This window comes from Oceanirhabdus seepicola (assembly GCF_023684385.1).
In the GTDB taxonomy this organism is placed as follows: domain Bacteria; phylum Bacillota; class Clostridia; order Clostridiales; family Clostridiaceae; genus Oceanirhabdus; species Oceanirhabdus seepicola.
This window is the reverse complement of sequence record NZ_JAGSOJ010000001.1, coordinates 1467861-1525531: the sequence shown is the minus strand read 5'-3', so window position 1 is coordinate 1525531 and position 57671 is coordinate 1467861. Positions and strand designations below refer to the sequence as shown.

Annotated in this window: 52 protein-coding genes (2 of these 52 cut by a window edge); 42 read left to right on the top strand and 10 right to left on the bottom strand. The window is 30.2% G+C overall.

Going from position 1 to position 57671, the window contains the following annotated elements; all coding sequences use genetic code 11:
• Positions 1-613, top strand: partial view of an MATE family efflux transporter gene (locus KDK92_RS06740; RefSeq protein ID WP_250858431.1) — the final stretch only. 749 nt of this gene lie to the left of the window's left edge; only the last 613 of its 1362 coding nucleotides appear in the window; the start codon falls outside the window, past its left edge; its stop codon occupies positions 611-613.
• Positions 614-667: 54 nt separating this feature from the next.
• Here KDK92_RS06740 and KDK92_RS06735 read toward each other — a convergent pair whose 3' ends face one another.
• Positions 668-1402 carry a VCBS repeat-containing protein gene (locus KDK92_RS06735; protein ID WP_250858430.1) on the bottom strand — a complete coding sequence of 245 codons (735 nt, stop codon included), beginning with the start codon at positions 1400-1402 and terminating at the stop codon, positions 668-670.
• A 180-nt stretch (positions 1403-1582) separates the two neighbouring features.
• Between KDK92_RS06735 and KDK92_RS06730 the strand changes: the two genes are divergently transcribed.
• Positions 1583-2209 (top strand): TetR/AcrR family transcriptional regulator, encoded by a 627-nt coding sequence (locus KDK92_RS06730; RefSeq protein ID WP_250858429.1) that lies wholly within the window; start codon positions 1583-1585, stop codon positions 2207-2209.
• Between the two features lie 22 nt (positions 2210-2231).
• The gene (locus tag KDK92_RS06725; protein WP_250858428.1) at positions 2232-3494 is read left to right on the top strand and encodes a cation:proton antiporter; all 1263 of its coding nucleotides are present in this window, start codon (positions 2232-2234) and stop codon (positions 3492-3494) included.
• Between the two features lie 112 nt (positions 3495-3606).
• Here KDK92_RS06725 and KDK92_RS06720 read toward each other — a convergent pair whose 3' ends face one another.
• Both KDK92_RS06720 and KDK92_RS06715 read right to left on the bottom strand, forming a co-directional pair.
• Entirely contained in the window at positions 3607-4452 is an 846-nt protein-coding gene (locus tag KDK92_RS06720) for a 4Fe-4S binding protein (RefSeq protein WP_250858427.1), read from the bottom strand.
• Positions 4453-4569: 117 nt separating this feature from the next.
• Positions 4570-5457 (bottom strand): LysR family transcriptional regulator, encoded by an 888-nt coding sequence (locus KDK92_RS06715; protein WP_250858426.1) that lies wholly within the window; start codon positions 5455-5457, stop codon positions 4570-4572.
• Positions 5458-5671: 214 nt separating this feature from the next.
• On the opposite strand from KDK92_RS06715, the gene KDK92_RS06710 reads away from it, so the two are divergent.
• From KDK92_RS06710 to KDK92_RS06650, 13 genes are all read left to right on the top strand, one after another.
• Complete coding sequence (locus KDK92_RS06710) at positions 5672-6346, top strand: SIMPL domain-containing protein (RefSeq protein ID WP_250858425.1); 675 nt, start codon at positions 5672-5674, stop codon at positions 6344-6346.
• Between the two features lie 182 nt (positions 6347-6528).
• Entirely contained in the window at positions 6529-7722 is a 1194-nt protein-coding gene (locus tag KDK92_RS06705; protein WP_250858424.1) for a sensor histidine kinase, read from the top strand.
• A 119-nt stretch (positions 7723-7841) separates the two neighbouring features.
• On the top strand, positions 7842-8483 hold the full coding sequence (locus KDK92_RS06700; protein WP_250858423.1) for a response regulator transcription factor: 642 nt from the start codon (positions 7842-7844) through the stop codon (positions 8481-8483).
• Between the two features lie 241 nt (positions 8484-8724).
• Positions 8725-9666, top strand: coding sequence for an ABC transporter ATP-binding protein (locus KDK92_RS06695; RefSeq protein ID WP_250858422.1), 942 nt, complete (start codon positions 8725-8727; stop codon positions 9664-9666).
• 11 nt (positions 9667-9677) lie between these two features.
• Positions 9678-10826, top strand: coding sequence for an ABC transporter permease (locus tag KDK92_RS06690; protein ID WP_250858421.1), 1149 nt, complete (start codon positions 9678-9680; stop codon positions 10824-10826).
• Positions 10804-11838, top strand: coding sequence for an ABC transporter permease (locus KDK92_RS06685; protein ID WP_250858420.1), 1035 nt, complete (start codon positions 10804-10806; stop codon positions 11836-11838). The genes KDK92_RS06690 and KDK92_RS06685 overlap by 23 nt, the downstream gene beginning before the upstream one ends.
• 174 nt (positions 11839-12012) lie before the next feature.
• A complete protein-coding gene (locus KDK92_RS06680; protein ID WP_250858419.1) occupies positions 12013-13614 on the top strand; it encodes a PucR family transcriptional regulator in 1602 nt (533 codons plus the stop codon).
• Positions 13615-13793: 179 nt separating this feature from the next.
• On the top strand, positions 13794-14975 hold the full coding sequence (locus tag KDK92_RS06675) for a M20 metallopeptidase family protein (protein ID WP_250858418.1): 1182 nt from the start codon (positions 13794-13796) through the stop codon (positions 14973-14975).
• Between the two features lie 21 nt (positions 14976-14996).
• The gene (locus KDK92_RS06670) at positions 14997-16637 is read left to right on the top strand and encodes an amidohydrolase (RefSeq protein WP_250858417.1); all 1641 of its coding nucleotides are present in this window, start codon (positions 14997-14999) and stop codon (positions 16635-16637) included.
• A 73-nt stretch (positions 16638-16710) separates the two neighbouring features.
• On the top strand, positions 16711-18105 hold the full coding sequence (locus KDK92_RS06665) for a sodium/glutamate symporter (protein ID WP_250858416.1): 1395 nt from the start codon (positions 16711-16713) through the stop codon (positions 18103-18105).
• A 19-nt stretch (positions 18106-18124) separates the two neighbouring features.
• The gene (locus tag KDK92_RS06660; protein ID WP_250858415.1) at positions 18125-19702 is read left to right on the top strand and encodes a M81 family metallopeptidase; all 1578 of its coding nucleotides are present in this window, start codon (positions 18125-18127) and stop codon (positions 19700-19702) included.
• Between the two features lie 105 nt (positions 19703-19807).
• Positions 19808-20056 carry a hypothetical protein gene (locus tag KDK92_RS06655; protein WP_250858414.1) on the top strand — a complete coding sequence of 83 codons (249 nt, stop codon included), beginning with the start codon at positions 19808-19810 and terminating at the stop codon, positions 20054-20056.
• Positions 20057-20148: 92 nt separating this feature from the next.
• Entirely contained in the window at positions 20149-20952 is an 804-nt protein-coding gene (locus KDK92_RS06650; protein WP_250858413.1) for a histidinol-phosphatase HisJ family protein, read from the top strand.
• A gap of 74 nt (positions 20953-21026) precedes the next feature.
• Here the strand turns inward: KDK92_RS06650 and KDK92_RS06645 are convergent, their stop codons facing one another.
• A complete protein-coding gene (locus tag KDK92_RS06645; RefSeq protein ID WP_250858412.1) occupies positions 21027-21926 on the bottom strand; it encodes a cation efflux transmembrane domain-containing protein in 900 nt (299 codons plus the stop codon).
• Positions 21927-22123: 197 nt separating this feature from the next.
• On the bottom strand, positions 22124-23263 hold the full coding sequence (locus tag KDK92_RS06640) for an Ldh family oxidoreductase (protein ID WP_250858411.1): 1140 nt from the start codon (positions 23261-23263) through the stop codon (positions 22124-22126).
• A gap of 219 nt (positions 23264-23482) precedes the next feature.
• Between KDK92_RS06640 and KDK92_RS06635 the strand changes: the two genes are divergently transcribed.
• The 8 genes from KDK92_RS06635 to KDK92_RS06600 all read left to right on the top strand — a co-directional run bounded on the left by KDK92_RS06635 (position 23483) and on the right by KDK92_RS06600 (position 33387).
• Positions 23483-24307 carry a MerR family transcriptional regulator gene (locus tag KDK92_RS06635; RefSeq protein WP_250858410.1) on the top strand — a complete coding sequence of 275 codons (825 nt, stop codon included), beginning with the start codon at positions 23483-23485 and terminating at the stop codon, positions 24305-24307.
• Positions 24308-24860: 553 nt separating this feature from the next.
• Positions 24861-25712: a Cof-type HAD-IIB family hydrolase gene (locus KDK92_RS06630; protein WP_250858409.1), complete on the top strand. Its 852-nt coding sequence runs from the start codon at positions 24861-24863 to the stop codon at positions 25710-25712.
• Between the two features lie 35 nt (positions 25713-25747).
• Entirely contained in the window at positions 25748-27175 is a 1428-nt protein-coding gene (locus KDK92_RS06625; RefSeq protein ID WP_250858408.1) for a 6-phospho-beta-glucosidase, read from the top strand.
• A 52-nt stretch (positions 27176-27227) separates the two neighbouring features.
• Entirely contained in the window at positions 27228-28205 is a 978-nt protein-coding gene (surE, locus tag KDK92_RS06620) for a 5'/3'-nucleotidase SurE (RefSeq protein ID WP_250858407.1), read from the top strand.
• Between the two features lie 9 nt (positions 28206-28214).
• Complete coding sequence (locus KDK92_RS06615; protein WP_250858406.1) at positions 28215-28361, top strand: hypothetical protein; 147 nt, start codon at positions 28215-28217, stop codon at positions 28359-28361.
• Positions 28362-28728: 367 nt separating this feature from the next.
• The gene (locus KDK92_RS06610; RefSeq protein WP_250858405.1) at positions 28729-30783 is read left to right on the top strand and encodes a sigma-54 interaction domain-containing protein; all 2055 of its coding nucleotides are present in this window, start codon (positions 28729-28731) and stop codon (positions 30781-30783) included.
• Between the two features lie 245 nt (positions 30784-31028).
• Positions 31029-32813: an indolepyruvate ferredoxin oxidoreductase subunit alpha gene (gene iorA / locus KDK92_RS06605; RefSeq protein ID WP_250858404.1), complete on the top strand. Its 1785-nt coding sequence runs from the start codon at positions 31029-31031 to the stop codon at positions 32811-32813.
• A gap of 1 nt (position 32814) precedes the next feature.
• Positions 32815-33387: an indolepyruvate oxidoreductase subunit beta gene (locus tag KDK92_RS06600; RefSeq protein WP_250858403.1), complete on the top strand. Its 573-nt coding sequence runs from the start codon at positions 32815-32817 to the stop codon at positions 33385-33387.
• Between the two features lie 87 nt (positions 33388-33474).
• On the opposite strand, the gene KDK92_RS06595 is transcribed toward KDK92_RS06600, so the two are convergent.
• Together KDK92_RS06595 and KDK92_RS06590 are read right to left on the bottom strand one after the other, a co-directional pair.
• Positions 33475-35247: a sigma-54-dependent Fis family transcriptional regulator gene (locus KDK92_RS06595; protein ID WP_250858402.1), complete on the bottom strand. Its 1773-nt coding sequence runs from the start codon at positions 35245-35247 to the stop codon at positions 33475-33477.
• A 72-nt stretch (positions 35248-35319) separates the two neighbouring features.
• Positions 35320-36621: an L-cysteine desulfidase family protein gene (locus KDK92_RS06590; RefSeq protein WP_250858401.1), complete on the bottom strand. Its 1302-nt coding sequence runs from the start codon at positions 36619-36621 to the stop codon at positions 35320-35322.
• 453 nt (positions 36622-37074) lie between these two features.
• On the opposite strand from KDK92_RS06590, the gene KDK92_RS06585 reads away from it, so the two are divergent.
• The 5 genes from KDK92_RS06585 to KDK92_RS06565 all read left to right on the top strand — a co-directional run bounded on the left by KDK92_RS06585 (position 37075) and on the right by KDK92_RS06565 (position 40645).
• Positions 37075-37608 (top strand): hypothetical protein, encoded by a 534-nt coding sequence (locus KDK92_RS06585; RefSeq protein WP_250858400.1) that lies wholly within the window; start codon positions 37075-37077, stop codon positions 37606-37608.
• A gap of 90 nt (positions 37609-37698) precedes the next feature.
• On the top strand, positions 37699-38295 hold the full coding sequence (locus tag KDK92_RS06580; RefSeq protein ID WP_250858399.1) for a hypothetical protein: 597 nt from the start codon (positions 37699-37701) through the stop codon (positions 38293-38295).
• A 132-nt stretch (positions 38296-38427) separates the two neighbouring features.
• Positions 38428-39318, top strand: coding sequence for a GNAT family N-acetyltransferase (locus KDK92_RS06575; RefSeq protein ID WP_250858398.1), 891 nt, complete (start codon positions 38428-38430; stop codon positions 39316-39318).
• 64 nt (positions 39319-39382) lie between these two features.
• Positions 39383-39697 (top strand): hypothetical protein, encoded by a 315-nt coding sequence (locus KDK92_RS06570; RefSeq protein WP_250858397.1) that lies wholly within the window; start codon positions 39383-39385, stop codon positions 39695-39697.
• 216 nt (positions 39698-39913) lie between these two features.
• A complete protein-coding gene (locus KDK92_RS06565; protein WP_250858396.1) occupies positions 39914-40645 on the top strand; it encodes a hypothetical protein in 732 nt (243 codons plus the stop codon).
• A 172-nt stretch (positions 40646-40817) separates the two neighbouring features.
• On the opposite strand, the gene KDK92_RS06560 is transcribed toward KDK92_RS06565, so the two are convergent.
• Positions 40818-41570, bottom strand: coding sequence for a methyltransferase domain-containing protein (locus tag KDK92_RS06560; RefSeq protein WP_250858395.1), 753 nt, complete (start codon positions 41568-41570; stop codon positions 40818-40820).
• A gap of 306 nt (positions 41571-41876) precedes the next feature.
• Positions 41877-42338, bottom strand: coding sequence for a hypothetical protein (locus tag KDK92_RS06555; protein ID WP_250858394.1), 462 nt, complete (start codon positions 42336-42338; stop codon positions 41877-41879).
• A 276-nt stretch (positions 42339-42614) separates the two neighbouring features.
• On the opposite strand from KDK92_RS06555, the gene KDK92_RS06550 reads away from it, so the two are divergent.
• From KDK92_RS06550 to KDK92_RS06540, 3 genes are all read left to right on the top strand, one after another.
• On the top strand, positions 42615-43373 hold the full coding sequence (locus tag KDK92_RS06550) for an acyl-CoA dehydratase activase (protein WP_250858393.1): 759 nt from the start codon (positions 42615-42617) through the stop codon (positions 43371-43373).
• A gap of 360 nt (positions 43374-43733) precedes the next feature.
• Positions 43734-44759, top strand: coding sequence for a LysM peptidoglycan-binding domain-containing protein (locus KDK92_RS06545; RefSeq protein ID WP_250858392.1), 1026 nt, complete (start codon positions 43734-43736; stop codon positions 44757-44759).
• A gap of 87 nt (positions 44760-44846) precedes the next feature.
• Positions 44847-45725: a helix-turn-helix domain-containing protein gene (locus KDK92_RS06540; protein ID WP_250858391.1), complete on the top strand. Its 879-nt coding sequence runs from the start codon at positions 44847-44849 to the stop codon at positions 45723-45725.
• Positions 45726-45936: 211 nt separating this feature from the next.
• Here KDK92_RS06540 and KDK92_RS06535 read toward each other — a convergent pair whose 3' ends face one another.
• Complete coding sequence (locus KDK92_RS06535; protein ID WP_250858390.1) at positions 45937-46578, bottom strand: FMN-dependent NADH-azoreductase; 642 nt, start codon at positions 46576-46578, stop codon at positions 45937-45939.
• A gap of 227 nt (positions 46579-46805) precedes the next feature.
• Between KDK92_RS06535 and KDK92_RS06530 the strand changes: the two genes are divergently transcribed.
• The 10 genes from KDK92_RS06530 to KDK92_RS06485 all read left to right on the top strand — a co-directional run.
• On the top strand, positions 46806-48200 hold the full coding sequence (locus tag KDK92_RS06530; protein ID WP_250858389.1) for a Na+/H+ antiporter NhaC family protein: 1395 nt from the start codon (positions 46806-46808) through the stop codon (positions 48198-48200).
• A 46-nt stretch (positions 48201-48246) separates the two neighbouring features.
• Positions 48247-48726 (top strand): NmrA family NAD(P)-binding protein, encoded by a 480-nt coding sequence (locus tag KDK92_RS06525; RefSeq protein ID WP_250858388.1) that lies wholly within the window; start codon positions 48247-48249, stop codon positions 48724-48726.
• Positions 48727-48821: 95 nt separating this feature from the next.
• Positions 48822-50174, top strand: a complete 1353-nt coding sequence (locus tag KDK92_RS06520; RefSeq protein ID WP_250858387.1) for a metallophosphoesterase — start codon at positions 48822-48824, stop codon at positions 50172-50174.
• Positions 50175-50211: 37 nt separating this feature from the next.
• Entirely contained in the window at positions 50212-51018 is an 807-nt protein-coding gene (locus KDK92_RS06515; RefSeq protein ID WP_250858386.1) for a protein-ADP-ribose hydrolase, read from the top strand.
• Positions 50963-51829, top strand: a complete 867-nt coding sequence (locus tag KDK92_RS06510) for an SIR2 family NAD-dependent protein deacylase (protein ID WP_250858385.1) — start codon at positions 50963-50965, stop codon at positions 51827-51829. Before KDK92_RS06515 ends, KDK92_RS06510 begins: the two co-directional genes overlap by 56 nt.
• Before the next feature lie 172 nt (positions 51830-52001).
• Positions 52002-53321, top strand: coding sequence for a helix-turn-helix domain-containing protein (locus tag KDK92_RS06505; protein ID WP_250858384.1), 1320 nt, complete (start codon positions 52002-52004; stop codon positions 53319-53321).
• 124 nt (positions 53322-53445) lie between these two features.
• Positions 53446-54429 (top strand): D-cysteine desulfhydrase family protein, encoded by a 984-nt coding sequence (locus tag KDK92_RS06500; RefSeq protein WP_250858383.1) that lies wholly within the window; start codon positions 53446-53448, stop codon positions 54427-54429.
• A gap of 34 nt (positions 54430-54463) precedes the next feature.
• Complete coding sequence (locus KDK92_RS06495; RefSeq protein WP_250858382.1) at positions 54464-55006, top strand: D-glycero-alpha-D-manno-heptose-1,7-bisphosphate 7-phosphatase; 543 nt, start codon at positions 54464-54466, stop codon at positions 55004-55006.
• Positions 55007-55280: 274 nt separating this feature from the next.
• Positions 55281-56243, top strand: a complete 963-nt coding sequence (locus tag KDK92_RS06490; RefSeq protein WP_250858381.1) for an alpha/beta hydrolase — start codon at positions 55281-55283, stop codon at positions 56241-56243.
• Between the two features lie 309 nt (positions 56244-56552).
• Positions 56553-57671: the 5' portion of a S41 family peptidase gene (locus KDK92_RS06485; RefSeq protein ID WP_250858380.1), read on the top strand. 144 nt of this gene lie beyond the right edge of the window; the window shows 1119 of its 1263 coding nt (coding positions 1-1119); the start codon lies at positions 56553-56555; the stop codon falls past the right edge of the window.

Genomic DNA, 57671 nt, shown 5'->3' with positions numbered 1-57671 from the left:
GGCTGCAGCATCTATTGCTGGATTCATATATAATGTGATTATAATTAAGAAAATAGGAATACAAGGTGTGGCGGCATATTCCGTAGCACTACAGATAACAACAATATCAACAGCAGTTTTTTATGGATTTGCAGAAGCAATCCAATCTGCTGTGAGTTTTAATATTGGTGCTCAAAAACTTCATAGAGTTAAAAAATTAAGAAATATGTCCATATATGCAAATTTAGCTTCAGGGTTTATCCTATGTTTAGTTTCATTGATATTTGGTGAAGGTATGGCTAGTATTTTTATTAAAGAGCAAGGGACTATTAATATGGCTGCAAATATATTATATTTTTATTCATTCGCATTCATATTGAGTGGGGTAAATATAACATTAGCTACTTATTACACTGCTGTAAATTCCCCTGTATTATCTGGAATGCTTGCATTATCACGAAGTCTTATAGCACTTATAATAGGGTTAATAATATTGCCACTTATATTTGGTGATCAAGGTATTTGGATGGCAGTAATATTTGCTGAAGTTGCTACAATTATTGTAGGAATTGTATGTATGAGAAGGTATCCATTTGGATCATTGAAAGAAAACGAGAAAAAAGAAATAGCTTAATTAATATAATATTTTGTATATGAGGAGAGTATATTTACTCTCCTTCTTCAGTTTTTATCCTTGTATTCCCACTGTTTGAAAGAAAGGAACAAATTCTCCCTCAGTCCATTTTAATGATGTTTGAACATATCCCAATCCATCAGCATTATATCTACCAGCTATTCTCTGGTATGCATATAATTCATAAGTTCCATCTCGCTGAAAATCTACAGGATATAAGCCTCCTAAAGGATTAACCCATCCTTGAATAGGTACTTTAAGTCTACCATTGGAATCATATATTTCTGATAAATACTCTTTTCCTTTATATTTAATGTCTATGATATATTTCTTAGATTTATCTTTCTCTTTAACTTCAACCTCATCATAATCTTTATATATTACATCGTATTTGTACTCTTGGTTAAATTTCGCATGGTCAAAAATCTTTTCTAGAGTATTGCTTATATATGAATAAATATAATAAAAACCATATCCACCGCTTCCACCTGAATCAATGCTAATTAAAATATCACTAACTTTATTTCCAGTGAAATCACCTAAAAAGATTGTTGGGTTATAGCCAGCATTTTCTTTTAAAGATATTGTGGTAGAAATATTGGTTTTTCCATCATGAATTAATAATGCTATATTGTCAGTAAAGGGACTTTCTATTTCATTAGGTTTATCACCAACTAAGTAAATACTATCTATAATATTATCTCCGTTCACATCTTGTTGTTTAAAATCAAGTATATATATATAGTTATTCTGCTTTTGTAATTCCCGATAAGGTGGATAGTAATGCATACTATCATCTCCCACTAAAAATTTATATTAGTATATTATGAATTAACTAAATATGTGATAATAGGTAAAACTGGTTATTGTTGTTGTAATGGGGATTGAATTTAATTATATGATGAACTATAATATAATACGGACCACAAGGTTTGTTTTTAAGGGGTCTTCTTAATAAGAAGGGAGGCGATGAAATTGAATAGAGAACAACAAAATAAAATCAGTAGAGAAAGAATTTTAATAGCAAGTCTGAAAGAGTTTGGAGAAAAAGATTATTCATCAGCATCTATCAATAATATTTGTAAGAATAATAAGATTTCAAAAGGGTTATTATTCCACTATTACAAAAATAAGGATGAGATTTTTCTTCTTTGCGTAGAAAAACTTTTTATTGATTTAAGTGTCTATTTGGAAGAAAATTTTCAACTTACTGATTCAAATATTGAAGAAAATTTGAGGAACTTTATCCAAAAAAGATTTGAATTTTTTAATAAATATCCTTATTATGAGCAGATATTTTTTACAGCTACATTCAATCCACCAAAACATTTGATATATGAGATTGATACATTAAGAAAACCAGTGAAGAAAACAAATAGATGTTTTTGTCATGAAATTTTAGATGGTCTAAATCTTAAGTCAAATGTTACTACAGAGCAAGTTGTGGAAACTATCATAGGCTTAGGCAATTATTTACATATGAAAATGCAACATGATAATTTATTATCGGTGGATGAAAAATCATGCATGATAGAAAAGTATACAAAAGAATATGTAAATATGCTCAATATGCTTTTTTATGGGATTGTAAAATAAATATTGGAGATGAAAGAGAGAAATGATAAAAGGGATATTATTATTGATTGTTTTTATTGCCATTGCAATAATGGTAGGAAAGTTAGCTACAAAAGTTAAGATGCCAGCGATTTTAGGATGGCTTTTGACAGGAATGTTGATAGGTCCGTATGCATTAGGATGGTTAAGTGATAGTATGTTAAACAGTACATGGTTTCATGTTATTAGTAGTATCTGTGAAATAACAGCAGGCCTTTTTATTGGTACTGAATTGATTTGGAAAGACTTGAAAAAATCAGGAAAGCAAATTTTAACAATATGTTTTACTGAAGCATTTGGTGCTTTTTTGATTGTGACAGTGGCCTTTGGTTGTATATTTGCCGTTACAGATATTCCGATTTATTTAGCGTTTATTTTTGGTGCAATTGCATTAGCAACAGCACCGGCACCTTCGTTATCAATTATTAATGAGTATAAGGCGAAAGGGCCAGTGACAAGCACACTTATTCCCTTAGCTATTTTAGATGATGTAATTGCACTAATTGTTTTCTTTATGGTAATAGGCATAATTTCAAATATTTTAGCTGGTGGAGGTCTTCCACTTTACTATGCACCACTTATAATTCTTTTGTCAATTATAGTAGGTATTGTAATGGGAGTTTTAGCGTCATTTGTGCTTAAAAAAGAAGTTGATAAAAAGAGTACTATTTTCTTGGCATTAGCATGTATAATAGCTACAACTGGAGTGGGTATGTATATTAATGAGTATATATTACCAGAGCCTATGATGAATTTAATGCTTGTAGGTGTAACTTTTTCTGCTACTTTTGCGAATATAATACCGAGAAAAAGATTGGATCAAATAAAAGAAAATATAAATATAGTGATAATCTTAACCATGATTATTCTTATTATTAACTTAGGTGCACCACTAGACTTTCATTTGATTCTAGGGGCAGGACTATTTACAGCAATCTATATAGTGGCTCGTGCCATTGGTAAATTAGGGGGAGCTTATATTGGGGCTGTGATTTCTAAAGCACCTGTAACTGTTAAAAAGTATTTAGGGTTTACATTGTTGCCACACTCAGGTGTTTCTTTAATTTTTACTGGGATTGCGGTTAGTACGCTTATGCAACCTGCACCTGAGTATGCTGAAATTATTCAGGGAACGATTGCAGCAGCGGCTGTTATCAATGAAGTGATAGCAGTAATATTAGCCAAACAAGGATTTAAACTTGCTGGAGAATTAGATGGTAAAAAAGAATTAGAGTTGAATACTGAGAATGTAATACAGGCTTCATAATTAAGCATGATTAAATAATTTGTATATAATATAAAAATCAGTGGTATAAAAATAAGTAACAAGTCATAAATACACTCATTTATGACTTGTTACTTATTTTAAAATGCTGTAACTATAGAATTTCATTTTTAACTTTTTTAATTCCAATTCTTTCAATCATAGATGCAAATCTTTCACCTTGTTCTGCATTTGTTTTATAATAGTCAATTACTTTTTCAGTAATTTTTAATGCATCTTCAGGTGAGTATAAATCATCTAATTCATCACCTATTCTGTAATTTCTTCCAAATCTTCCGCCTATATAAATAGACATTCCCTTTTTTATAACAGTCATTGCATCAAAAGGACAAACAATAGAACATTCACCACAATTTACACATTGGTCTTTATCAAAGTTTAATTTTTTATTTTCCATTGATAAAGCCTTGGCTTTACAAACAGAAATACATTTTCCACAAGAAATGCATGTTTCTTCATCAAAAGAAACATAGGCTTGGCCAACAAAACCTAAATCATTTAAAGAAGCTTTAGCACAGTTGTTTGGGCAACCGACTAAGCCTATTTTAAACTTAGATGGAAGGGTTTGTTTCATAAAAAATTCATCTTTGATTTTATTTGCAATACCTTGAGTATCAAATAATCCATGGGAACAAACTGTTCCTTTACAAGCAACGACAGGACGTACTTTTTTGCCTGTACCACCGTTAATTAATCCCGCTTCATTTATAGCTTTTTTTACACTATCAATATCTTCAGGTTTTATCATAGGAATTTCGATACATAGGCGAGTTGTAAAAGAAATTGTACCGTTTCCAAATTTTTGAGCAATTTCATTCACGAAATTCATTTTTTTTGCTGAGAAAACACCAGCATCACTAATAATTCTTACTGAGAAAAGACCGTTTTTTATTGGAATAAAACCTTCAGATTTTAATTGAGATATTTCTTCTTTGTTCATTGAAATCAACTCCTATTATATTTTGTTCATAAATATAATTACTGCTTTATAGCTGAAATCATTATAACACCGAGAAGCTATAAATAAAAATTATGATTTATTATATAACTATAAGATTTACTTATATATATTATTCTTACAAAATAAAACAAAATCAGTTATAAAATCTAGTGGTGAGTTATTAGCGTATACAAAATTAAATTCCCTTAAGATTTTCATATCTTTAATTGGTAAGGTATATAGCGTATGATTATTTAAGTCTTCCTTAACTGCTTCTTTTGAAATTATAGTATAACCAACATTTGACTTGACTAACGATATTGTAGCATTGATATCTCCAATTTCCATATATATATCCTCTGAAGCTATACTATATCCTTTTTCAAATAAAGAATTTTCCAGGACTTTTCTTGTGCCAGAACCTTCTTCTCTTAGTATAAGATTCCCATTCAATACTTCATCAATAGTAACAGTAGATTTATCAAAAAAATAATGCTCAGGAGAAAAAACTAAAATTAGCTCATCATCTTTTAATTTTGTATACTTAAAACGATTTTTATTAAAAGGTCCTTCCACTATAGCTAAATCTAATTCACCTCTTATAAGACTATTGAGTATATTTATTGTATTATTAACTTCGAGGAAAATTTCAATGTTTTCATGTGATGGTTTATAAAAACCTATAAGTTGAGGTAGAACATAACCACCTAGTGTTAAAGTGGCGCCAATTTTAAATCTTTTTTTATATGATGAATTAGTAATTTCATTAAAGGCTTTTTTACTGATTTTATTTAGTTCTTCAGCATATTGTAATAAAATTTCACCTTCTGCTGTTAATTCCATAGTTTTTCCATTTTTATATAAGAGTTTCTTATTATAATAATTTTCAAGAGCTTTGATGTGCTGTGAAACAGCAGGCTGAGTAATATTTAGTAGTTCAGATGATTTAGTTAAATTTTTCACTTTAGCTACAGTTATAAAGGTTAAGAGTTTATTATCTATCATTAATGTCACCTCTAGTTAAATTGCACTTGTGTATGATAACAATATACATTTATAGTTGTTTTGTCAACAACTAGGAGTATGAAAACAAATAGCAAGTCAAATTTTTAATTAAATTGACTTGCTTTTTTTAAAAGCACTAATGCTTCTTTTAAGAATATTATGATATTGAAACAGAAACATAAAGTAGAATAATATTTCAATGGAGGAATGGTAAATGTATAATTTAATGACGCCTTTTGGATTGAATAGAAATAATGAAAAAGATTATAACATTAAAGTATGGGGAGAAGGAAGTGTAAACGCAAAGCCTGATCAGGCAATTATTTCGTTAGGTGTGGTTACTAAAGATAAGAATGTAAAAAATGCTAAAGAAGAAAATACATTATTATCAAATCAAGTGATTAAAGGGCTTATGAAAATAGGAATTAATGAAGATGATATTGAAACAGCAACTTATACAATTAGTCCAATGTATGATTATCAAGATGGTAAAAAAAGCTTAAGAGGATATGAAGTTAAACATATGTTTAAAATTACTATAAAAGATATTTCTAAAGTTAGCGAAGTAATAGATGTTGCCACTGAGAGCGGTGCAAATGTTATAAACTATATAAGATTTGAAGTTTCCAACCCTGACTTTTATTATAATCAGGCTTTAGAAAAGGCTGTTATAAGTGCAAGAAAAAAAGGGGAAGTAGTTGCAAAGACTTTAGGTGTTAATATTAATAAAATACCATTGAGGGTAAGTGAAAAAGATATGCACCAAATAAAACCATATTATGAAAGAACGGGATTAGCAGTGATGGATGGAGCTACACCTATACAATTAGGAAATGTAGAGTTTAAATCAAGGGTATCAGTAGTTTTTCAATATGAAATGTTTGAATAGATAAAAAAAGCACGGGTGTGCTTTTTTTATCTATTCAGTCAATCATCATATTCCTTTACATCTTCAAAAATACCATATTAAAGCATGAGAAATAATTATTATCTGGAAATTTTATTTGAATTGGGATACAATTTTTATTAAGAAGATGATATATATATAAGTCATATAAAAGGGGAAAGACAGTGATACATACAAAAATAAATTATTATTTTGTGAGATTTTTAAGCTATATAATTCTTATGGCAATGGTAGTCATGGTTTTTAATTTAAATAAAAAGGATGTATATTTTGAATTTCTTATAGCACTTTTTTATATTCTTAATTCTATATTGAGAATGTATTTCTTTAAAGAAAGTAAAAGAAATACATTTAAGTATGGAATATTTACTTTCTCTGTTATTTTAGATGTAGTTATTATATTGTATTTCAAAAACATAATAGGGGTAGGCGCCTTAATACTAACATTTATAACAATTTTGGATATATTTTTGTTTTATAAAAGTCATGAAAGTTTGATAATAGTTTTGGGGATAAATATATTAGTGGGAGTTATAGTTTTCAACAATAAAAGTAGCAGTCTTTCTATTAACATGTTTTTATGTGGAAGTTTGGCTATATATTCAGTTTTGAGCTATTATCTTAAAGAGCTAGATAGTAAAAAGAATCAAGCACAAGAGCTTTATGATAGATTAAGAATTTCCGAGGAAAAACTCATAAAAGCAAATAATGAATTAAAATCCTATTCAAATACAATTGAGGAATTAGCCGTATTGAGAGAAAGAACAAGAGTATCAAGAGAATTACATGATAGTGTGGGACATGCATTGTCAACTTTATGTATACAATTAAAAGCTGTTGAAACTATATTTATTAATGAGCCGGAACTTGCAAAAAATATGTTAGGAAAAAATATAACATATGTAGAAAATACTCTTGATAGTATTAGAAGAACAGTAAGAGAATTAAAACCAAAAGAGCTTGAGATATATGATGGAATAATGGCTATGGAAAAAATGATAAAATCTTTTGAAGAGAAAACAGGAATAAAGGTAAGGTTTATTGTTTCAAAGGAAAAATGGGGTTTGCATAGTGAACAAAGCCATAATCTGTATAGAATTTTACAAGAAGGATTAAGTAACTCCCTTAAACATGGGAAAGTAAATAACATTACTGTATCTATGCAGTTTTTAAAAGAAAAACTTTATGTAAATATAAAAGATGATGGAATTGGGTGTGACAAGGTATCTTCTTCATTTGGATTAGAAGGTATTTCAGAAAGAGTAAAGGAAATGGATGGGACAGTTGAATATTATACTGAAAAAGAAAAAGGATTTTCTATATGTTTAACTATACCAAAAGTTAATTATATAGATTAATTATTGAGATTCCGTACGAAAATTAATTTATATATGTTCCAAAATCTCAGCGTATCAATGAGTTATGGACTTGTATAAATTAATATTTGAGTTGGAATCTCTACAAGAGGAGATTTTTTATGATTAAATTAATAATTGTAGATGATGAAATATTAATAAGAGAGGGACTTAAAATACTTTTATCTGTTTATAAGGATATTGAAGTAGTTGGGGATTTTAGTGATGGGGAAGAGGCGTATGAGTTTTGTAAAAATAACTTAGTTCATGTGGCACTCATGGATATAAGAATGGAAAAATGCAATGGGGTAGAAGCAACTAGAATGATTAAAAGTATAAAGGAAGAAATCAAGATAATTATTCTAACCACATTTAAGGATAGTGAATATATAGTGAAAGCATTATCCTATGGGGCAAGTGGTTATCTTTTAAAAGACAGTTCAAGTGAAAAAATATACGAGGCCATCAAAGGTGCTTATACAGGTAATGTAGTTGTAAACCCAGAAATAGCAAATATGATGCTGAAAGAAAGTAACAATACTAAAGATGTAAAAGAAAATGATATAAGTGAATTCCAACTGTCTGAAAAAGAGATAGAAATAATAAAGCTAGTAGCAGAGGGGCTAACAAATAAAGAAATAGGTGCTGAGTTGTTTTTAGCTCAAGGAACCATAAAAAATAATATAAGCACAATATTATCTAAGTTGGATTTGAGAGATCGTACACAAATAGCTATATTTGCTTATAAAAAAGGATTAATGTAAGGGTCGGCTTAAAAATTACTTCCACTTTTGGCTCAAAAATGTGAATGGTTCTTGCACTTTTTGAAACAATTTTAGTGGAAGTTATTTTTTAACGATCCCTAAAACAGTGCCAAAAGTCATTCCTGAAATTCAAAAGGAATGACTTTTGGCAATTATGCTCAACTTTACATTAATATATAATGTAAATATAAACACAAGGAAATTATTATTTATTTGAATATGCCTAAAAGGGGAGATAATAATGGAATCAAATAGAATTAGATTTAAAAATATTACAAAGAGATATGATGACAAATTGGTTATAGATAATTTAAGTTTTAACATAGAAAAAGGAGAAGTTTTTGGACTACTAGGACCGAATGGAGCAGGTAAGTCAACAGTGATTTCAATGCTTTGTGGAATAGTTGCTATAGATAAAGGTGATATAGATGTACAAGGGTATTCTGTAATAAAAGATTCTAAGAAGGTAAAGTCATTTATAGGATATGTGCCGCAGGAATTAGCTTTATTTGAGAATTTAAGTATTTTGGACAATTTAAATTATTTTGCTGGAATGTATGGGTTAAAAGGGAAAGTAAAAAAAGAGAGAATAAATGAAGCTTTACAAGTAACTGCACTTGAGGAACAGAGGAAAATGAAAGTTAAAAAGCTTTCAGGAGGTATGAAAAGAAGATTAAATATAGCTTGTGCTATTATGCATCATCCTGAGATTCTTATAATGGATGAGCCAACTGTGGGAATTGATCCACAGTCACGTAATCACATATTAGAGTTTGCTCTTGATATGAACAAAAAACATGGAATGACAATTATATATACATCTCATTATATGGAGGAAATCCAAAAAATCTGCAATAAAATTCTAGTAATTGATAATGGAAAAGAGATTATAAGTGGAACAAAAGATGACATACTTAAATCAGTTATAAACGAGACAACTATTGATGTAAAGCTAATGGATAATAGACCAGAAATCATAAATAGATTGAAAAAACTCCAAGGGGTTAGTGAAGCCTATTATGATGAAAGTCTGAAGGTTTTAGTTGCATCAAATCAGTACAAGATAGAAGATGTATTAAAAACAATTAAGGAAAATGAAGGGTATATCCTTAATATAAGTATAAATGAACCTAATTTAGAGACTGTTTTTTTAAGCTTAACAGGAAAAAAATTAAGGGATTAGGAGGAGGAAAAATGAAATTAATAACACAAACCATCAAAGAATTAAAATATATTAAATCTTCAATTCTATATTTCCTGTTTTGTTTTATAGTAGCACCAATAATCATAGGGTTATTATTTGGAACATTGTATGAAAAAATGATGGATAAAAGTATTACCTTAAGAAATATTGATGTCTACACAATAATTGAAAAAGATGATAGTTATACAGAAGGGATTAATTCAATGCTATCTTTAAAAGAATTACCTTTTATAAATGCCATAGCTACTGAAGATGAGAAATTTATAGATACTTTAAAAAACAAAAAAGAGTCATTATTTATAAGGGAATCTAATGATAAGGTGGAAATAATTAATTACGGAAAAACTTCTATGGAAAAAAACATAGTTAGCAACCTTGTCACTGAACTGGTAAGTGTGCTTACACAAAAAGATATATCGAATATGTCCTTTGAAGAAAGAAAAATTTTCTTGAGCGAGTTCATAAAACTATCAAATAAAGATTTCACAGAAACAACAGAGATAGAAATAACTAAAAAGCTCTCATCATATGAAACTATGATTGTTAACCTTTTTGTTGCTATGAGTTTATTTATAGCAGTTACCTTTGCTTCAGAATTTATTAAAGAGAGAGAAAACTCAATGCTTACAAGATTAATTTCAATGAAAGTAGATAAAAAATCCATTTTCTTAAATAATGTAGTAACAGTTTTTATAATTTCTTTTGGAATTACATTTATATATATGATAATTTCAAGTATGTTAGTTTTAAGAATGGAAATATCTCCTTTAAAGTTAATATTGCCATGCTTAATACATGGAGGATTTATAACAGGATTATATGGGATTTCAATAGGGATGTTTAAAAGAGAACACACATACAAAAATATCATAACACTAATTCTTATGATAATAATGTTTCTTGGGGGAAGTTCTTTTCCATTAGATATATTTGATAATATTATTTTTCTATCTAAATTAATGCCTAATTACAATATACAAAGAATATTTCATGAAGCACTGCTTCAAAATAATTTATCCAATGTAAAAACATCCATATTGATAGTTTTAATAGAAATAATTATTTTAATATGTTTAGGATTAATTTCTTTTAATTCTTGTGAGAGGAGAAGGAAAAATGTTAAATATAGCATTAGTTAATTTAAAGAAGATGTTAAAAGATGTGAAAGCGGTTATAGGGATTTTATTAGCTCCAGTAATAATAATGTTTTTATTAAGTTTTTTAAATGGTTCATCAAATGCTGTTGTGGAAATAGGGATTACAGATAAGCTAAAAAGTGAGAAAAGTGAATATATTATAAATGAATTGAGAAATGATTCAACAATGAATATTACAATATTAAATGAAGAGGATTTAAAGAAAAAATTAAAAGATAAAAAAATAACCTTAGGTATTATTATTTCACAGGAAAAGGAAGAGAAATTTACCCTTTTAAAAGCAGATTTGAATAGTTATATGTTAGTAAAAAGCAAGCTGAATAATATATTAAGAGAATTAAAGCTTCTAGGAGAAATTCCAAAGAATGCATCAACTGATAGAATTGAATATATAAACCATCATAAATCTTCAGGGAAAATATTTGTCGTTGGATTCTTAATAAACTTCATGATGTTTTCCATGATATATATGATAAATGAACTTTCTGAATTAAAGAAAAGCAATATATTAAAAAGAAGTTGTACATGTCCTTATTCAAGCTTTCAATTACTTGGAGGAAAACTATTAGCAATGTTTGTCTTGATATTTATGCAGCTTGTAATTGTAAATATTATGGGATTATTATTATTCAAAGAGCTAATCTTTGAAAATATAATAGTGGCAACTAGTGTATTTATTCCTTTTATACTTCTTATTTTAGGGATTGGGCTTTTAGTTATAAGGGTATTTAAGAGTCCGGATTTAAGTCCAGTTATAGTAAATCTAATTGTGCTTCCAACAGGCTTAATAAGTGGAACATTTATGCCAAAGGAATTAATGCCAGAATTCTTATCAAAATACTCATTCATTGCTCCACAATATTGGGTAGTAAAAGGATTAGAACAAGGACAGGATTTAATGAAAGCTTTTCCAAGTGTTATTATACTAGCGATCATGGCACTTTGTTTCTTGGCTGCAAGTAGTTATAATTTTAAAAGTTTCTTGAGAGAGTAAAAAAAGAGTAGATGAGAGTGGAGAGTGTATAGTTCGCTAAATTGAAATAGCATACCCAAAATGATACTATTAATAATATATTAGGTATAAAAACATATTAATAAGGTGAAGAAGTTAGGTAATCTATTGGTACTGATTACACTCAATAAGTAATAAACTCAGGAGGACTAAAAAATGAATTTAACAATAAAAGAAATGTTAGATCTACCGAGTTTAAAAGGTCTAAAAGTTATAGCTGGTAGAGAAGGATTAGAAAGATTTGTAACTACTATAACTTTCGGCGAAGTGCCTGCGTATGAGTATTTAAAAGGTGGGGAATTTGTAATTTCTTCAGGCTACCTTTATAAAGACAACACTATGGAGATAATCGATGTAATTCATAAATTGAAAGAATCAGGAGCTTCAGCTTTAGGGATTAAAGTGGGACGGTTTATAAATGAAATTCCAGATGAAGTAATTAAATTAGCAGATTCATTGAAAATTCCTATAATAACTGTGCCTATTGAATTAGCATATGCAGATGTAATTAATCCAGTTCAGTCTGAGATAATTAATAAACAAGCCAAAAGACTTGAATTTTCAGAAAAAATTCTAAAATTATTTACAAATAATATTATTCGCGGTGGTACTATTCATAATGTCATAGATGACTTGAGTAGTACACTTCAAAAGAATATCATCTATTATGATAAATACTTTGATAATGAGATTATCGGAAAAGTTGATGATAATTTGGAGATGAACTTTAATAACTCAACACTCAATGAAATGATTTCCACTAAAATAAGCATACCAGTTGAGATAGAGTCTAGAAAATATGGTTATATCATTTTGAGTGATGACAATAAGCAAGCATACAATTTGACTGACTATGAGGAAATAGCTATTGAACATGCTAGTTCAGTAATAAAATTGCAAATACAAAAGAAAATTTCGAATCAGCAAATAGAAAGTAAGTATCGAAATGAATTTGTTCAAGATTTAATCACAGATAATTTGAACTCCCTTGAAGAATTGAACCGTAGAGCGGAATTTTATGGATGGCATTTTGACAAGGGTATGATAGCAGTTATTGTAGACATTGATGAGTATAAGAGTCGATACATGAAGTTTGATGACAATAATCCGACGGAAGCAATTATAAATACTAAAGAAGATATATTTCGTGATACAAGAAAACACTTTAAAAAACATTTTCAAAATATTATCTATGCGACTTTTAGTGACTATATAGTTATTCTTTTAGATAGAGGAAATAAAGACTTATCATCTTTTCTTAATGAATTAAAAGATGTGTCAGACAAACTGAGGAAAAAAATCTACAAATCTTATTCTTTTACTTTAACTATTGGTATTGGGAAATATATGGAATGTGTAAAAGATGTGCATCATAGTTATTCTCAGGCTAAAAAGTCAATAAAACTTGGGCGGCTAATTTATGGGAACGACAATACTGTTCATTATGAAAAACTGGGTATATTTAATCTTCTTTTGTCCGTTTATCAAAGTCCAGAAGCACAAGAGTTTTATCTTGAAAACTTAGGAAAGCTAATTGATTACGATAGAGAACACAGTGCTGATTTGTTGGAAACTATAAAAGTATTATCTAAAAATGATTGGAATTTAAAGACAAGTGCAGAAGAACTCTTTATCCATTACAATACAATGAAGTATAGATTTAAGAGGATATCTGAAATACTGAATATAGATTTATCAAATAGTGAACAGAAGCTAAATATAGCCCTTTCGCTCAAATTAACACAAATGAAGGAATAGGATATTGTACTAAGAGTACAATATCCTATTTTTTTATTGTCCTTTAAAGATATATTCAACAAGTAGTATTTATAATAACATAAAAGAAGAGATAATACATTCAAAATATTGATGTGATTCAGAATGTTTTAGGATAAACAAATTAGAGAATATATAAATAATAAATGGAGGGGGATAAAATGAAAAGAATACTTGATGATGCAAAAGCAATTCAAAACAAAATTGTAAAGCATAGAAGATTTTTTCATGAAAATGCAGAGGTAGGTGCTGAATTACCAAAAACAAAGGAGTATGTTCTAAGTCAACTCAAAAATTTTGGTTATGATCCAGCGGAAATTTGCGAGTCTGGGATTGTAGCTATTGCTGGTGGGAAGAAAGCAGGGAAGACAATACTTATTCGAGGAGATATGGATGCGCTATCTTTAGAGGAAGAAACAGACTTAGCTTTTAAATCTAAAACAGGGAATATGCATGCTTGTGGACATGATATGCATGCTGCGATGTTGCTGGGAGTAGCAGAACTTTTAAAAAATAATGAAGAAGAAATTGAAGGAACTATAAAATTAATGTTTCAGCCAGATGAAGAAGGTTTCACTGGTGCTGAGAGAATGGTAAATGCAGGTGTTTTAGAGTCTCCTAAAGTAGATGCTGCATTGGCACTTCATGTTACGCCATTATTACCTTCAGGTGTGGTATTAGGGGGAAGTGGCAAAATAGCATCTTCATGTGATCGTTTCAGAATTACTATAACAGGTAGAGGCGGACATGGAGCATTTGCACATGAAACTATAGATCCTATAAATGTGGGTGCACATATTCACACCGCACTTCAAACGATTAACAGTAGAGAAGTTGATGCAATGGAGCCGGCAGTTGTTACTATTGGTTCTTTTAACGGTGGTGATGAGCCCAATATTATTCCTGATAAAGTAGTCATGGAGGGGACTGTAAGAACTCACTCAAAGGATACACGAAATATGATTTTAAGACGTATTGATGAAATTTCAAAGTCAATAGCTTGTGCTTTTAATGCTAAATCAGAATTGGAAATCATGATGTCGTGTCCAGCTTTGTACAATGAACATAATTTTTCTAATGAAATTATAAGCTATATTTCAGCATTACTAGGTAAAGAAAAAGTAGTATGTTCAAATAATAAGATTATGGGTTCAGAAGATTTTTCACATATATCAGATAGAGTACAAAGTTTTTATATGGGGTTTGGATCTGGAAATGCTGCGGAAGGTTACATTTATTCAGCACATAACTCAAAAGTAATGTTCAACGAAGAAATACTTTATCAGGGATCTGCAACACTCGTATATGCTGCTTTAGAATGGCTTAAAAATAATAAATCTTAGAAGATTGAGGAGTTGAGTTGTGTGGAAGCGATTAAAATCTATTATGGTGGAAATATCATAACGATGGATGATACAGAGCCATTTGCTGAAGCGGTTGCAGTATATAAAGGTAAAATTATAAAAGTTGGCACTATGCTTGAAGTATCTAAAGTTGAAGGTGAAAAAGTCGAAATGATTGATCTTGAAGGGAGAACACTTCTTCCGGGATTTATTGATGCACATGGCCATATTTCACTTGTAAGCATGATAGTTGATTTTCCTTATTTAGGTGCACCGCCTATGGGTTCAGTAAAAAATATTTCTGAGTTGATAAATGTATTAAAGGAGTATAAATCAGGTGCTATCTCAAGTGAAGAACAGTGGATTATGGGATTTGGATATGATGACACTCAGTTAGAGGAAAAGAGGCATTTAAACAGATTTGATTTAGACAAAGTATCCAAAGATAATCCTGTTGTTATTTTTCATACATCATTACACTTTGCAGTATGTAATTCAAAGGCATTAGAACTTGCAGGAATAAACGAAGAGACTAGAGAACCATTGGGTGGCGTTATCAAAAGAATCCAAGGGAGTAATGTACCAGACGGATTATTAATAGGTAATGCCAGAATGATGATTGTTGAGCATATGCCAAAGGAAAATTTAGATGGTTATCTAGAGAAATTAGAAAAAGCTCAAGAACTTTATTTGCGACAAGGCATTACAACTGCTCAAGATGGAGGCGCAGGACTAGATGAATTTAATCTATTTTCTGCTGCAGCAATGAATAACAAACTGAAAATCGATATAGTATCTTATGCAATAAGCGATTATATAGACACAGTATTGTACAATGATAAATTTCCAGTAGGTGAATACAGAAATCACTTTAAATTAGGTGGGGTAAAGATACTGCTTGATGGTTCAATGGGTCGTACTGCATGGTTTACAGAGCCATACAATATTGCACCTGAAGGAGAATGCCAGGATTATAATGGGATTTCATATGTGAATGATGATAAATTAGAAGAAGTTTTCACTAAGTGTCTTAATAATAAGTGGCAGTTACTAGCTCATGTAAATGGTGATGCAGCTGCGGGTCAATATATTAATGTGTTTGAAAAGTCTCTGAATGCTACTAAAGGTATTGTTAAAGATATTAGACCTGTAATGATACATGCTCAAGGTGTTAGAGAAGATCAGGTTGATAAAATGAAAGAACTTGATATTTTGCCATCTTTTCTTTCTGCAAATACATTTTACATGGGTGATGAGTATGTTAAGAGATTAGGTAAAGAACGTGCTTATAGAACAAATCCTGCAAAATCAGCAGTTGATAGAGATATGATATTTACAATACATGATGATGCACCGGTTATTAAACCTAATATACTGAATGGGATATGGGCTGCGGTAAATAGAGAATCTAGAAGCGGAAAAATAATTGGTAAAGATCAGAGAATTTCGGTAATGGAAGCTTTAAAAGCTGTTACAATCAACGCTGCATACCAGTACTTTGAAGAGGATGTGAAGGGTTCAATAACAGTTGGAAAAAATGCTGATTTCGTAATATTAAATGATAATCCTCTAGATGTTGACAAAGAAAAGATAAAAGACATTTCTGTAATTGCAACAATAAAAGAAGGAAAACTTCTTTACCGAGATGATAGTATATTCTAATATCACAAGGTTAGTGCACTGAAGAATGGTGAAATGTTTAAATATAAAATATTTCTAAGGAGCGTAAAATTTTATGAATTTTGATTTTTTTATTATGTTTGGATGGATATCTGTTTTATTATTAGCAGGAACAGCTATTAGAGCTAAATTTAAGATTGTTCAAAAATCCCTTGTCCCTAGTTCTTTGATTGGTGGGATATTAGGTTTAATACTTATGAATCTTGGAGTAATTAAAATACCAGAAGCTGCATTATCTCAATTTGTATTTCACCTGTTTGCAATATCTTTTATAGCTATCGGGTTAATGGAAGGTAAGTCTGAAGGTAAGTCCAGTGGTAAGAAAGGATCTTTTTTCAAAAGTCCAGTTTTCAAGGGCGGTCTGTGGATGGCAACATTCTTTTACGTAATATATATACTACAAGCAATTTTAGGTTTTTCGGTTATTAAAGTATTTAACTTAGCTGGTTTTGAAAACACAATACCACTACTTGGATTACTTGTACCAACAGGGTTTGCCATGGGACCAGGGCAAGCTGTTGTTGCAGGTCAAATTCTTGAGCAATTAGGTTATCAAGGTGCAATCTCAGTGGGAGTTTCTTTTGCAGCTATAGGCTTTTTAGTTTGTTTTTTAATTGGAGTACCTGTAGCTAACTGGGGTATTCGTAAGGGATTAGCTAAGCACGCAGGGGAAATCTCAGAAGAATTCTTAAGTGGTGTTCTTAATAAGGATAACCCAAAAGAATCAGCAGGGGAGCTAACATTTCATGCAGCAAATGTAGAAACTTTTACTGTTCATGCTGCTTTAATCGGTATGATTTATTTAATATCATATTATTTTGCTAGCTCAGTATCTCAGTTTTGTTCTGCCTCAATAGCAACTGCTATTATGGGAATGGTATGGGTATTTGGACTTGTTTTTTCAAAATTAACAAATAGTGTTATGAATAAGATGAACATTGGTCATGTGATGAGTCCTCCTTTATTTAAGAGAATTGCTGGTTGGGCAATAGATTTTATGGTGTTAACAACAATCATGTCAGTTAAAATTTCATCACTTGGAGAATATTTACTACCAGTAATAATAATTTGTATTTTAACTGCCATTATCACAGCTATATTAAGTTACTATTTTGGAAGAAGAATTGGAGGAGATAATGACTTCGAAAGAGCATTAGTTATGTATGGTGTATGTACAGGAACAACTAATAGTGGACTAATCTTGCTACGTATGATTGATCCAGAATATAAGACAACAACCGTTCTTGAAGTTGCAATGCACGTAGTAATTGGGGATGCTTTTTTAGGGCTAGCAGTACAATTTATTGGACTGGCACCAGCTATTATGGGATGGAGTTATAGTATAACATTTTTAGCATTAGGAGGTTTTTTCCTTCTCTATTTAATAATGATGAAAGTATTCAAAGTTTGGGGAAAACCTACTTTTTCTCTATTCGAAAAAAATATGTAGTGTAAAGGAAGCGGGTTATATGAAAAAATTAAGATTTGCTTTGTGTGGTTTTTGGCATGAAACTAATACTTATGCTACAGAAGCCATGGGGTTCACTAAAATGGATAAGTTCTATGCAGTTGAAGGAGCACCAATTGTAGAACTGTTGAAAGGTGCTGATTCAGTACCAGGAGGTTTTATAGAAACATGCCATAGGCTTGATATTGAAGTTGTTCCAGGATTCTATGCACTTGCATTTCCATCATCCACTATTGAAAGGGAAACCTATGAAACAATTAAGAGAAATACCTTAAAAGCAATTGAAAAAATATTGCCTTTAGATGTGGTAATGATTGAATTACACGGGGCAGCAGTTGTTAAAGGAATTGATGATCCAGAAGGTGATTTGCTTGAAGCAATAAGAGGAGTAGTAGGAAATGATGTGAAGATAATTACTACTTTAGATTTACATGGGAAGATTACTGATAAGATTATAAACAATATAGATTATATTAATGGAGCTCTCTGTTATCCGCACTTAGATTTAAAACCAAGAGCTGATGAAGCTGTAGAGCGTATAGTAGATATATTGAATAATAAGTATACACCATTTTTAGCATATGAATACATCCCAATAGTATTTCCTATGTTGACCACAGAGGCAGATACTTTTGCAAGGGATATTAAGAATTATGCTATTGAAATATCAAAAAGAGACGGGGTATTAGATTGCACAGTGTTACATGGATTCCCATTAAGTGATACAACTTTAAGTGGAATGAGGGTTATGGTCACTACAGACAAAAATAATAAACTTGCAGAGAAATATGCAAAAGAACTAGGTTTATATATATGGGAAAATAGAAGTAGAATTAAAGAAAATTATAAAAAGTTTGTTAGTCCTGAGGAAGCAATTGAGTATGTAAAAAGAGAAAAAAACATTGATAATGCTGAAAATGAAGCTAGTGATTTTAATCAGCAAATATTAAAAACATCTTATGGCTATTTACCTAATGAAAGCAATAACAAGCCAATACTATTGGCAGATGTTGCGGATAATCCAGGATGCGGAGCTTCAGTAGACGCTACTTTCTTATTAGAAGAAATGATTAAGGCAAATTTAGAAAAGAGTGTTTTTCTTGGGTTACTTGATAGAGAAGTAGTTGATTTAGCTTTAAAACATGGAGTTGGTTCCACTATAGAAGTATCATTAGGTGGCAAACATGGAAAGTGGAGTGGTAATAGTATAAAAACTAAGGCATATGTAAAATCAATATCGGATGGACATATCACATATAGAGGATTATCAAAGGGGCAGAAGCTAGATATTGAACCTATAGTTAGATTGATAATAGGTAATGTTGAGGTTGTTGTTATCAGAAAACCAATTCAAGGTTTAGATGATAATTTTGCTACAGAATTAGGAATACAATATAGTGATTATAATGTAGTGGCATTAAAGTCAGCTGTACATTTCAGATTATTCTTTACTGACAAAGTTGAAAAGATACTACTTGTAGATACACCAGGATTGGGGAGTAATGATATTGAACTTTTTCCAAAGGAAAATTCTAAAAGTAATCTTTACCCAGTTCATAGTGACTCAATATATGAGTAAAAACTAGGAAGAAAAGATTAAAGCAACACTACCAATAGGATATGTAGATTGATATGTTAGAATATTAATAAAATCACCTCAATAACTAAATGGAGGTGATTTCTATTGATATGTGATTATTCTAACGATATTTCAATATTAGTAAAATACAGTTCACTTATTCCTTCAAAACCTGAATCAACACCTAGAATTACAAAAGCTTCCACATTTTCATTAGTTGTAATTTCAACAACATGTTCAAAAGGCTTTAATTGGAAAGTTTCATCTTCTGAATCCTTTTGGAAAACAATTCATTTATTTGATATAATAGGGCTAAATGTATTGGAAATTTTAATTAAGATATTGTTAAAGTGAAATTAGGGGGAAAAGTAAATGGTAGATAAAATCAAAATAAATATTGACAACTATCTTAATGGACTTATGGATATAAACTAAGGAGGTAAGTGATGAACATTATAACTGATCATCATGTTCATTCAGAATTCTCAGGTGACTGTAATACCCCAATAGATAATGTAGTAAAAAGAGCTATAAAGTTGGGATTGAAAGAAGTAATGTTTACAGATCATCAGGATTATGATTATCCAAATGATGAATTTTGTTTTGAAATAGACTTTGAAAAATATGTAGAAAAGATAAAAACGCTTAGAGAAGAATATAAAGAAATTGATGTTTTAATGGGGGTTGAAATTGGATATCAACCTAATCTAAACAAAAAAATAGATAACCTATTAAATACATATGAATTTGACTTTGTTATATGTTCAATACATTCGTGGAATGGTATGGAACTTGATCAAGGTGATATATTCAAAGGAAAAACTCAAGCTGAAGGATATAGAGAATACTTTGAATATGTTAAATACACTGTTGAAAATTTTCAAAACTGTGAAGTATATGGACATCTTGATTTCATAGTTAGATATGGAAACTTTGAAAATAAGATTTTAAGGTATGAAGATTATAAAGATAGTATTGATGAAATATTAAAAACTATTATAAAGAATGGAAAAGGAATTGAAGTTAACACTTCAGGATTAAGATATAACCTTGATACTATGCATCCAAACAAAGATATATTAAGAAGATATCTTGAGCTAGGAGGTAAGATTATAACAGTAGGTTCAGATTCACATAGAGCAGAGGACTTATGTTCAGATTTTAATCTGGCAATAAAAGAGCTTATGGAAATTGGATTTAAAGAAGTTACAACTTTTAAAAATAGAAAACCAAGTTTTATAAAAATTTAAGATTAAATATAATGAAGAAATAAAATATAAAACCCTCAACTGAAAAATGTGGAGGGTTTTCCTTTATTAAAATACTATATAAAATTAACAAAAGTATGATTTACAGAATATTTTTCATTCACACTGTTTTTTATGGTTTTATTTATATCTTTAATTATAGTTTTAGATATGTTCTCATCATTAATACAAACATCTACAACAACATAAGCAGTTTTTCCCGCTTTGTGTACTCTTAGTTTATTGATATTTAATTCATATAAATAGATTTTCTTTAAGCTTTCCAAAAGTTCATTCTTTTCTTCTTCTGAAATTCCTTTTCCACCTAAAATTGCAATTGTTTTTGAGAATAATTTGATTGAATCTATTGCAACCATTAATGCTATGAAAAATACAATTATAGAATCACTTATTGGTACTAAGAATTTTAGGGGAGTAAATTTTAAAAGTCCAATAAATATAAAAGAGCCTCCTACCCCTAACATAAGAAGTGAGTTTGCTTTAGCATTAAATTTTTCTGCTGAAAGAAGTTCAGATTTACCTTCAGTAATTTTGCAGTATTTACTATAATGAATATTTAAAACAACATACATTAAGGCTATAAAAATTACATATATCATAAATATTTTTGCATCAACCTGTGGAACACTTCCAGTAGAAATGTATGTTATTATTTTTGATACACAGTCTAATAAAGCCATTAATACTGTAATAGTAAGTAAAAATGATCTAAGAGCAACATAAAGTGGCTCGTAACCAGCATATCCAAAAGGATACTTTTCATTTTCTTTGGTTAAAAGTGAGGATACTTTAATTGCTATTAATGTTGAAATTGCTGAGATAATGCTAAATACACCATCAATTAATATTGCAGCAGAGTTTGATATTTGAGAAACTATAATTCCAAGAGTACCCATAAATAATAGTATAATAACAGCAATTTTTAAGCCTTTAGCTTCAGTCTTTTGTATATTCATGATAATTTCCTCCTTTAATATGTAGTTACTAAAGACCTGTCGGATATAGAGATTCCAGTACGAAAAGTAATTTATACATACACCTTAGAAAAAGCTATACGATTATAGCCAAAATCTCGAAGCATCAACGAGCTTTGGACATGCATAAATCAAAATTTGAGTTGGAATCTCTATAGGCAGGCCTTTTAATAAATTTATTATTTATTTTCTTTTTCCCATTGTTCAACTAATGTATCATAGTTGAGTCCATATTTCTCAAGGAAGCCTTTAAATGCATTTAAGTGGTCTTCCATTACATCAACCTTTGGACTCTCTTGTCTGTATACTTTTTCTAATCCCCATTCATCTGGAGTGTATATTTCTTTTACCCCAGGTCTTTTCTTACATCCTTTGATAGATTGTATATATCTGTCTGATTTCGCTTTAACATTTTCAATAGGACCAAATTTGCTAGGATCGATTACTATAATGTATGACCCTCCAACTGGTGTAGGTGCATCAGGTTTAAAGTAATCAGATGGCTGTGATGGAAGATCAGAAGAAACAATTCCATGTGGATTAATAATTGCTGTCATAAACTCATTCCATATGTTTAATGAGTAAAGTCTAGGATTTGAGAATATCCATGGAGCGCTACAATCACTAACTCTTCCGTAACCTTCAATTAATTTTGCATGTGGTCTTACATCATCTGTAAGCTCACCAGTTTTAGGATCTACAAGAAGTTTGCTTTTTAGTTTTCCATCTTTTAAAAGGGCTTCTGTAATATCTGCATCATATCCTTCACAAAGCTTTGTACTAACTACAAGTGGTAACTGCTCACCAGCTGGGCAAGCTGCATCAAATGGTGGAACTGACATAGCGAAATCCATTCCTCCAAATGGTGCACTAAGAGGAAGTGAGTTGTTTGAAGCCATTGCAACCATATCATGTTCAAGTGCTAGTGATGTATAAGAAAAGAATGATCCAGCATCTATATGGTTATATCCAAATGAAATCGCCATACCAAATTCCTTTGCTTTTTCGATAGCTTTTTCAGTCATTTGTGTAATTGTGTAATATCCAGTAGATCTATTTCCGTTATAAACTGCCCATGTAGGACCTTCAGATACTAGTTCAGGTTCAGTTGTTAAATCACCAATTCCACCTTCAACAGGAATTAATGCAGCTTCCATTACTCCCATCCCTTGAAAAAGTTTTCCTTGTCTATCTCCCATTGATACTCCTCTTGCAAAAGCTTTTGCATGGTTTTCTGAAGCTCCTAGTTTCATCCAGAATTCCCTATAAAGAAACTCAAGAAGATCCGCATTGATTTTAAGTAGTTTAGAGTTTGACATTTTTATTACCTCCATATAAAATCTCTTGATTTGATTGTTTTTTTATTATGCAGTAAAATTAAACTTACTTAATAAGAGAATAATAAGTTAAAAAATTAACTTATATATCTAATAAAAAAGCCCAAGTTTACTTCCTTTAAGCTTGGTTCTAGTAATAGCTTAAAACAATAACGTACGTAATGGTCAATAATAAATTTTCCTTAAGAGGAGCGTGAAAAGGTGAAAAGAGAATATTTAATTAGCGAAATTGCAAAAATGTTCAATATAACCAAAAGAACACTTCAGTACTACGATAAAATTGATTTGCTTCAGCCAGCCTTTATTAAGGAAAATGGGTATAGAGTATATGGAGATGAAGAACTAGCAAAACTTATTGAAATATTGCTTTGGAAAAATATTGGTCTTGAAAGTTGTGATATAAAGAGGATTTTTAAAGATAAGAATCCTGAAAATATTGGGAATATATTAGATGAGGCAGATGAGAAACTTAATCAAGAATTACAAAGGGTAATGTTTTCAAAAGAAAATATTAGACTTATAAAGAAAAAATTGAATAATGAAAATTCAACCTATGATGGAATTAAGATAAAAGAGTTAGAGAAAAGAAAAATCATTAAGATTAAAGATAGTGGAGAGAGTTTAGATAATTTTTCAGATATACTGGCTTCAGGTTCAGAAATATTGAGAAAGGCCATTGATGATCAAATTCCCTTTGTTGAGTTTGGATTTATATTTGATAAAAACAGTAAAATTTCAGAAGAATATAATAGATATTCATGCTATTTTTTTACAGTTTCTAAAAATTATGAAATTAACGATAGTAAAAATTTATGTGCAGGAAGTTATGCTTGCTTAAAGGTAGAGGGATATATAAAAGATATAGATAAAGAGATAAAAAGGGTACTTTCTTGGATGGAGGAAAAAGGATATAAAGTAGGAGGGGATATTATCTACTCAGAGTCTTTTAAATCATTAACCCATGAGGAACCTAATAAAACAAAAGGGGAAATACAGATCTTACTTAAAGACCCATCAAACAAATAAAAAATTTGCTTAATGGGTCTTTAATGTTACTTTGTTTCTTCACTTATTCCAAAACAAGTCAAATCTCAGGCAAGAATAAAACCTCCAATAATATTAAACTTATTATGTATTTATTTTAATCTATCTTTTATAAAATATTCTTCATATATAATTGAATTGAAAATTTATTCTAGGTATATCCGATATACGGGAAAAAATCCATAATTTAAATTGTGGTTGACGATAAAAAAAGCTCATGATAAAATAAAGTTAAAAGAATCTATACTATTAGGATTGTTACTGATAATGCAGGCAAAACCTATAACATTTTATGTTATGGTTTTGCCTTTTTTGATTTTATTCCGTTTTTAGTGAAATGAAAAGAGACCTTTATGAATATTAAAAGGTTTCAAATAATAACAGGATTGTTACTGGTAGAGCAGGCAAAACCTAAATTGATTATGAAAAGGCAGAAATGTATTTTCATGATTAGTTTAGGTTTTATTTTTTGAAAGGGGTGATTTAATCAGTAAATTAAAGACAAATAAGAAGTTGTCATAGGGGAGTGTAAGGTTTGGAATATAAACTTTTAGCATTAGATTTAGATGGTACATTATATACATCTGATAATCGTATTACAAAGAATACAAGAAAAATTATTCAAGAAGCAAGAAAAAAAGGTTTGTTAGTAACCTTGGCAACAGGAAGAAACTATCCAAGTGCAAAATTGGTGGCTAAGCATTTGAATCTTGAACTGCCTATTATTACTAACGATGGAGCCTATATTATAAATCATTTAGATGATAAACCACTATTTGAAAAAAGAATAGAGAATGAGATTATTATAGAAATTGTAGAAGTTTTGCTTCAATATAATCTGAACTTTATGATTTTACATGAGTCAAGTTCTTTTGGAAACTTTAATTATTTGGGTTGGAGGATGTTCTTACGTTTCTTTAATATACATTCATTCAAGACTTTGTTGGCAGAAAAATCAAAGTATAGAAGAATGTCAAACGATAAGATAATTCAATATATTAAAAATAATAAGACAAAGCCATTCAAAATTTTTGTTGATGGTAATCATGAACAAATAAATGAAGGGAGACTTGAGTTAGAAGAGAAATTCAAGGATAAAATCAGAATAACAAATTCAGGTTATGGAATGGAGATATTATCTCTAAATATATCCAAAGCTAGTGGTCTTGAAATTCTAACTAGTGAATTAGGATTTGATAAAAAAGAAGTAATAGCAATAGGAGATAGCTTTAATGATTTAGAAATGATCGATTATGTTGGGCTTGGTATTGCTATGGGAAATGCTCCATTAGAAATTCAAAATAAAGCAAAGTTTGTTACAAAAACAAATGATGATGATGGAGTTGCTCATGCTATTGATGAATTCTTTTTAAAAATTAAAGCTTAAATTAAAATAACACTAACATATAGGAGGAAATAATCATGGAAAATAAAATTAATCAATTTCCAGAGGGATTTTTATGGGGGGGAGCAGTTGCTGCCAACCAATGTGAGGGAGCATGGAATGTAGGAGGAAAAGGTGTAAGTACAGCAGATGTCGCTACTGGAGGTGCAGTAGATAAGCATCGTGAATATACAGATGGAGTTATAGAAGGAAAATATTATCCATCACATGAAGCTATTGATTTCTATAATCATTATAAAGGTGACGTTGCTTTATTAGCTGAGATGGGCTTTAAATGTTTCCGTACTTCAATTGCGTGGACAAGAATCTTTCCAAATGGTGATGAAGCAGAGCCAAATGAAGAAGGATTAAAATTCTATGATAACCTCTTTGATGAATGCTTAAAGTATGGGATTGAGCCTGTAGTTACAATCTCTCACTATGAAATGCCTTATGGACTAGTTGAAAAGTATGGCGCTTGGAGAAGTCGTAAATTAGTAGATTTCTATGTAAATTACTGTGAGGCATTATTTACTCGCTACAAAGATAAAGTTAAATATTGGATGACTTTCAATGAAATAAATGCAGTTGCATTATTTCCGTTTATCCCAGCAGGTATTAAGTTAAAAGAAGGAGAAAACAAGGAGCAAGTTTCTTATCAAGCAGCTCATCATCAACTAGTAGCAAGTGCAAAGGCTGTTAAATTAGGGCATGAAATTAATCCTAATTCTAAAATTGGATGTATGATATTATATCCACTTGCTTATCCAGAAACTTGTAATCCTAAAGATGTTCAAGCTGTTAATGAAATGATGAATACACATTATTTCTTCTCTGATGTTCATGTAAGGGGATATTACCCAAACTATCAGAAGCGTTATTTTGAGAGAAATAATATTAATATTGAAATGGAAGCTGGAGATGAGGAAATCTTAAAAGCAGGTAAAGTAGATTACATTGGATTCAGCTATTACATGTCATTAGTAATTAGTTCAAAACCAACAGATAAAAATTCTACAGCTGGTAATATGTTAGGTGGAATTAAAAATCCTTATTTAGAAGCATCAGATTGGGGATGGCAAATTGACCCAGAAGGGCTTAGAACTTCACTAAATAATCTATATGATCGTTATCAAGTGCCACTATTCTGCGTGGAAAATGGTTTAGGAGCTATTGATAAGGTTGAGGAAGATGGTTCAATTAATGATGATTACAGAATTGACTATTTAAGAAAACACATTGTTGAAATGAAGAAAGCTGTTACAATCGACGGGGTAGAACTTATGGGATACACACCATGGGGATGTATTGATTTAATTAGTGCATCTACAGGGGAAATGAAGAAACGTTATGGATTCATATATGTTGATAAAGACAATGATGGTAATGGAACTTTAGAAAGATCTAGAAAGAAGAGTTTCAATTGGTATAAGAATGTTATTGCGACGAATGGTGAGGAATTATAATTCTATCTTCATTATAGAACTTAACAAAGTAAAATTTTAGGGGGAGAAAATTATGAATAAAAGATTAAAATTGGCGTCTATTTTAACAGCTATTTCTATGGCAACTGCATTAACACTAACAGGGTGTTCAGAAACTACGGAGAAAGCACAATCAGATGAAAAAGTTATGGCTCAAAAAGTGGAGTTAGTAGATAATGGTGTTTCGGCTGAAGAACGTGAGAACAGACCAATGCGTATTTTACTTATCAATGATGATGGACATGATGGAATGGGTATCCAAATGTTATTTGACAAGTTAACAGAAGTAGGTTATGAAGCGTGGATGGTTGCGCCTCTTACTAACCAAAGTGGTACAGGAACTTCTATACTATGGAACAAAGAAGCTCATGAATTAGTAGAGTATGGAGATAAAAAATATGCATTTGAAGGTACTCCTTCAGATTGCTTCAAAGCTGCAGTTCACGTTGTAATGCCTGAAAAACCAGACTTAGTAATTTCAGGTGTAAATGATGGACCAAATTTTGGGGAAGTACAATTTAACTCAGGAACAGTTGGTGGAGCTGCAAGAGCTGTTAGACATGGTTATCCAGCTATAGCTGCAAGTCTTAATATACTAAATGATGAAAATCTTGAAGGGTTCATGATTCCTGCTGTTGATTTCGCAGTTAATATGGTAAATGAGCTTAATGAAGAATGGAAAGCAGGAAATATGTTAATGCCTCTTGGAACAGGTTTAAGTTATAACTATCCAGCTGTACCAGCTGAAGAAGTTCAAGGTGTAAAATTCATTGAAAATGAAGAAGTTTATACAGATTTCCAAAACTACGCTTACGATGAAGAAAAAGGTGGGATTTACAACTCTATGGATATGGATAAATTCATGGGTCAAATTAAAAATCCTGAAGTTGTAACTGATTTAACAGAAGCAAATAGAGGATTTGTTACTATTACTGTCATTGATGGAAATTGGAACGCAGAGCAAGAAAAAGAAGATTATATGAAAGAAGTTTTAAAGGACATTCAACCTTAATCAGAAATAATGGGAGATTATGATGAAAGAGGAAATTATAATACTGAATTAATAACACTAACTATTAATTCGTTAATTGGAGATTCAGTAAGAATGCAAAAAGTTTTAGAAGATATTATCAAAGAAAACATTGAATTCCTTCCACAATATAAATAATTAAAACAAAATCAGAGTGAAAACAATACCTAAGTATCGTTTTCACTCTGGTTTATTTTATATTCTTTTAAGTTTCTATATAAGGTTTCTATATGGGATTTCTATAGATTTCTCTAATCTAGTAATTTACTGTTGATATTTTCGAATAGAAATATATGTGTTTTTAAAAAATACTATAGAGATTCCAGTATAAAACTAAACTTATACATACAGGTCTGAGGTGTCTGCGATTTTGAGATATGTATAAATTAAGTTATACTATGGAATTTCTATAGATGATATAATAAATATCATAGTATAGATATTAATTACATTAGTAATTAATGAACAATTAACAGTGGACTAGATAAAATTAAAGGGGGGGCCTATGAAGAAAAAAGTTGCAATTATTGATTACTCTGAACAAGAAATTGCGCCAATATATAATCAATTAAAAAGTATCTTTAATGATGCCATAGATATAATAAAAATTGTTCAAGGGGATGAAGTAGAGAAAAAAGTTAGTGTGGATATATTATTATACCCTTCGTTTTCATTATACAAGAGCATGAGGAATTATTTTCATGGACATGAGAATGCTATTAAAATGAATAAAACTATTACCTTGGATAGTAAAGAAAGATTAAAACAGGTTAAAGTGCATGGCCCAGTATATTCATATCATAAAGACTTTAGTATTGCTAGTGAAATAAGCCGTGAATTCCATCATATGCTTAATTGTAATAAGGTAAATATTGCACCTATATCTAACATTAGTTCTGAGAATGAAAGAAAAATATATATTGTATTGGAAGACAGCTATAAGGAAAAGAAATATGGACATGAGCAGAAATTCATAAATTTAGGACCAGGATATTTAGATGTTGATACAATAGTTGAAATGTCAATGAAACTTGACCTTGATTATATTACTGAAAATATTAATTTATATAATACTAATAAAAGTCTAGCGACTACTAAAGAAGGATTGAAATATATAATTAATAAAATGAATAGTTATCAGAGTAAGGTTAAAGTACTTTTAGATTCTAATGAAGATGGAATTATTGAATTAGGAAAAGATGGGGATCTTAAACTTTGCAATAACAATGCCTGCAGAATAATGAATACTACCAGAGAAGAACTTTTAAAGATGAAAGCTAAGGATTACTTGCCAGGAAAATTAATTGAAGAGGCTTTTGTATATAAAAATACTGTTAAAAATGAAGTTGCAAAAATACACGATAAGGATATAATTTTTTCAATTGAACCAGTTATTCATTCAGGAAGATTTTATGGGGCAATTATTATTTTGAAGGAATTCCATGAAGTTGAGAATAGGCAGCATAAAATAAGAAAAAAACTTATAGGAAAGGGGCATAAGGCTAAATATACCTTTGATAATCTTATAGGGGATAGTCAGTGCATGCTCGAGTGTAAGAAAATTGCAAAGAGAATGTCTATGTCAAAAGCATCTATTTTAATTACAGGAGAAACTGGTACAGGTAAGGAGATTTTTGCACAGGCGATTCATAATGAGTCACCTAGAAAAAATTATCAGTTTGTAGCAGTAAATTGTGGAGCGTTACCAGCTAATATCCTTGAAAGTGAACTTTTTGGATATGAAGATGGGGCTTTTACGGGATCAAGAAAAGGCGGAAAAATGGGATTGTTTGAACTAGCCCATAAGGGAACTATTTTTCTTGATGAAATAGGAGAAATGCCTTACATCCTGCAAACTAAACTATTGAGAGTTCTTCAAGAAAAAGAAATAATGAGATTAGGTAGTGATAAGATTATTTCTGTTGATATAAGAGTTATAGCAGCAACTAATAGGAAACTTGAAGAGCAAATTGCTAAAAAGAGGTTTAGAGAAGATTTATATTATAGACTTAATGTTCTTCCTTTGCACATTCCTCCTATTAGAAACAGGAGAGAAGACATACTTCCTTTAATTGAGTATTATAAAAAAAGCTTGGGAGGGGATTTTTTACTAAGCGATGAAGCTAAAAAAGTATTGGTGAGTTATAAGTGGAATGGTAATGTTAGGGAAATAGTGAACTTTGTAGAGTACTCGTGCAATATTAACGAGGATACAATAACGGCTAATGATATTATTTTTAATAATAAAAATGAAGAAGAGTTGAAAAGAGAGAATAGTAAAGCAGAAGAGGATTTTTTAGAGAGTATTGGAGAGGACTTAGAGAAATATATTTTTGTGCTTAAAGTTCTTAATGAAAGTTATGAGAAAAAAGTTAGAGTAGGTAGAAGAAGCATTTATGAAAAGACCAAGGAAGTAGATCTGCTTCTTGGTGAACAAGAAATAAGAAAAATTTTAATTAATCTAAATAAAAATGGTCTAGTGAAGATAAGTAAAGGGCGATTAGGAAGTGTCATCACAGAGTATGGTAAAGAAATTCTTAAAGTGATAGATAATAGTTAAAGGGTTAAAAGGGTTGAATGGGTGCATACCGTTTAACCCTTTGATGCATTTATGAATTCTAAATTCGCGTATTTCAAGGGTTTAGGTATAATAATCATTTTGGCATGGAATTTGCTTAATAATATAAGGGTAGGTTATATTTTAGGTAAGACATTAGGTTTATAAGCATCAGTAACAAAATAAGAATTATCATAGATGTATTTTTCAAACTATTCTAAATAGATAATAAATTAAGGAGTGAAAATATGAAAAAGTTATTTACAGGTAATGAGGCGGTTGCTCGTGGAGCATATGAAGCAGGTGTAAAATATGCATCAGCATATCCGGGAACACCAAGTACAGAGATATTAGAAAATGTTGCTCTTTATAAGGATAATATTTTAGCTGAATGGGCACCAAATGAAAAAGTAGCATTAGAGGCAGCAATCGGTGGATCTTTAGCTGGGGCGAGAACTTTAGCTGTTATGAAGCATGTTGGGGTAAATGTTGCAGCAGACCCATTATTCACATTTGCATATACTGGAGTTAACGGTGGTATGATTTTAGTTACAGCGGATGAACCTGGTCAACATTCATCTCAAAATGAGCAAGACAATAGACAATATGCTAAATTTGCTAAAATACCAATGTTTGAGCCAACTGATAGCCAAGAATGTAAAGATATGATGAAAGATGCTTTTGAATTAAGTGAAGAATATGATACTCCTATCCTATTTAGAATGACAACAAGAGTTTGTCACTCAAAAGGTATTGTAGAGTGTTATGACAGAAAAGAAGTTGAACTTAAAGAGTATAAAAAAGATGTTAAAAAATACGTGACAGTACCAGGGCACTCTAGATTGTTAAGATTAAAGGTTGAAGAAAGAATGAATAAACTTAAAGAGTTTTCTGATAGTACTGAATTAAACTTCTTTGAGTGGAATAATACTAAAATAGGTATTATAGCTTCTGGTGGCGCATTTGGATATGCAAAAGAAGTTTTCGGAAATACTGCATCTTATTTAAAACTTGGATTTACTAACCCACTTCCAGAAAACAAAATTAAAGAGTTTGCAGAAAAAGTTGATAAAATATATATTATTGAAGAAAATGATCCATACATCGAAGAGTTTGTTAAAACATTGGGAATAGAATGTCATGGAAAAGATGTTTTCCCATTCTGTGGAGAAATGACTCCAGATGTAATTAGAAAATCAGTATTTGGTGAAACAATGCCATCTATAGAGTATGATGAAAGTAAAATAGTAGCTAGACCTCCATCATTATGTGCTGGTTGCCCACATAGAGGATTTTTCTATGAAGTTGGTAAGAGAAAAAATGTTGTAATTTCAGGAGATATTGGGTGTTATACATTAGGTTTTGCAGAGCCTTACAACGCAATGGATTGGAACTTCTGTATGGGCGGAAGTATAAGTGTTGGACATGGAGCACAACAAGTATTTAACATGAGAGAAAATAACCAAAAAAGATTAATCTCAGTACTTGGAGACTCTACATTCTTCCATACTGGAATTAACTCTTTACTAGATGTTGTTTATAACAAGAGTAATTCTATAAATGTAATCTTAGATAATAGAATTACAGGAATGACTGGACATCAAGAAAATCCAGGAACAGGTTATACTCTTCAAGGTAAAGAAACTAAAATCGTAGAAATTGAACCAATAGTTAGAGCTTGTGGTATTGAACATGTGAGAGTGGTAAATCCTAACAATCTTCAAGAAGTTAATGAGGCGTTTGATTGGGCATTAGCTTTAGATGAACCATCAGTTATTATTACAAGATGGCCTTGTGTTCTTAAAAAATTCTCTAAAGAAGATAAAGAAGAGTTCAAAGGTGCATTCGTTGAAAAATGTGTAGTTGATAAAGAAAAATGTATTGGATGTAAAAAATGTACAAAAGTTGGATGTCCAGCAATTTCATTTGATAAAGAAGCTAAAAAAGCAAATATAGATTCAGCTATGTGTGTAGGATGCGAAGTTTGTGCTCAGGTTTGTCCTGTAAGTGCAATTGTTAAGGAGGAAAAATAATATGACAAAGAGTATTTTATTAGTCGGAGTAGGTGGGCAAGGAACAATTCTTGCAAGTAAACTTTTAACAACTGGACTTATGGAAGCAGGATATGACGTAAAGATGAGTGAAATTCATGGAATGTCCCAAAGAGGAGGATCAGTATCTTCTCAAGTAAGATATGGTGAAAAAGTAGAATCACCAGTTATAGAAATCGGTGGGGCAGATATCTTAGTTTCATTTGAAAAAATGGAAGCATTAAGATGGCTTAAATATCTAAAACCAGAAGGAAAAGCTATAGTAAATGATCATAGAATAGACTCTATGCCTATTCTTAATGGAAAAGCTGAGTATCCAGAAGGTATTAATGAAGAATTAGTAGAAAAGGCAAATGCTACAATTGTTGATGTTGCTACAAAGGCAAAAGAACTAGGAAATCCAAAGGTTATGAATGTAATTCTTTTAGGTGCTTTAGTAAAATCAATGGGACTTGATGAAATAGATTGGGAAAGAATTATAAAAGAGAACGTAAAAGAAAGATTTATAGATTTAAACATTAAGGCTATAAAGGTAGGAATGGATTTAGTAAAATAATCTTAGAAAAACATAGTTGACAATGGACAGTGGTTGTCAATTGTCAACTGTCAATTGTTAAATAAAAAAAGCCCTTGAGGGCTTTTTTTATTGGTTTATATTATATTCTTTAATTTTTCTATATAAGGTTGCTCTACCAATGCCTAAAGATTCTGCTGCGTTGGTAATTGCCTGTTTAGTATTTCCAAAATGTTTTAAAGCTTTTTCAATCTCTCGTTTTTCTAAATCTTTAATAGATGTGATGCCTTCAAACTCTGTCTCTTTGAAAGACTTACATATATTCTTTAAACGGTTAGGGAGATCGATAACTTGAATTTCATTGCCTCTACACATGTTTACAGCATATTCAATGCTATTTTCAAGTTCTCTTACATTACCTGGCCATTGATAATTTTTAAGTATATCTAAGGCACAGGGGGATATTTCTTTAATGTTTTTTCCTAATTTTTTATTGCATTTATTTAATAGATATTGAACCAAAATCACAATATCTTCTTTTCTTTCTCTTAATGATGGAATGTTCACAGGAATAACGTTTAATCTGTAAAAAAGGTCCTGTCTAAATTCTCCTTCAAATGCTTTTGTCTCTAAATCTTTATGAGTAGCTGCAATGATTCGAACATCTATTGGTATATAGTCTTTTCCACCAACTTTTTCAATAACATTCTCTTGTACAACTCTCAAAAGTTTAGCTTGAAGGTGTAGAGGTAAATCACCAATTTCATCTAGAAAAATCGTACCCTTATTAGCGAGTTCAAATTTTCCAGCTTTACCACCTCTTCTTGCTCCAGTAAAAGCCCCTTCTTCATAACCAAAAAGTTCACTTTCAAGTAATTGTTCAGGAATGGCTGCACAATTTATTGGAATAAATGGCTTACAGCATCTATCACTATGAAAATGAATAGCTCTGGCAAAAAGTTCTTTTCCAGTTCCACTTTCTCCTTGAATTAATACAGTAGAGGTTGAATTAGAAGCCTTTTCTGCTTCAGTTTTCACATCTTTTAAGCAATGACTTTCACCAATAATGCTATCAAATCCTGTAACAATAGCACCAGTGGTAATTTTATTAACAGTATTCAATACTTCAGAGATATTACTGAAGGTAAATACCATACCAAAGGGTTTATCATCAATTTTAATTGGGTTTGAATCAAAAACACCTCTAAATTGATGGTGATTTTGTTTATAGGTAAATTGTCTGTTCTTTACGACCTTATTATGTCCCATTAAATTATTTAGATTAATATTTTCTATGAAATCCTTAATATTCATGTTTAAGATTTCTTCTTCATCTATATGGAATAACTGAAGAGCTTTCTTATTATATCTAGAGACCCTTCCGTCATGATCAACGGAAATGATTCCTTTGTCAACCGAGTCTATAACGGTCTCTAAATTTTTTACTAAAAGCTCAATTTTATCTGTATTCTCCTGTTCTAATAACTTTGAAGAAATTAAATCTGCCATCCTATTTAAAAATTCTATAAGATTATCTTTATCATTAATAATTGCATTTCTTTGTTCTTCTTCAAAAGCTATGAGTCCTATAGCCCCAATGGCACGATTACCTACTTTAATTGGGCAACAAACTTCTGCACGTTCGCTACAGGTTTTGAGAGCTTCACACTTTAAACACACAGCGTGCTGACCAGGATTTTCAATAATAAAGCTTTCACCTTTACATAAAGCAAAGCTGAATACAGAATTTTTACTAACTGATTCCCCAATACACTGTTTATAACGTCCAGTACCTGCAATTCTATTAAGACAATCATCTACAACAGTTACATCAATTTTAAGTACACTTGATATAGCTTCTGAAATATTTTGAACACTTGAAACAATTTTACTTAAGCTCATAATCTAACCTCTCCATTTTAAAAATTAAGTAAAAAAGAAAATCTTATAGAGTTTCAATTCTCAACTAGAATGTTATGCGTGGGCTTTGGTTTGCATTTGCTTCATTATTTTTAAAATACAACTATCAGCATTGCTCATTCCTTCAACAGATAAAGTTTTTAAATTCTTTATTGTATCTTCAGCAGTTTCTGCTACGATTCCGTTTCTTGCAGGAACTATACAATTGTTCATAGCTAAAAGTGCAGATTGTACAGCTGAAGAAGCAGAAGTTGCAAGCTTTAAAGCACAACCTACTTTTGCACCATCACAAATCATTCCACTAGTGTTAGCAATCATATTTTTAATAACGCCATCTATTTGGTTGTCATTTGCACCCATAAGCCAAGCAATTGCTACACCTGCTCCTGTTCCAGCGGCAACACCACAAGCACATAAAGCAGATAATCTACCTATATAATACTTAGTATAACTATTCATAATGTGACTTATAGCTAAAGCTTTAGCTAATCTTTCATCGTCCACATTGAATTTTTTTCTGTAAGCGGCTATTGGTAAAATAGCTGTTAGTCCATTATTTCCACTTCCATTACTACTCATAACAGATAAACATATTCCGGACATTCTAGCATCTGAAGCAGCCGCAGTCATCATCATAGCTGTATTTGCTATATCGTTAGATAGAATTCCTTTATCCATATTTTCTTTAAAACTGTAGCCTACTCCCATACCTTTTCTTTCACTTAAACCACATTCAGATACTTTTTCATTCATCTCTAAACCATCTAGCATAAAAGAAATATCTTCGTATGGTATTTTTTCTATTTCTTTTATAATATCAGAAATTTTCATATTGTATAAGACATTATTTGAATTTGAACTTTGTCCATTTTCTTCTTTTGCATCTAATATAACTTCACCTTGTTTCTCTATAAACACAAATTTATTATGTCTACCTTGTATAACTACTTTAGCAGAGCCTTTATTAGTATCAATATTTGCTTCAATATATATTTTCTCTTTTGTATCTTTTATATCTAATGATAGTTTTCCACTGTCTAATAATTCATTAGCAAGTTGAACATCTTCTTCAGTAAGACCTTCTAATACTCTTAAATCCTTTTCGCTTTTTCCACCTGTTATACCTAAGGCTGCTGATATGTAAAGTCCAACTTCATTTGTATTTGGGATTCCAACTGCTAAACCATTTTTATATATATTAGGGCCAACAAGAACCTCTATATTATTTATTGTATCGTAATCTATTAACTCTTTAACCTTTGCACATGCTAATGCCACAGCTACAGGTTCAGTACATCCCATTGCTGGAACAACTTCTTCTTTTAATGTATCAATAATAAGATTTCCTATATTCATGAAATCACTCCCTTTACTTGTATGTATATAATATAAGCAATAAGCATGCCAAAATTGGTTTTAAAAATATTTTATCTCATTTGTATTGTTATTTGTACGTTAATAAGGTGACTGGCTTTGATAAGTTTCTTTTATAAACGTTGAGACAAAAGGATTTAAGCCTTAAATTGAAATATTAAAATTTTAATTTAAATAGAAACATATATTATTGAAGAATGAACACTTATATATGAAGTTTCTCAAAATGAGAAAATACTAAATGGTGTAGTCTCAAAATGAGAATATAGTCTCATTTTGAGACTGTTTTTGGTGAGGTGGCTGTAATTGAAAATTAGTGGTTAATGTTGTTGTAAATACAATATAATGTAAGTATAATGAAGTAAATGGAATATGCATTAATGTTTTCGGATATTTATAAAAAATAAATAGAAAATTTAAAAGGAGCTTATTAATATGAAAAAAGTAATAATGGGTATTATGTTTATATTACTAACCACCACATTAATCATTGTGTGTATTTCTAAAAAATCATCAAAAGAACCACCTGAATTAGAAATAATTATTGGAGATAAGAAAATAGAGTATATAACTTCAAAAAATACATGGGATGGTGCAATCTATGATAGATTATGTGCATTTAAAACTATAATGAAAGAAGGCTCTAACGTTGAGATTCCATATATTGAAATTGGAAAAACTGCTATGATTAGTTTTAAGAATAATCCGCCAAGTAAATTCACTATATCTGATATTTTAATTGATGAAAATGGGAAGCAGATGTATTCTGACAAAGTAATAATCAATATTCCAGTTGAACTAAAGGATGGTAAATGTTCTTTTGAAATTAAGAAACACTTTGCATCAGCATTGAGTTCAGTTTATGTGGAGAATAAAATTGATTATAGGGGTTTTAAAATGATAGCTTCTTGGGGTGAAAATAAAAATGAATGTGAATATGCATTTATTATTAGAACAGATGGATTTTAATTTTGGAGGAGTACATTTATGAATAAGCAAAAAAGGTGAGAGAACTAAAAATGGGGCATTATTAGGGTTAAGTATATAGGAGGGATTGCAATGAAGAAAATAACTTATTTCATTTTAATTTTAGCCTTCTTAATTGTGGGATGTGGTAAAAATTCTGATGTTTCTCAGAATTATGTTAAAGTGACACCGAGTAAACTTTTTGAAGGGGATGCTAAAAAGTTAGAACCTCATTTTGACATGATGACAGGATGTATTAAGGTTAAATATCAAGGTGATAAGGAAAGTCTAGGCCTTAAATATGAAATATGGGAGAATGGCAAGATTAAAGAGTCTCAAAATGGAATTTCAACATCTTTTGATAAAAATGAATTTGATGGAGAAGTTAGTATTTCTTTGAAAGATATCATTGGTACTGATTTAGAAAAATCAAATTCTATGGTAATGAAAACAATCATTAGTAAAGACAATGGTTATGTTGGGTCAACAAAATATATAGATAGATTTGATAAAGAGTGTGGTTACGGACCTGTTGAAATAGATGGAGAACTCAAGGTGACTGATAGCGAAGATATTACTATATGGGGAGTAACTGCACATAAAGGCTCTTTTGCGTCGGGAGGAAAAAGTATTGAGGATGAAGTGAAAACAGCTGATTGGGGATTAATATTTAAAATATATTTCAAATAAGGCATATGAAAATAAATAACAAGTCAAAGATGCGACGGATATTTTGTGATATGCGAAGAGTTGGGTTCCGCTGATAGTTACGCTATCAGTGGAACCCAAGGATGAAGCAGGTATACTAGGAGGGGACTTAAGATGGAAAAATTATCATTAGAAAACATAGAAAAATATATAGTATTAAACAATGAACTTGCATTTGAAGATCCATATGTATTAAAGATAACTAAAGATGAATTTCTAGAAAAACATACGCAAGATTTAAAATTGGGATGCATAGACATATTTATTCTGTCCAATAACAAAGAAGATATTGGTTTTGTTGAACTTTCTAAGGATGTTGATACAGTGATAATTGAAGAAATCTATGTTAGAAAACAATATAATAATTATAATGCATATAAAAGTATGTTGGAGTTTGTACATAAGTGTTATTGCGACTCTAATATTAGAAGAGTGAAATTTATAGGAGTAAATGATAAAGCTGATTTAATAGAAGGTTTAAAAGATATTGGGTATAGAATGGAGAAAGAGCACATTCAGATGGAAAAAATAATCTCTAAACTATCTAAAAGAAATTTAACAATAGATTATAGAACTTTTTATGAAATAGGGGATGAAAAATGGATTTATAATTTCATGGAAAAATGTATGGAAGGAAGTAACTTCAGTTATAAAGTAGAAGAAATTAATGAATTGATTGAAAAAAATAGTGATTTAATATTTGTATTATATGAAAACAATCAACCAATTGGGTTTATTATTTCTTATATAAATGAAAAAAGAAACAAACAACAAAATATGAATGTGATATATATTGAGGAGATTGCGATTTTAAAAGAGTTTAGGAATAAAGGTTATGGATTTAGGGTTATAGAGTCTGTTTTAAATAAAGGTAAGAATAGTGGTATGGATATAGCGAGACTTCATGTATATAGGCATAATGAAAAAGCCTATAGATTGTATGAAAAAATAGGTTTTAATGAAATAAAGAGTATAGGGCATTGGAATAAGATTTTAGGTATATGAAATAATAGTTTTTAATTAATATATAGGACAAGAGTGGAATAATTATTAAGGGGGTGAGATTTGGTTGAATGTAGGAACGTGGGTTGGGGTATTTTTGCCGCTTTTTTTATTGTTTTTCGCAAGTTTACCACAACAAAATGCAGCAAGAAAGTCAGTAATTTCAAAAATACAGAAAAGGAAAGGGGTTATAATTATGTCAAATGAGATAATTAAAAAATATATAGGTAAGAATTGTATTATATCAACAGGCACATTTGGTATAAACGTAGTTGGAAAAATAATTAGTGTGGAGGAAAATTGGATTGAGGTTGAAACGAAGAAAGGTAATGAACTTATAAATGCTGAATTTGTACAAAGTATTAAAATAAAATCCAATTAAGCTGTTTAAAACTAGTTATTATTATATATTAAAATATGAAGATGAGAATCCATTTTGACTAACTTTAAAAAATTATATAGAAAAGCTAAAGAGTACTATAAAATCTAGTTATAATAAGGAAGATTTTTATGCCGGATTCTAGAAAAATCGAAAAATCTTTATAGGAGAACATAATATTAGTAATCTAGAGATAGATACTATTTAAAGTGAGGGGATATGAATAATAATGTAAAGGGAAAGCTTTCAATATTTTTAATGTCAGCATTATGTTTCATGATGGTTACAACTAAACATCATCGTGCTTTAGGGGACTATGTATTGGAATCTATTGGGTTAAAATCATGGTCTGGTAATTATAGTGGTGATCATCTAACTGTGATTTATTTTGGAGTGCTTTTTTTTATAAGTATATTTTTTGTAGAAAAGTATGCTATAGGTAAGTTAAAGCTTAGAAGATGGGATGTTTTTTTAGTTTTTGTGGGATGTATGATTATATTTTCAGCAATATCAAAAACTACTGTAAGGTTAATAAAAGAAAATTCTGCTGGGTTATTATCTATAGGATATAAATATGAAAATAGTAGTATGAATTATAGAGCCGAGGAGAATGAGTTAGTAGAATTTACTGCTAAATTTACATTAACTAATTATAGCAAGAAAAAAAAGACTTTTTATTTGAGTATTGATAGCCCATTTGATAGACATGATGGACTTGGAGAGATTAGTTTTTACACTTTTGATGGTAAGCCAGCGGTTTTTGAGTTACAAGGTAAGGAGACTAAAACATTTATATTAACTTTAGATGACTACAAAGTTCTTCGAAGCACTGGATTTTATCATAGTGGGCACAGAGGACCTGTTCGTGAAGTTGTATTAGCCAACGAGAAGGGAGAAAAAATTAGGATAGATGGTAGAAAAGGTTTCGTAATTAATTTAGGGAGTAAATAGTTGGAAAGAAACAATTAACAAAACCATAAAACTAGGGTGAGATTATTTTATCAAGATTTAATTTAAATAAATGCTTATAAATCTAACATATTATATATTAAAAATGAGATAGTTTTATCTATCTCATTTTTTTGTAATTTAGAAATCTTCAAATTATGCTTATACTACGAGGTTATGGCTTTCTTGCCAAATACAAAACTATTGTATCATAAAGCTTTATATTATTGCCAAAACTCAAAATAGCGTCCTTGATGCCTGCGTAAAATTTTGATTTATACGGCTCCTGTAGAGTTATATGACAAGCATGTGTACTTATCCATGAGACATACTCATCAGCGTTAAGTTCTCTTGTTTTGTGATAATGACGGCATTCAATATCAGTAAAGCCATATTTTTCAGTATTGTTGTAATTTAAATTGCATGTATATTCTGTTTCTGGATGAAAATATTCAGAGTATACTTCCTGTATCTTCGAATATAAGGGTTCATTAGCACTTTTTTCATCTGTTCGAGTTAACATCATCGCAAATGTTCCATTGCTTTTTAACATATCATAAACTTTTGGAAAGCCAATTTCCTCCGGTATCCACTGGATTGTTGCGGCTGAATAAACCAAGTCAAATTGATGATCCCCAAAATCATATGTTTCAAAATCAGCATTTACAATTTGAAAATTATCATATGAACTAAATTTATTCTTTGTATACTCTGCAAAATTTTCGCCAAGTTCAATCGCCAAATGCGAACAGCCTGTTTTCAATATCGGTTCGGTAGCCTGACCTGTTCCGGGACCAATTTCAAGAGCTGTTTTGCCAGAATCGAGCTTTGAGTATTCTATAACATCGGCGAAAAGTTCATCACAATAACGGGTTCTCCATTTGTCAAATTCTTGAGGAATGCTGTCAAAAACCTTCCTAAAATCCATAATAATACCTCCAACTAATATAAATAATCGTTAGTTCATATTTTTCTACTATTTCGTCATATTTAATATCTTTCCATTACGACGAATACAGATATATTATTCAATATAACCATTAAGCCTTAATACAAATATGTTATGTACTAAAAATAATATGTAATTCTATGTAAATTATATCATATTATTATAAAAATTAACAAAGTAAAAGGGCACTAACATATCAAGTACCCCATTTATTTTAAATAACTTTAAATTTTTTCTATATTGTTTTTAATCATATGAACAACATGTGCTTGAATATTTTGGGACTTATTCAACTTTTGTTTCAGATAAGATTCTTAAGGCTTTACAAATATCTGACACATCTAAAAAACAGTTGTTTTCTTCTCCGATATATAGTGCATTAACCATTACCTTGCACAATAATGAACTAATTATATAATTCAATATACCAGGAGTTCCAGATGTTAGTTCAACTACTTGAATGACCGATTTCTCTTGAAAATCAACACCAAGACAGTCAAGTACATATCGTACTCCGATAATATCCCTACTACTTTCAGCATCAGCACTACCAACGACAAGTCTAACTATATTGGAAGTGAAATTATGGTTACACTTATTATTAGGATCAAAAAGCTTTGTTTGAAAATGACCTGTAATATTTATACCCTTTTTAGCAATGCCGCTTAAAATACAACTAAAAGTACGATCATCTACAATAAAGCTAAATTGAGTTCTGATTTTAAAGGTAAAACTGTTAGTGCTCATTATATAACATTCCTTTCTTTAGTAATCTTTTTGTTGCAATATTCATCATTAGTTGATCAATTTATTCATAGTATTCAATATATTATATTCAAATGGGCGGAGAGTTGTACATAAATCCGACAAGAATCGTTAAACAATAGGACTAGCATATTAAACTATTTAAAAAACCAATAGATGGCTAATCATCTATTAAAAAACAAAAATTCAAAACTTATATGGATATGATAGAATTAATTATGAATTTAAAGAATTTTTACACTTAGAGGTGAAAGACATATGAATTATATAGGAATAGATATAGGATCTACTGCAGCTAAGGTTGCGGTATTTAATGAAGATAAATTAATAGAAACCTTTGTTATGCCCACTGGGTGGAGTAGCGTTGAAACAGCTAATCTTATCAAAGATAAATTAATGATATTAGATATAAATGAAGATAATTCTAAAGTTGTAGCAACGGGGTATGGAAGGGTGTCTGTACCTTATGCACATAAGACAATAACTGAGATAACTTGTCATGGTAAAGGTGCTGCGTATCTTAGTAATAGCGACTGTACTGTAATTGATATTGGAGGTCAAGATACTAAGGTAATTACTGTAGAAAATGATATGGTAACAAATTTTATTATGAATGATAAATGTTCAGCGGGGACAGGAAGATTTTTAGAAATAATGGGTAATACACTTGGGGTTGATATAGAAAAGCTATGTGAACTAGCATCTCAAGGTTCAGGAATTACTATAAGTTCAATGTGTACTGTTTTTGCTGAATCAGAGGTTATAAGTTTAATAGGTAGAGGAGAGAAAAAACAAGATATAGCCTTCGCTATTGTAGATTCAGTTGTGAGTAAAGTGAAATCACTATGTGGAAAACATTCCTCAGGAACAAATTACTTTTTAACAGGTGGGTTATGTGAAAGTGAATACATTGTTAATAAACTTTCAGAAAAACTAAACGTACCAGTAAAAACAACTGAATTAGCTAGATATGCAGGGGCTATCGGAGCGGCTCTTATGGCTAAAAAGATTAAATAGTTTAGGCATGTGAAAATAAATAACCAGTCAATGATGCAAAATAGACGAGTATACAGAAAGAAATTTACCTTATTAATTTTGATATAGAAAATAGTGAAGGTTCACCACTTTTTCTATATCAAGATATAATGATAATTTCTTTCTGTATAACTGACTTGTTATTTATTTGAACTTGCCTTATATAGATAAATTAAACAAAAGAACGGGAAAGGTTTCATTATTACTTTTTTCAGGTTCTTTTTTATATGGTCTTTTACCTTCCGTAAATATAGAATAATATTAAGCAAATGGAAAGAAACACAAAAAATTTAAGAAGAAATATAACTTACCACACATTTTATATTTTAGGAGGGAACAATTATGAAAAAAGCGATAACAGCAACTTTAGCACTGGGGATACTTTTTAGTGCATCAACTACAGCTTTTGCTAATGATGAATACTACACTGTAAAAAAAGGTGACGTACTTTGGAAAATAGCAAGAAAGTATGATACAACATGGGAGAAGCTTGCAGAGATAAATAAGCTTGATAATCCACATTTGATATTCCCAGATCAAAAAATAAAAGTTAGCATTAATGAGGAAGCAAGCAAAGAAATAAGTAAAGAAGAAAGTAAAAAAGAATTAAGTAACTCAGAAAAAGTAGTAGCAGTTTTAAATAGTATTGAAACAGGTGATTCAGAAGCAATTGCATATATTAATCCAGAAAAATATATTCAACATAATTTATCAGCTGGAGATGGATTAGAAGGTTTTGGACAATTACTTAGTATGCTACCGCCAGGAAGTTCATCAGTAGATGTAGTTAGAGTATTTGAAGATGGGGATTACGTTATAACTCAGACTGATTATAATTTCTTTGGACCAAAAGTAGGATTTGATATTTTTAGATTCGAAGATGGCTTAATTGTAGAACATTGGGATAATTTAGCTGAGAAGATAGTGGAGCCTAATCCAAGTGGAAGAACACAACTTGATGGAGTAACAGAAGTTGTTGAACTAGATAAGACAGAAGAAAATAAAGCACTTGTTAAAGATTTTGTGGAGACGGTTTTAATGGCAGGGAAATTTGATGTAATGGGAGAATATTTTGATGGTGATAATTATATTCAACATAATACACAAATAGCAGATGGATTATCAGGCTTAGGACAAGCTATGGCGGCTATGGCAGAGCAAGAAATCTATATGGTGTATGAAGAGAACCATATGATACTAGGCCAAGGGAACTTTGTTTTATCAGTAAGTGAAGGAACTTTTGGTGGACAGAAAGTAGCTTACTATGATCTATTTAGAGTTGAGAATGGAAAGATAGCAGAACATTGGGATGTTATTGAAAATATTCTAAATAAAGAAGAATGGAAAAATGATAACGGTAAATTTTAGTTGATTGGTTAAGTAACATAAGGCGTATGATATATTATCATACGCCTTATGTTATAATAAAAGGGATTATCAACTGGAGGTTTATCTATGGATACTATTAGAAGAATTAATTTTAAAAAAACTGAAGATAAGTTATTTGAGTTTGAAATAGTGGACTTACAAGAGTTTTTTAAGACACGCCCAACTAAAATTTTATTAGAAAATTTCAGAATGAATTTTTATAATATATTGTATATAACATCTGGTGAAGGAAAACATGAAGTAGATTTCAAAGTATATGATTTTAAAGCAGGAGATATGATATTGATTGGTAAGAATCAAGTACATCGATTTTTTCCAGATACTAAAGCTACTGGATACATTCTTTTATTCACTGAAGATTATTTGTGTGCCGATTCAAAGATGAGTATTCAAGATTTTTTGGAGCACTTCAATAGTCCATTATATAATCCTATTATTAATATAGATGTTTCAGAGGAATCTTCAAATCGTATACTTATTGATTTATTGTATAAAGAGTACAAAGCAGAAGATAATGCAGTGAAAGGATCATTGTTAAAATCTCTTTTTAGAAGTTTTATGCTCGCAATCAGTAAGTTTAAGAAGCCTAATGAACAAAGAGAAATTTCTGGTAGTTATAAAAGGTTTGTAGAATTTAAAAATCTTGTAGAAATTCATTATAAGGAAAAGAAAACAGTTCAAGATTATGCAAAGATGATGTTAGTTTCGCAAAAAACAATTAATCAAGCAACAAGAGCAGTGGTAGATTTATCAGCTAAACAATTTATTATTGATAGAATATTATTAGAAATTAAGAGGTATATAGATCAGGGAGAGTACACAATAAATGAAATTTCAGATTTGATGGGATTTGACGAGCCTTCTAATTTAACTAAGTTTTTTAAACGCTATGAAGGAATTTCACCCAAGGAATTTAGAGCAGAATATTTTGATTCAGGCCGCTGATAAAGCTTAATTTCGGCGTTGTTAAGGCACTCTGTGCAACTCATGTACGTACACTTTTGTGCACTGCACAGAGAGCTTATTCATTGACATTGAACTCTTTCAACAATCTGAAATTCTAAAGTTAGAAAACATAGTAAAAATAATATATTGTAATTTTGAGAATAAACAAAGATACCTAAAAAGCAGGTATCTTTTTATTATAATAAAATATCTAAAGCTTTGATGCTAAATCTCTAGCTTCGTTCTTACCTTTCTCGACAGCCGTATGTTCTTCTTCTTCAGTAAATTGAGTATTATCAACTAAAATTTCATGGAAATTCTTTATGCCAAGAAACTTGAAAATATCTTTGAGATATGTTCCTCCATGATTAATTCTTCTTTCTAGGAGCCAAGGTACCGGACCGCCAGATGATTGAATATACACCATAGTTCTGCATCTATCATTTAATAGACCTTTAATATTATTAGGCTCAATTTTTATGGTAACATCCTGTTGTATTATGCAATCTAAATATTCTTTTAATGGGGCTGGAAACAAAAGACTCCACATAGGAGCTGCTATTACATAAAAGTCAGCATCCTTGAATTCCTTTGCAAGTTCAATTATCCTATCTACGTCTCTTTTTTCATTTTCTGATAATTGATCATATACTTGTTGATCTACAAGTTCATTTCTTCCTTTAAAATATCTGTAATGAAGTCTAGGTAGATTAATCTTATAAAGATCAACTTCTTTAAGTTCATAATCATCATTTTTTTCAAGGAATGCATTTATAAACTCTCTTCCAACTGTTTTACTAGCAGATATATTTTCAGGCTTTGAGTTACAGGTGATATAGAGTAATTTTTTCATTATGACACCTCTTTTTTATTTTTCAGATATAGTATCTAACAAAGTGCTTGTTTATATTCCAATATTTTTACATGTCAGATTTTTGATTTTGAATCATTAGGTTTCATTTTTATAGTTATTCGTATAAGTCCTACATTCTAATAGGAGAATAATATCACTATAATAAAAATATATTAAAGATAAATTTTCATTGAAATATATTAGAGACAAATGAAGAGGTGATTATAGTGGAAATTAGTTGGTTATCAATTGTACCAGTTTTATTAACAGTTATTTTGGCTTTTGCAGCAAAGAATGTATTTATTGCACTTTTATCAGGAATTATTGCAGCAGGTATTATTTTAGATGTTAATACAGGAATAGTTTTTACAGGTTTAAATAGTATTTATCAAGTATTTCAAGATGATTGGGCGGCAAAATCCATATTGTTCTGTTTAATGATAGGAGCTTTTGTTTATGTGATTGAAGCCTCAGGTGGGGTTCATGGGATGGTAGAGTATTTGACTGAAAAGAGAAAAGTGGTGAAATCCAAGATTGGAGCACAATTATTGGCTTATTTACTTGGTATTTTCTTATTTATTGATGCGACAAGTTCAATTGTAATTTCAGGAGTTGCTTCAAGGCCTCTATTTGATCGCTTTGATGTATCAAGAGAGAAATTGGCATACATTACAGATTCTACTTCTTCTCCGATTGCATGGCTTATACCATTTAATGCAGCAGGTGCATTTTTAATTGCTATGATTGGAGGACAAGTCTCAGCAGGAATTATTGATGTAGACCCAATGAGTGTGGTAATTTCAGCAATACCATTTCAGCTTTATGGAATCTTATCAATACTATTAGTTGGTGTGGTTATTTTTACTGATAAACATAGAAAGAAAGAAACACAATGGGTAAAGTTGAATACAGGTGAAAGGGAAGTTGAGGACTATTCTTCAGAAGAGATTTTTGAAGGTGATATTACACCAAATGCAAAAAACATGCTTATCCCATTAGCCTTATTAGTAGGGAGTATCTTTGTAATTATGATTATTACAGGGGATGGAAATATATTAAAAGGTGATGGATCTGCAGGAATTTATATTGGTGCAATCATTACCTTGATTGTCACAGGAATTTATTATATTGCTCAAGGAATAACAAAGACAGAAACTTATATGAAATGGGTTATGAAGGGTATGGGTAATTACCTAGGAGTTACAATGATTTTGGTTTTAGCTTTTGCCTTTAGTGATTTAGTCAGCCAATTAGGAACTGGTGAATTTATTGCATCTATCAGTAGTAATGTTAATCCAGCTTTTGTTCCAGTGATGATTTTCATTGTTGGTGCAATGATGTCATTTGCTACAGGAACAAGTGCTGGTACAGTGGCGGTGTTGATACCAATTGCAATTCCAATGGCTGCAGCTCTTGGTGTGAGTATTCCATTGACCCTTGGAGCAATTATCTCAGGAAGTGTATTTGGGGATCATTGTTCTCCAATTTCAGATTCAACAATTTTATCGTCTATGATTGCTGAAGTACATGTAATAGACCATGTTAAAACTCAAATGCCATATGCTTTGACATCGGCAGTGTTAGCAAGTTTAGGATTTTTAGTATTTGGATTTATTATTTAATTATATAAATATATAATTTGTATAAATAAAGAGAGGATGGGTAACTATGAAGAATAAAAATTTAAACTTAGATTTACGTGTAGCTGTAGTAGGAGGAACTGGTCAAGTTGGATACCCATTGACAGAGGAACTTCTAAAACTTGGAGCTGAAGTTGTAGTAGTTTCAAGAAGAAAACATAATAGAAATAAAGATAAATTAGAATATTTAAAATCACATGGAGCAGAATTACAATTCTGTGGTGAGTACGATAATGTTGAAAATTTAACGGAAATATTTGAAGAAATAGATGTGGTTGTTGAAACAACTCAAGTTAGTGTTGATAATGTTAAGAATATTGAGATGAAAATCGTAGAAGCTGCTGAAAAAGCAGGAGTAAAAAGATTTATACCTTGTGAATACGTACTAACAAAATTGGCTGATAATTCACATCCAGATATTCTTTTATCAACAAAATTATATCCAGATTATGTTTATAAAAAACTAGAAGAATTACTTGAAGACAATTCATTTGTTTTGGGTTCATAGATTTTAGAATTAGATTAAAGATAAGCACTATGAATTTCAACTGTGTTCATAGTGCTTTACTATATTTAAGACTTTAGACTTGACTAGGAGGAAATATGAAGGTTTACAAAAGGTCAATAATAATTATAACTTTTATTATGATGATGATTCTAATAGGATGTTCTAATAATACAAAGATTACTATATCTCCTAAACATAAATTAGGTGAAAAAATCACATTTTTTATAACAACTGATATTCATTACTTAGCTGAAAGTTTGAGAGATGATGGTGAAGCATTTCAAAAATTTCTTATTGGTGGAGATGGGAAACAGTTAGATTATATAGATGAAATATTAGAAGCTTTTATGAATGATATTGAACAGAAGGTACCTGAGATTCTGATAATTAGTGGAGACTTAACAAATAACGGAGAAAAAGAAAGTCATATTGAGTTAGCGGAAAAATTAAATAAGATCGAAGAGATGGGAACCACTGTATATGTGACTCCTGGGAATCATGATATATTCAATCCATGGGCATTAGGATTTAAAGATGATCAAAGATATCCTGTGGATACCATAACTGATAAAGATTTTAGTTTGATTTATAATAAGTTTGGATATAATGAAGCTATTTTAAAAGATGAAAATTCATTAAGTTATCTTGCATCCCCTTCAGAGGATATATGGTTGTTAATGCTTGATACAAATATGTATTTAAACAATCAAAAGTATGGTAATCCACAAACAGAGGGGATGATTAAACAGGAAACATTAGAGTGGATACAAGAATGTAGTGTATTAGCAAAAGAAAATGGTGCAGAAATTATTACAGTGATGCATCACAATTTACTGGATCATAGTGAGATTCTGAGCGAAGGATTCACAATTAATAGTAATGAAAAAGTGTTAGAAGTATTTTCAGATTTAGGTTTGAATTTAGCATTAAGTGGACATGTTCATATTCAGGATATATGTTCATATGAAAAAGTCAATAAATCAAATACGTCTCAAGAATTTTATGATATTGCAACAAGCTCACTTTCAGTGTATCCACAGCAATATGGAAAACTTGACTATTCTCCTGAAAGAAATTCATATACCTATAGTACTGAATTTGTTGATGTAGAAGGTTGGTCTAAAGAAAATGGGGTACTTGATGAGAATTTAAATGAATTTGGAAAATATGCTTATACTTTCTTTGGAGATAAAGCCTATGATATGGCTTATAATTTTTTAACAGAAAATAATAATTATGATGACAGAGAGAAACATATGATGGCAGAAACTTTTAAAAAATTGAATATAAAGTATTTTGAAGGTACTGACAATACTACAGAGAAAATTATAAATTCAGAAGGGTTTATGCTATGGCAGGAAGCTTCCCCCAGCTTTTTAAGAAGTTATATCATGAGTATATATAGTGATGACGATATTGATGATAATAATTTTAAACTTCAAAGATAGTAAAGGGTGTACTGTTATTAAAGTGAGGTGAGACATTATGAATAGAGATAGTGCGGTTCAATTTCTAATAGAAGAATTGATTAAGGTAAATAGACTCCTTATTGATATTCCTATAGCTTATAATCATAAAAGAGATTTATTGAGAAGTCTTATGAATATTACTTCTCCAACTGAGTTATCAAAGGAATTCTATAAAATTCAAGATGAACTGCTTACAGCAGAGTTGAATGATAAGAGAATAACTCATGTTGAAGAAATAGATACTCAACTAGGGGAGAAAATTTTACTATGGAAAGGTGATATTACAACATTAGAAATTGATGCAATTGTGAATGCTGCAAATAGTGAGTTATTAGGGTGTTTTATACCAATGCATAACTGTATAGATAATGCTATTCATTCTGCAAGTGGAATGCAGCTTAGAAATGAATGTAATAAAATGATGGAAAAACAAGGCTATGAGGAACCTACAGGTCAAGCAAAAATAACTAAAGGGTATAATCTCCCAGCAAAATACGTTATTCATACTGTTGGTCCAATTATTAAAGGAAAGGTAACAGCTTTTCAAGAGGAACAATTGGCTTCTTGTTATATATCATGCCTTGAAAGAACCAAAAAGATTGAAGAAATAAAGACCATAGCTTTTTGCTGTATCTCAACAGGGGTATTTAATTTTCCTAAAGAAAGGGCAGCAGAAATTGCAGTAGGAACAGTTTTAAATTATTTAAAAAGAAACCCTAACAACATCAATAAAATAGTATTCAATGTATTTACGGAGGAGGATTTCAATGTTTACAAGACTATATTTGAAAAATTTGAAAAAAGTAAAAGAGATCATCGATGAAGCCGATTATGTACTCATTGGAGCAGGTTCAGGATTATCAGCAGCAGGTGGACTGGATTATAGTAATAAAGATGTATTTAAAGAAAACTATTCTCCTTTTATTAAGAAAGGGTATAAGACAATTTGGGATGGTTTAGTGGATAACTGGACAGTTACACAAGAAAATAAAAAAAGTTATTGGGCATATTGGGCGAATCATATAAACAATATATATTACAAAGCAAACTATACTAAACCTTATGAAGATCTTTATGAATTAATTAAGGATAAAAATTATTTCATAGTTACAACCAATTGTGACGGGCAGTTTTATAAAGGTAACTTTGATGAGAAGAAAATATTTGCCCCTCAAGGTAGTTATGGATATTTTCAATGCGAAAAACCTTGTAGTGAGGATGTCTACAACAATGAAGCTATGATTGACAAGATGCTTAGTAGCTTTGATGAAGACAAGCTTATTATTGGTGAAGAAGATGTTCCAATCTGCCCTAGATGTGGTAGATTACTACGTCCAAACCTGAGAGTTGATGATACTTTTGTTGATAAACCACACTTAGCAAATATAGATGATTATTATGAATTTGTAGAGTCTGCTAAAAATCATAAAATAGTTCTATTAGAATTAGGGGTTGGGTTTAATACACCTGGTATAATAAGATTTCCTTTTGAAAAAATGACTAAATATTTAAATGAAACAACATTGGTAAGATTTAATACTACTGAACATGGAGTAAGGAAAGGTATTGAAGATAAAACTATTTTAATTGATCATGATATTAAAGAGTCATTAGAGGCATTAGTAAAAATATAATTGACATGCAACCGTACTTTTTTTAAGAGTACGGTTTTATTTTTCAGCATTTAACTAGGAAAATTGATTCAGGTGTAGAAATTATTAATTTATGGAACTCCGCAACACAGGAAATATTTTTTAAGTATGTATATGGTAAATTTAAATTATCAATTGGGAGGAAGGAGAATAGATGGAGACAATACAAATAATGCAGAAAACTATAGATTACATTGAAGAAAACCTAAAAGCAGAGATTACAGCAGAGGAACTAGCAGAACTTTCAGGATTTTCATTATATCATTTTTATCATTTATTTGGTTCTTATATAGGTATACCGGTACTTGCCTATATAACAAAACGTAGATTAATGCATGCAATATATGAAGCAAGTAGTGGTAAAAAAATAGTATCTGTTTCCTTAGAGTATGGGTTTAATACACATGCAGGATTCTTTAAAGCTTTTAAACGTGAATATGGCTGTTCTCCCAAGAAGTATTTAAAATTAATTTCGGCTAAAAAACCTGAGCCGATAAACTTAAGAGTGGAGGGAAAATTTATGTTAACACAAAGTCAAATAAGACAAATACTATCAAACTGGGATATAGATGTTAAGAGCGAAATTGGTACAATGTATGTTGTAGGTGGGGCTGTAAAATCAGAAACCACATGGAGTATTGATGAAGATTATATCCTTAAAACTGGAAATGACTTTTCAGGGCTGCGTACACACCTTTCTGTTACAAAAGCACTAAGAGCAGAAGGGATGACTGATGGAAGTCCAGTTAAAACAAATAAAAATGAGGATTTTGTAACATTAGATGATAGATATTATATTCTATTCAATCGTATTGAAGGTAAATATTTATTACCAGAAGAAAGATATAATGATAATAGGGTAGAAACTGCTAAAAAATATGGAGAAGCTATTGGAAAGCTTCATAAAGTTCTTTTAAAACAAGAGGATAACATTGAAGTTAATGATTATGATATGTATAAAACGGTTGTGGAATGGGCATTACCTGAAACAAAGAAAATTATGGAACAATGGGGGTGTCCTTTACCAGAAGAATTCTATAACTATTACTTGGAAAATTTCGAGGAGCTTTGTTCAAAGTTACCTAAACAGATAATTCATAGAGATGCTAATCCATCGAATATTTTATTTAGTAATGGAGAGGTAAGTGGATTTGTTGATTTTGAGATAAGTAGGAGATATGTAAGGATTTTTGACCCATGCTATTGTGCCACAGGGATACTTTCAGAAGCTGAGAAGGTTGAAGAAGGGTTTGAAAAGTGGCCAGACATTCTTGATGGAATAATCAAAGGTTATGATAACATCTGCAATTTAACAAAAGAAGAAAAAAAGGCTATTCCATATGTGATTTTCTCAATTCAGATGATATTCATTGCATGGCTTGCTGATAAAGAGAATCAGAAAGATGTAGCTATGATTAATCGAAAAATGCTTCTATGGATATGGGAAAATAAAGATAAATGTTTTTTTGAATAAATTCATTTATTGTAGCTTATCAATTAAAGATACTCTTATTAAGGGTATCTTTTTGTGTTTATTAATGATAAATTAATGTTAAAGAAATGGGGTAAAAGAATATACTTATTAAGGGGTGAATAAAATGAACAGTATTCCAGAAAGAATTAAACTTGCGAATCTACCTACTAGGATACAAAAGTTAGAAAGATTATCTGAAAAACTTGGTGGACCAAACATATTTATTAAAAGAGATGATGAAACAGGCGCGGAAATATCAGGAAATAAGATAAGAAAGTTAGAGTTTACGGTAAAAAAGGCATTAGATGAAGGATGTGATTTCCTTATCACATGTGGCGGGATTCAATCAAATCATGCTAGAGCTACTGCAGCTGTAACGGCTAAACTTGGAATGAAATCATGCTTAGTTCTTAGAGGGAACGGAAAAGAAAATATAGATGGAAATTTATTTTTAAATAAAGTACTAGGAGCTAAAATTAAATTCATAACACCAGAAGCTTATAAAGAAAAAAGAATGGAAATCATGGAGAACATAAAAGAGGAATTAGCAAAAGAAGGGCATAAGGCTTATATAATTCCTGAGGGTGCTTCAGATGGAATAGGAACCTTTGGATATTACAAAGCTATGGAAGAAATTATTGAACAAGAAAGAGAAATGGGAATAAACTTTGATGCTATAGTGGTTTCAGTAGGTTCAGGGGGAACTTATGGAGGTGTATTTCTAGGTAAAAAGATTCTAAATCATAAGAGCAAGATTTATGGTGTTAATGTATGTAATGATGCAGAACATTTTAAGAGAAGAATTGAAGAATTACTTTATGAAAGCTTAAATATTATGAATGAAACTCTTGATTTCACCAAAGATGAGATTAATATTCTTGATGGGTATGTTGGGAGAGGATATGCTTTAAGTAAACCAGAAGAGATTGACTTTATAAGAGAATTAGCTCAATTAGAAGGGATTATACTTGATCCTGTTTACACTGGTAAAGCTATGTATGGGTTGGCGAATGAAATAAAAAAAGGAACATTTAAAGAACATCAAAACATATTATTTATTCATACAGGAGGACTTTTTGGGGTGTTTCCTAAAATAGATTTGTTTTAATACACTTTATAATATGAGTACAAGGAGAGATAAGATGAAGAAAGCAGTTTTTCTTGATAGAGATGGAGTAATAATTGAAGACAGTGGTTATATAGAGAATATTGAGGATGTAAAGTTTTTTCCTTTTACTATGGAAGTATTAAAAAAGTTAAAAGAGCATTATGAACTTTTCATAGTTACAAATCAGTCTGGAATAGGTAGAGGATTAATTACTGAAGAGGGCGTGGAAAGGGTACATGCATATATTCTAGATGAATTAAGAAAGAATGATATTCATATAAAAGAACTATATTGTTGTCCACATATAAATGAGGATAAGTGTATTTGTAAAAAACCTAATCCTTATTTTCTTTTAGAAGCTGAGAAAAAGTATAATATAGATATAAAAAATTCTTTTGTTATTGGAGATCATCCTTCAGATGTTGAGTTTGGATTTAGTGTTGGTGCAACTGGAATATATGTATTAACTGGTCATGGTGAGAAACATTTAAGTGAATTAAAACATAGAGAGTTAATCTTTGATTCTTTAAAAGAAACAGCTGAGTGGATACTTGAGGGAAATAAAACTGAAAACTAGAATGAATCATACGACCTTATTATATAAATAGGGTCTTTTTTTATTGATATTTTAGATAAAGGAAAAAATTCTAAGGAAATAGGTGAAAGGAAGAGTAAAATATTAATTCATAAGGATAAATATATAACAGTAGGGAGTAAAGATTGTAAATTTGAAATTATTTAGGTACGGTTTAAAAATGGTAATAAATAAGAGATGGAAGATGTATATTTTTAATAAAGAATATTATCATTAAGGGTAATAGATAAGAATAATAAAATGGGGGGAAGTTATTTTGGAAACAAGCTTTATTGAAGAGCAAGTAACAATAAACGGAGAGGTAATATTAAAAGGAACATTAACAATACCACAAATAGAAAAGGAACAGTTACCAGCGGTTTTAATTATTAATGGCTCAGGAGCTGCAAATAGAGATGGAAATATAAAAATACCACCAATCAAATTTAATATATATAAGAAACTGTCACATTTTATTACAGAGCTTGGTTTTATTACATTGAGATATGATAAAAGAGGTATTGGAGAAAGTAAAGGTAACGCAAGAACAGCAGGTGTAAGTGATTTAGTTGATGATATTAATAGCAATATAAGATTTTTACAAGACCATCCTAAAGTAAATAAAGATAAGATTATATTACTGGGACATAGTGAAGGGTGTATATTATCAACTATTGCTAATGAGATAACTCCAGTTAGCGGTTTGATACTGCTTTCAGGAGCTGGAACAAATCTTAGAGAACCATTGAAATATCAAAATAGTCAAATTGTAGAGGAAGCAAAAAAATCTAAAGGATTAAAAGGAGTTATTTTTAAACGAGCTTTTGAAGAAAGTAAGAATCAAAAACAACAAGATGATCTCTATAATATAGTAATAAATTCTACTGGTGATACTATAAAATATAAACATAAGAAAATGCCTGCAAAGTGGTTTAGAGAGCACTTTAAATATAGTAGTGAAGAAATACTAGATAAATTAAAAAATGCTCAATGTCCAATTATAGCTATTACAGGAGAGAAGGATGTTCAAGCAAATCCAGAGGATTTAAAATCTATTGAGAATTTGGGAAAAGAAAATATTAAATGTATGACTATTAGAAATATGGATCATATATTAAAAGAGTTTACAGGAAAAAAAACAGCATTAGGTGCAATAAAACAATATAAAAAAGAGATTTCACATCCTATACACCCTCAGTTAAAAGAAGCTCTTGGAGAGTGGTTGACAAAGTTTAAATGATAGTAGGTAATACTGAAATGAATATAATTACCATACTATAGCAGAGAAAATATTTTTTTCTTTGCTTTTTTTGTACGATTTTCAAGAGTAATTGGAAAATAAAGAAATATAAATATGAAGAATGAGGACATACTTTATAGATGCGTTGAAGGATATAAAATGCTTTAGCTTGAATTAATACATGATTGTTACATGAATGTAACAATCATATATTAAAATGCAATGTAAAACGATGGAAGAAAATATATGAAAGTACTAAACTTATAAATATGATAAGAACAAAATAACATATTGATAAGGAGCAGGAAAATGTTAAAAATATTTAAGAAAGTCACATTGGTGTTATTAATATTTAGTTTTATAGGTGCTATTTTTGCTGGGTGTTCTAACAAATATATATCTAAAAGTGGAGATCGTGTGGAAATGTGGGAAAAGGATATTGATTATCTTGCTAAAGAACTTCCTAAAAGACATAAAAATTTATTTTTTAAATTAACAGAGGAAGAATTTAATACTGAGATAGACAAATTAAAGGAATCATTAGAACAGCTAAATGATGATAAAATTAGATTGAATATACAAAAAATAGTTGCTTCTGCAGGAGATGGACATACTACAACCAATATTGGTGCAGATAAAATGTTCCCAATGGAATTATATTGGTTCAATGATGGTTTTTATGTTATAAATACATCACCTGAATACGAAAAAATCATGTATAGCAAGCTTATAGAAGTTAATTCTCAAGATATTAATAGTGTTATAGAAAAACTTTCAAAAGTGATTTCACATGATAATATAGCACACTTAAGATCAAAAATGCCTATTTATATTGAGATTTCAACAATAATGTGTGGGCTGGATATTATAGATAATCCTGATTATGCAAAATTCACTTTTGAAAATAGAAATGGTCAAGAAATAGAGTTAGAAATGAAATCTACAGGTGGAGAGTATGTGCTAGATAATATTTTAGGAAAAGGTAAAGTGGGAGAAATTCCATTATATATGAAAAATAGTGACAAGTTCTATTGGTATGAATATTTTGAGGATGATAAGATGATTTATTTTAAATATAATTTATGTAGACAAATGAAAGAAAAATCATTTAAAAAATTCTCAAAAGAACTTATGGAAGCTATAAATAATAAGGACGTAGAAAAACTTGTAATAGATATTAGAAATAACGGTGGTGGAAGTTCACCAATATTAAATAATTTTATAGATGAGTTATCAAACTGTAAATTAAACCAAAAAGGTAAACTTTATGTTATTGTAGGCAAAAAAACTTTTTCGTCTGCAATATTAAATGCAATAAGTTTAAAACAAAAAACAGAAGCGATTTTCATTGGTGAGCCTACAGGAGGGAAGCCAAATCATTATGGTGAAGTGAAAAGTTTTAAATTACCCAATAATAAAGTTAGAGTA

Coding starts and splice junctions, on each gene's coding strand:
- KDK92_RS06735 (WP_250858430.1), bottom strand. CDS start 1,402: ATGCATTACTATCCACCTTATCGGGAATTACAAAAGCAGAATAACTAT.
- KDK92_RS06730 (WP_250858429.1), top strand. CDS start 1,583: ATGAAATTGAATAGAGAACAACAAAATAAAATCAGTAGAGAAAGAATT.
- KDK92_RS06725 (WP_250858428.1), top strand. CDS start 2,232: ATGATAAAAGGGATATTATTATTGATTGTTTTTATTGCCATTGCAATA.
- KDK92_RS06720 (WP_250858427.1), bottom strand. CDS start 4,452: ATGAACAAAGAAGAAATATCTCAATTAAAATCTGAAGGTTTTATTCCA.
- KDK92_RS06715 (WP_250858426.1), bottom strand. CDS start 5,457: ATGATAGATAATAAACTCTTAACCTTTATAACTGTAGCTAAAGTGAAA.
- KDK92_RS06710 (WP_250858425.1), top strand. CDS start 5,672: ATGTATAATTTAATGACGCCTTTTGGATTGAATAGAAATAATGAAAAA.
- KDK92_RS06700 (WP_250858423.1), top strand. CDS start 7,842: ATGATTAAATTAATAATTGTAGATGATGAAATATTAATAAGAGAGGGA.
- KDK92_RS06695 (WP_250858422.1), top strand. CDS start 8,725: ATGGAATCAAATAGAATTAGATTTAAAAATATTACAAAGAGATATGAT.
- KDK92_RS06690 (WP_250858421.1), top strand. CDS start 9,678: ATGAAATTAATAACACAAACCATCAAAGAATTAAAATATATTAAATCT.
- KDK92_RS06685 (WP_250858420.1), top strand. CDS start 10,804: ATGTTAAATATAGCATTAGTTAATTTAAAGAAGATGTTAAAAGATGTG.
- KDK92_RS06680 (WP_250858419.1), top strand. CDS start 12,013: ATGAATTTAACAATAAAAGAAATGTTAGATCTACCGAGTTTAAAAGGT.
- KDK92_RS06675 (WP_250858418.1), top strand. CDS start 13,794: ATGAAAAGAATACTTGATGATGCAAAAGCAATTCAAAACAAAATTGTA.
- KDK92_RS06665 (WP_250858416.1), top strand. CDS start 16,711: ATGAATTTTGATTTTTTTATTATGTTTGGATGGATATCTGTTTTATTA.
- KDK92_RS06660 (WP_250858415.1), top strand. CDS start 18,125: ATGAAAAAATTAAGATTTGCTTTGTGTGGTTTTTGGCATGAAACTAAT.
- KDK92_RS06650 (WP_250858413.1), top strand. CDS start 20,149: ATGAACATTATAACTGATCATCATGTTCATTCAGAATTCTCAGGTGAC.
- KDK92_RS06645 (WP_250858412.1), bottom strand. CDS start 21,926: ATGAATATACAAAAGACTGAAGCTAAAGGCTTAAAAATTGCTGTTATT.
- KDK92_RS06640 (WP_250858411.1), bottom strand. CDS start 23,263: ATGTCAAACTCTAAACTACTTAAAATCAATGCGGATCTTCTTGAGTTT.
- KDK92_RS06625 (WP_250858408.1), top strand. CDS start 25,748: ATGGAAAATAAAATTAATCAATTTCCAGAGGGATTTTTATGGGGGGGA.
- surE (WP_250858407.1), top strand. CDS start 27,228: ATGAATAAAAGATTAAAATTGGCGTCTATTTTAACAGCTATTTCTATG.
- KDK92_RS06615 (WP_250858406.1), top strand. CDS start 28,215: ATGGGAGATTATGATGAAAGAGGAAATTATAATACTGAATTAATAACA.
- KDK92_RS06610 (WP_250858405.1), top strand. CDS start 28,729: ATGAAGAAAAAAGTTGCAATTATTGATTACTCTGAACAAGAAATTGCG.
- iorA (WP_250858404.1), top strand. CDS start 31,029: ATGAAAAAGTTATTTACAGGTAATGAGGCGGTTGCTCGTGGAGCATAT.
- KDK92_RS06600 (WP_250858403.1), top strand. CDS start 32,815: ATGACAAAGAGTATTTTATTAGTCGGAGTAGGTGGGCAAGGAACAATT.
- KDK92_RS06595 (WP_250858402.1), bottom strand. CDS start 35,247: ATGAGCTTAAGTAAAATTGTTTCAAGTGTTCAAAATATTTCAGAAGCT.
- KDK92_RS06590 (WP_250858401.1), bottom strand. CDS start 36,621: ATGAATATAGGAAATCTTATTATTGATACATTAAAAGAAGAAGTTGTT.
- KDK92_RS06585 (WP_250858400.1), top strand. CDS start 37,075: ATGAAAAAAGTAATAATGGGTATTATGTTTATATTACTAACCACCACA.
- KDK92_RS06580 (WP_250858399.1), top strand. CDS start 37,699: ATGAAGAAAATAACTTATTTCATTTTAATTTTAGCCTTCTTAATTGTG.
- KDK92_RS06575 (WP_250858398.1), top strand. CDS start 38,428: ATGGAAAAATTATCATTAGAAAACATAGAAAAATATATAGTATTAAAC.
- KDK92_RS06565 (WP_250858396.1), top strand. CDS start 39,914: ATGAATAATAATGTAAAGGGAAAGCTTTCAATATTTTTAATGTCAGCA.
- KDK92_RS06560 (WP_250858395.1), bottom strand. CDS start 41,570: ATGGATTTTAGGAAGGTTTTTGACAGCATTCCTCAAGAATTTGACAAA.
- KDK92_RS06555 (WP_250858394.1), bottom strand. CDS start 42,338: ATGAGCACTAACAGTTTTACCTTTAAAATCAGAACTCAATTTAGCTTT.
- KDK92_RS06550 (WP_250858393.1), top strand. CDS start 42,615: ATGAATTATATAGGAATAGATATAGGATCTACTGCAGCTAAGGTTGCG.
- KDK92_RS06545 (WP_250858392.1), top strand. CDS start 43,734: ATGAAAAAAGCGATAACAGCAACTTTAGCACTGGGGATACTTTTTAGT.
- KDK92_RS06540 (WP_250858391.1), top strand. CDS start 44,847: ATGGATACTATTAGAAGAATTAATTTTAAAAAAACTGAAGATAAGTTA.
- KDK92_RS06535 (WP_250858390.1), bottom strand. CDS start 46,578: ATGAAAAAATTACTCTATATCACCTGTAACTCAAAGCCTGAAAATATA.
- KDK92_RS06525 (WP_250858388.1), top strand. CDS start 48,247: ATGAAGAATAAAAATTTAAACTTAGATTTACGTGTAGCTGTAGTAGGA.
- KDK92_RS06520 (WP_250858387.1), top strand. CDS start 48,822: ATGAAGGTTTACAAAAGGTCAATAATAATTATAACTTTTATTATGATG.
- KDK92_RS06515 (WP_250858386.1), top strand. CDS start 50,212: ATGAATAGAGATAGTGCGGTTCAATTTCTAATAGAAGAATTGATTAAG.
- KDK92_RS06510 (WP_250858385.1), top strand. CDS start 50,963: ATGTTTACAAGACTATATTTGAAAAATTTGAAAAAAGTAAAAGAGATC.
- KDK92_RS06505 (WP_250858384.1), top strand. CDS start 52,002: ATGGAGACAATACAAATAATGCAGAAAACTATAGATTACATTGAAGAA.
- KDK92_RS06500 (WP_250858383.1), top strand. CDS start 53,446: ATGAACAGTATTCCAGAAAGAATTAAACTTGCGAATCTACCTACTAGG.
- KDK92_RS06495 (WP_250858382.1), top strand. CDS start 54,464: ATGAAGAAAGCAGTTTTTCTTGATAGAGATGGAGTAATAATTGAAGAC.